Consider the following 57,671-nt stretch of genomic DNA (forward strand, 5'->3'; position numbering starts at 1 on the left):
AGCTGGTTATGGACTTACAATCACGACCGGCCCAACACGGGCATCGGCGGCATCACCCCGAAACAGAAACTCGCACTTGCCGCATAGCCTCTACTCATAGCTCGCGCTAAAAATGGGGGGATTACCATTGTCTCAAAATTTCATTGCAGGTTTCTACTCTGTTGTTAGTCATTTGAGTCGAGGATGTCGAAACAATAAGCTCACTTTTTTAAAAAAGAAAAAAACCAGGTAATACGCCATAATGATGCTCACGCCAGATTTTCTAGCCCTGGTTTACAAGGAGAGATTTCATGTCCATGATGCAACATCCTCACCAGCAAAACCGCACTGAACTAAGATTTGGTATTTTGCGCAAAGACAGGGTCACTGAGGGATCGTCAATCAGGGGATCTCACTGCAAACCACGTTCGGTACACTTTGTGCACTGGAATATTTGCAAGCGGAAGGTGTATCGCCAACAGTCAGCAAGCGCGTTCTGTCGGATGCGAATCAACGCCGAACGCCGTTACCTGGATCCAACTAATTTCTTTGGCACTTTAGCAACGAGCAATTTCCAGTAAGGGAATTCATTAAGCTGTCATCTAAAAAGAGCATTATTGCTGCGACGCAATAATATGTTTCTGCTGTCATGCAAAACATTCCTCATGGGAGCTTAAATGAAAGCCGTTTTCACACCCGCCATTTATGCGATGCAGCGCCTGCAACTGGTTCCAAAATTTCTCATCGTTGCGGCTTTATTTTCAGTACCCGCCCTGCTGCTTGCATCCTTGCTGGTCAATGAACTGAACAAATCCATATCGATCACTCAGCTTGAGCGTATCGGCGTACAGCAGATGCGCGAATCTCAAGAATTACTGCAGCTAGTTCAGCAGCATAGAGCCATCAATCATTTTGCTTCGGCAGGTAATTTACCGTCCAAAGACGCCGCACAGAAAAAACAGCAAGAAATTTCAAGGAAACTGGATAGCCTCACCAAAATACTAAAGAGGCAACCAGAACTTAGCATAACGAGTACGGTAGAAACGATCAAGCAGCGCTGGTTTGCGTTAACTCAGCGATTAGTCATAAATAAAGCAAAAGAAAATTATGCAGAACATACTGCGCTAATTAACCAGATCTACCAGCTCAACGCACAGATTGCCGATCGCTCTAATCTCACACTTGATCCCAAAGTGGATACCTATTATCTGATCAGCATGTTTGCAAAAACGTTGCCAGAAATTGCAGAAGGCATTTCCGACATATCCGGTCGCGGCGCTGCCTACATTGATACTGCTTTATTGGAAGCGAATGAAGATCTGCTAATCAGTGCTGACGTGATGCTAGCTAAGCGTGACCTTGGACGTATTCCAGCACACCTTGAGGCAATGTACCGAGAAAATCCTGCCTTCAAAAATAAACTGCTTTCTGAACGAGCTGTGATTACAACAAATCTCGAATTTCTAGAACGTGCAAAAAATGAAGTATTGAATACCGTAAATCAAACTAGCGGAACGGAGTTTTTAAATGCCGGCAATGCAGGTGCTGACGCTTTATTTTCCTATGCTAGATCGGCAAGTGATTTACTTGATACGACGTTAGCGGAGCGCTTAAACATAGATCTGTTTCGCAGAAACCTGATGATCCTGATGATCGGTTCAATCCTGATTTTTGCTGCTTATTTACTGGCAGGATTTTGTCTGTCATTCTCAGCTGAACTAAAAAAACTGGACGATGCCGTATGCCGTATTATTGCTGGTAATTTGAGTCTGTCAGTGACCTCGCATGGATCAGACGAAATCGCTTTACTACTCAACTCCTTTGATAAAATGAGAGCGGGTCTTGCAAGACTAGTCGTCGATATCCGCTCAGGAACAGAGTCTATTGCCCATGCATCCAGAGACATTGCTCAGGGCAATTCAGATCTGTCTTCACGTACAGAGCAACAGGCAAGTTCAATAGAAGAAACTTCTGCCTCGATGGAGGAATTGATCAGTACTGTCAAACAAAATGCGGACAGTGCACTGAATGCCAATGATAACGCGCTGGTAGCTACATCAATTGCAAGGAACGGCGGCACAGCAGTAGCTGCTGTCATCGCAACGATGGGAGCGATTCAGCATTCGTCAAAAAAAATCAACGATATTATTGGCGTGATTGATAGCATCGCATTTCAAACAAATATTCTGGCTCTGAACGCGGCAGTCGAAGCTGCCCGTGCCGGTGAGCAAGGACGGGGCTTTGCCGTCGTTGCTACAGAAGTAAGGAATCTCGCGCAGCGCTCAGCGAGTGCTGCGAAGGAAATTAAAACCCTGATCACTGCCTCAGTTGAGCAAGTAGGTACAGGCAGCAAGCAAGTACATGCCGCAGGCGAAACCATGCAAGAAATCGTCAGTTCAATTCAAGCTGTCACCGACACGATGCGTGAGATTACTGAAGCAAGTGCACAGCAGAGGCAAGGCATAGGCCAAGTCAATACGGCCCTAACTCAGATGGATACGATGACGCAACAAAATGCTGCCTTGGTAGAACAGGCTGCTGCTGCAGCGGAGAGTATGCATGGACAAGCGTTGAAGCTGGCACAAGCGGTTGCCGTATTCAAAATTGCGTCCATTGAAAATTCGTTAGAACAGGTAAGGTCCATCAATTCAACGCATGATCAGACATTATTGGAAGCCGCATAAATAAATCATGTGGTCTTTTCATTTTGTATAACCCTGATTGCTAATGCTGATAATTATTTGTGAGGCTGGGATTTATTGATTGTTACTGGTATTTATTCCAACGTAAAAGCCGTTCATCGGAGGCCTCTTTAATAAGATGTCTTGATCGCAGTGCGTCATCGCCATGATGCTGTCCACCTTGATCTAACTCCATGGCAAGTGCCTGAATTGCGACTGGATAATCGGCCTCAGCTGCACGTTCTAACCACTCGCGGGACTTTATTTGATCGGTACGGACACCTTCGCCAGAAGCATAGGCATTGGATAATAAGAACATCGCCTGAGCATTTCCTTGATCGCTTGCTTTTTGTAGCCATTCAACAGACAGTGAAGGATTCTTAGGCACGCCTTCGCCATACTTTGCCATCCTCGCCAGCATAAAGCTTGCTTTAGCATGCCCTTTATTTGCCGACAGCTCATACCAATACCAGGCTCGCTGACGGTCAGCCTTCAAAGATAGACGACCCTTGTATAAGACCTCAGCAAAAGCGAATTCAGCCTCGCTATCTCCGGCTTGTGCCCCCTGCTCCAGCCAATATACTGCCTCAGCCTGCTTTTGAGGAACCGTTGCATATACAAGCCCCAGTTCGCGCTTAGCAACGCTATTCCCATGCTCTGCCCATTTCAATAACTGTTGGACAGAGGCGGCATCTTGACCGTGCAAAGCAGTGAGTCCTACAGATTCAATCTCCGCAACTGTGGGTGTGATCGCTAGTTTTTGACTGCAAGACGGCAGTACGATAAGCACCATTACGATGAGAGCAGCCAGCTTCGTCATTTGCATTTTTATACCTTGTAGAAATCACTCCCGCATCCGGGAGTGATTGTCGTAACTACGATGATTCCAACTACGTCAGGTCATGCCAAAATTACTTACTCAAATCGATCGCATACTTTGCGAATCCACTGGCGTCTAAGGTCCCTTCCGACTTCACTCGGCTGAGTCCCAATGCCTGTGCCACTGCGAATTTTCCAGGTGCTGATCTCAAAATAACCGGGCCTTGTGTTGTGACTTTTACGAAGCTCCAACTTTGTCCTAGACCGTTTGTAGCGGAAGTAATTTTTCCTTGCTTTTTCAGATAATTACTCACGACGGCCTGGTTTGCATCCGGCGATTTAATAATCGTTTTACTGCCATCAATACCAGGAAAATTCCCGCCACCACCAGCACGATAATCATTCGTAGCGACAATAAAATCATCGCTATCAGCAACCGCTTTGCCAGCATAAGTTAAATTAACGATGCGGCTACCGGCAGTCTGTGTCACATCAATCTGGTATTTCAAAGCATTGTTGTCTGCGTAGAACACATCATAGTTATAGATCGTTGAATATGATGGCACCAGATCCTGTTCTGCGGCATTGGCAGGATCAATTTTGGCAAATTGTTTTGCCGCTGTTTCCAGCCAATTTTTCAGATCCGATCCTTTTATTTTTACGGCTTGCAAATTATTATTGCCGTATAAATACAGATCACCGGGATTGCGAACTTGCAGGCCAAAAGGCGCAGCAGCAGTCGCTGATGGAGCAACGTCAGTAAAATCAGTCGGACCATTACGCCCTGCTTTAAATGGCGCGCTGCATGAAATCACGGGAATCGATTTATAACTGGCGATCGTCGCATCGGTTGAATTGGCGATGAAGGTTTTTACATAATCAATCTGGGCTTGATTGACAATCTGAATCGCTGTCACGTCACCAACCAGGGAGAAATATGCCGACATTTCAAAATCCGTCGTCGTACCTAACGGTTGAGTCGCATAGCTCAGTGTCGCTTTATGTTCCGTATCGACTAGTGGTGCAATTGATGGATCGGCATCGACAATCGTAGTGCCATCTTTGTACTTAAATCCGCGAGCCTCGACATTCGTCAGATCTTTTTGAACGACCCACTTGCCGCTCTGATATTTCAGTACCATCTGAATGATGCCGAGACGACGTCCCCAGCTTTGAGCCATCACAGCCGGAACACCATTGATGGTTCCCTTGACCGTATCGACTTGTGTTGCGGGTAAAGCAGCTAGTGATGCATCGATTGCTGGCGCGCCGACTTCTTTTGCTTTAGGAAAAATCAGATGGGAATGTCCGAGCATCAGCGCATCAATTCCGGTAGTCGACAAATGCAAACTGCCATTTTCCATTTTTGGGCTGTAAGGCGAGGCGTCCAAACCGCCGTGCGACAAGGCGACCACCAGATCTGCGCCCTTACTGCGCAACTCCGGAACATATTTATTCGCAGATTCTTGCACACCGTTGACCATGACTTTACCTGCAAGGTATTTTTGATCCCAGTCCATGATCTGAGGAGGTACGAATCCCATAATACCGACATTTAACTTGACGCTAATTGTCGAACCATCCGGCTTGGTCGCTGTAAATTGTTTCGGAATAATCGAATAAGGATTAAAAATCGGCTTTTGGCTACTAACACCGACAACATTCGACAAGACAATCGGGAAGCCTGGCGCACCACAATTTGCCCCCTTCTGCACATCCGGTACAGCAAAATCCGTATTCGTAATCTGACTCAGAAAATTCAGCCCGTAATTGAATTCATGGTTACCAATACCGGCACCATCATATTTCAATGCGTTCATCACCTTGTGGACCGCCAAAGTACCACTGCAAGGAACAGGTGATGCAACTGCCTGATAGTCGCCGAGCAGCGTTCCCTGAATCACGTCACCATCATCGAGCAAGACATTATTCGGATTTTCTGCGCGGGCTGCATTGATCAAGGATGCTGTTCTTTCCAGTCCAAGACTGGTATCTGCCTTCAGTCCGTAATAGTCATAGCTCAAAATATTTTGATGGATATCTGTAGTCTCTAACAGGGCCACTTTTAGTACGGTGCCTTCCGGAACGGCGTTGGGATCAAGGCCAGGCGTACTGTCGCCACATCCGGCAATTGCGATCGCGACCAATGGCGTTAAACAAAGGAGTTTATGCATACATACTTTCGTCAGTGAAAATGGATGGGAACTATTTTTCTTATCAAATCATCCTGCGCAATCGATTGCTTATTTAAGGAAAACTTGAATGCGATGCAAGTATCGTGATGAATTATGTCGGGACAATGACGTTGATGCAGACTCTGGAATGAATATAAGCTCATTGCGTCGAATAAACAGCCAGCTTATTTAAATCAACTGTCTACGAACAATCTAGCTTATCGCCGGATATTAATCGCATCGCATGGAATACCGTACGCTTATCTGAAAGCCTGCCATCGTAGTATCTGATGACATTGAAAAAGAGATGGATTGAATGGGTTGGTCGGTATGCGCTTTTCGATCTCATGGTCGACTAGCGCATACCTCTCTGCCATCACACATATCGGTTGTATGTATGGCAGATGTAGTCATAGTAAAGCTTCTTCGTGACAACTAGATGACCTGCATCAAAGGCAAAAAAATAGCCTGATAAGTATCTGCATTGCGTCACTGCAACGTCATAATCCCATGTCAAACTTGCCACATCGCAATAATTAAAGGCAAGCATGTTCTCATTTTTCAAAAAAGTTTCCGGCATCATCGCAGTAACAACAGTAGTGTTTTCAGCACAGGTTTTTGCCGGAGAGAGTGCCATTGTGATAGGACAGGCGATTGATTTATCCGGCCCCAACGGCAGTATAGGTCGCGACTATGTCGCTGGCATTACGACCTATTTTGACAGCCTAAATGTCGCCGGAGGCATCAATGGTCGGCGTATTAAATATATTGCTCGCGATGACCAAGGCAATCCATCCGCATCGGCAAAAGCAGTAGCCGAACTGCTAGACAAAGATAAAGTGCAATATTTGCTGGGCGGGATCGGTGTTGATGTCACCGATGCGGTAGTGGCGAATTCTAGCTTTAAAGATAGCGGTCAAATTCTCTTTGCCCCATTAATTGGCGCAGTAAAGAATTACGGTAACCGCGTATTGTCTTGGCGCCCTAGCCCAGAACAAGAAATGCAATATATTTTTTCGTACTTTGACAAGTTAGGAATTAAAAATATCGGCATCGCTTATCAGGATGTTCCATTGAATCAAAATATGTACCAATATGTTGTCGAGGAAGTCCGTAAGAGAAATATGAAATTATCTGGTGTCGTGAAAATCACAGGCTCTTCTACTGATATAGAAAAAGATGCGATCGCTATGAGTAAAAATTCACCGCATATCGTAATCGCCATTGCTGACACCTTAAGCACGGGCTTATTTTTAAGAGAATTCCGCAAGACCTCACCGAAAACCTTCGTTGCCGGTATGTCGCTGACTAATTTGGAAACACTCTCTGAACTTGCTGGACAAAAAGCCTTGGAATGGAGTGTATTTTCTCAGGTGGTGCCAAGTCCTACGGGTAATAAGTCAATCATTCAGATCGACCATAGCAAAATGATGAAAAAATTCCGCGACGAGGATCTGTCTGCACTAACCCTCGAAGGATTCATCGTCGCAAAAACCTTGACTAAAGCGATACAGGTATCCAAAACCAATCGCGACGGCTTACAGATATTAAGTAGCCAGAAGGGCAATATCGATTTGGGCGGAATCAATATCACTCCCTCTGATGCGTCCCACCATATGTCCAGTTTTGTCGATATGGCTTTATTCAAAAAAGGTGGAGGATTAACCTTTTAGAGCTGAATGGAGTGCAAAAAAAAGCAGCCCGAAGGCTGCTGAAAATTTACTAAGGAGACGTTCACATGTCTGACTGCGTCATAGCGTTGATTTATGACAGCCTGATGAAGAGACCGGCATATACCTCGGGCGGTTCCGTATCATTTTCATCAATTTAATGAGCGTTCCTATCGTTCCATAGCCTTAAAATTAAAGTAGTGTTCGCTATCGTACAGACGCAAATTTGGCGACTGCTTATTCTAATCAGTATGAATAAGATCACTCCGGCAGGCGAGTGATTACAACAAGGATACTCATGCGGATTTTTAGTTTCGAGCACAGCAAGATAGCTTATCGCGCTGATTTTGCGCTTTACATGATCGCGTCAGTTATTCTGGCCATTTGCCTTATAACGTTTGGACCACAAGACCAAATTTTATCAATGACATGCTATGTGCTATCGGGGATCATCAGCTGGACTCTAATTGAGTATGTATTACATCGCTTTGTATTACATGGGCTCAAGCCGTTTAGCCAATGGCATGCAGAACATCATCGGCATCCGGATGCGCTGATCTGTACGCCAACGATCATTAGCGCAGCACTTATTGTTGGGTTAGTTTTTTTTCCTATGCTTGTTTTAAGCGACATCTGGAGCGCTTGCGCACTAACATTTGGACTTCTGACTGGCTACCTTGCTTATACCATTACGCATCATGCTATTCATCACTGGCATGTCCGCGGCTCATGGCTTGAGTATCGAATTTATTTCCACGCGATACATCACAGCCGAAAAACGCATCGTGGCAATTTTGGCGTTACCAGTTCTTTTTGGGATCAGGTTTTTCGTACCAAATAGATAGTCCAGGCAGTCATTATTTGCATTTGAAATTTACAGTAATGACTTAACGTGATTACATCTTTAAAAATTAATTCGGAGTATTCATCCATGTTCTATAAAAAACCTTATCTCGAACATTTTGAATTAGTCGCTGTTAATCGCATTTATGTACTCGAAAAAATGTCAGCCGATGATGTTGAAGTTCGGTTTGAACTAGCCGATGGTACGACACTGAACCGGATTTATACCATCGTTGAATATAGTGAACTAATGATTCGTCCACCACGAGTGATCATCTGAATTTATAAGTTTACTCGCAACTAGACAACTTATTAAATCATGTCTTCAGGTCGTACCCATTCATCAAATTGCGTTGCACTGACATATCCAAGAGTGACTGCTGCTACTTTCAGTGTTGTGCCGTGTTGATGTGCATATTTGGCGATTTCTGCTGAGCGATCATAGCCAATATGCGGATTCAACGCAGTCACCAGCATCAAGGAATCTGTTAATAAACTTTTGATGCGCGCCGTATTAGGTTCGATGCCCTGAGCGCAGTGCAGGTCAAAACTTGTCATGGCATCGGTCAGCAGGCGAACGCTTTGCAAAACATTATGGATGATCAGCGGTTTGAATACATTCAGCTCGAAATTCCCCATTGAACCGCCAATACTCAATGCCACATCATTACCCATCACCTGACAGCACACCATTGTCATTGCTTCACATTGTGTTGGATTAACTTTGCCTGGCATGATAGAACTACCTGGCTCATTCTCTGGAATACATAACTCCCCTAACCCGCTACGCGGACCGGATGCCAGCCAGCGTACATCATTCGCAATTTTCATTAGCGCCACTGCTAAGGTTTTTAATGTGCCGTGTGTATTGACCAAGGCGTCATGCGATGCCAGTGCAGCAAACCTATTTTTTGCAACAACAAAATCCAGTTGTGTTACACGTTTTAATTCGGCAGCAACACGAACTCCAAACTCTGGATGCGTATTGAGCCCAGTTCCAACCGCTGTACCACCTACTGCCAGCTCGCAAAGTGCCGACAAACTTGATTGAATCATAGCTTCTGCCTGCTGCAATTGAGCGCACCAACCGGAGATTTCCTGTCCTAGACTTAGCGGCGTCGCATCTTGCAAATGCGTGCGTCCGATCTTGATAATATCGGTAAAGGCTTTTGCTTTGATATCAAGGGTCGCACGCAATCGACGAAGAGATGGCAACAGTAAAGCCACAATTTGGCTACAGGCGGCAACATGCATCGCTGTGGGAAAGATATCGTTCGATGACTGGCCCAAATTCACATGATCGTTGGGATGCACTAAGCGCTTAATCCCTCTGACTCCACCTAACAACTCGGAAGCACGGTTCGCCAGCACTTCATTCATGTTCATATTAGTCTGGGTACCGGAGCCGGTCTGCCACACAGACAAAGGAAAGGCCTCAGGATAGGCTCCACTTATTACCTCGTCCGCAGCTTGCACTATCGCCTTCATCATGTCGACATTGAGCAAACCTAAATCATGGTTAGCTAAAGCACAGGAGCGTTTGACTAGCGCCAATGCCATTAATAAGGGATGTGGCATGCACTCAGTTGAAATTGCGAAATACAATAAGGATCGTTGAGTTTGCGCGCCCCACAATGCTTTTTCCGGAACCTGGATATCACCAAAAGAATCATGCTCGATTCTGTAAAGATCAGTCATGGCAGGTCCTCTTTTGAGATTATAGGTGTCAGAAATAGATGACTTCACTTTAACTCAAAAACCAACAAACGGTTATTCGCAGGCATTACATAATCATGCTTTCGATCTAATCCATATTTGTTCGCCAGAGAGTCAATTTTTTCACTGTCGCGTATTCCCATATGGTCGGCTTGTGATCTGAGAGAAGCATCAAATTGTTGATTACTCTCGCTGGTAAAGCGCCCCTCATAATTGAACGGACCGTAGATACAAAACAAGCCTCCCGGGTTCAATAACTGGGATACGCCGGCAAACATCATCTCGACTTCTTGCCAAGCCATAATATGGCAAGTGTTTGCGGTAAACACGGCATCAAAGGTCTGTTCCGGCCACTTCGACGTTAAGACATCGAGAGTGTAAGGAGGTTTGACATTGCCTAACTCAGTCTCAGCCTGCCAGGCTAGGATACTGGGATGATAGTCAACACGATCGCTACACTGCCATATGAGATGAGGCATTTGGGCACCGAAGTACACGGCATGCTGCCCCGTTCCGCTGCCGATCTCAAGCAGATTTTTACTTTGCGTCAGCAAAGGTTTTAATACATTTAAGATCGGCGCCGCATTCCGCTCACATGCCGGTGAAAATAATTTCGTCATAGCTGCTCTGTCAGTTCCTTTTGACACAGTGCGCGTTTTTGCTGAGCTGTGAGTTGCTTGATCGCGTACTCTGCCTTGGATGCTGCAGACCGATTCTCATGCGCAAACACCGCCAGTATCTGGGTTGGTGGATGTGATTTTGTATAGCGGGCGCCTTTACCCGTGCAGTGCGCCGCATAGCGCTTTTCTACATCGGTGGCGATGCCCGTATAAATACTACCGTCATTGCACTCGAGCAGATAAACATACCATGACATCTTTATTCCGATACCGACAAGATATGTCCTTGATCAGGACGACTGCGCCCCTCCAGCATATCAAGATAGACTTGCTCAACTGCACGAGGTCCGCGACCGTGAGTAATGTTCATCCAGCCGGCCAGCGGAGTAAGGAATTTTGTCCAAGCGGCGGTGTAGCGCGACATAACTCCGGCCATGCCCCATTCCGCCGCACGCTTCTTGATCTGCGCTGGTGCAAAAAATAATGTGGGTCTGGCACCTGGCAACCTGCCCTCGCCTTCGCGCTGATCCCAGTGAGTACCGCCTACAGCGCAAGAGTATGTCAAATTTTCTTGAAAATGATGATGCAACGTACTGCGTACTTTGGCATTGCCAGACATATCGACGTAAACCACAGGCAACGCTGCTGATAAGGAGTCAATCTGATCATAAGGAATCACACGGTGATAACAACCCAGACTTTCAGTAAATTTGACATTGCTAGGGGATGTTAAACCAATGACTTCGCATTGTTCCATTCCCCGCTGAGCCAATAAAAAAGCTAATCCATAGGCGGTTTTGCTGGAAGCGCTGGATAAAATGACCGTGCGGGCGCCGAAGAATTGATTGTCTTCTAAAAAATCGTCAATCATAAAAGAGGTCATGAACAATGGCCGTAACAGTGCAATTTCATGTTCGCGTGCGGCCACATAGCCGGGATCATGCGCAGTGGCTAGATATTGGTTATACAGAGGATGTAAGGCTTGTCTGTGCGCTACCGCGTCAACAAATCCACTGTTGTTTATACGGTCTGGCTGCATCAGCACATAATCTGACATCGGGAAATAGCCATAGTAGCGCTGCCCCACTTGTATCGCGTCATTGCGCGATTGCACAACATCACCAAAACCCCATACAGGAATGCGACCCCAACCTTCCTGTGCTGGGAAAAAATCCCAATAATGCATCGCCTCTCCAAACGCTGCATAAGTAACGTTGTTCGAGGTAAATGCAAACTGGTCGACACGGATCAGTATCTGTCCATCCTCAAGGGGCGACTCGGCATGCACACTGGATTCGACAAATTCAACCTGACGCAAATCATCTTTTCGAACCACAAAATCAAGTGCATGTCTGGGAAGTGGGTGTTGGCTGGCTATCGTCATGGAATCTCCTGTTTTTGAATTTTTTTGTCTATGCTAAGCGGATCTTAAGCGAATTTTGCGATGATGGTAATTAGTCAATCAGAACTGTGAAGATACACGCCAAATTAAATCGCCCATACCTCCGGAGGGAGAGATGGGCGATTTAATCAATTTAATTAAACAAACTTTTGATATTTTTCTTAATATCAATTAACACACTAAGAGAAAGAATATCGATTTCCAAAAAGGAAATCCGTAATTACTTAACTACGGGCAAATTTAGCGGCAAGCTGGTTCAGCTTATCCTGATGCTGACGCGCTGCTTCCGCTTCTTGTTTTTGAATTTTTTCTGCTTGAAACTTTGCTTTGCGCGCATCCGCATTTTTCTTGGAGCGCTCTTTCAAGATCCCAGCGGCGTGAGTACGATGTACCTCGGTGACATCATCGACCTCTTTACCCTCAAGATCTACACGTTTTTGCGCCTTAGACACATTAAACAAGTAACGAACTGAATTCGTATGAATACCCAAAGCGATACGTAATATTTTACGATCAAGCTCAGGCATTTTTTGTTGCAACTGTTTATCTATACCAATTGCCAGAGGCAAATGCTCATCAAAGACAGGGAAATCTGTTTGCAATTGTTTGATAAGCTTGCGAGCAAGTTGATTAGGTGTCGCTACTGGCGCGGTTGAGCTGACTGGCGTCTCAATTGCCGTGTTATTCGGTGTGGTCATGAAAATAATCTGATATGGTTACTATTGCAGGTCGCAGAATATCATGCGTAAGACCGATTGGGATACATCCAAACCATGATGTGTCGCTGATCCACTTCAATTAAGCAAATAATTATGAGCAAACACATCAAAATTGACTTTGTTTCTGACGTTTCCTGCCCTTGGTGCATCATCGGGCTTAAATCGCTGGAAACCGCTATATCGAGACTCGGCAGCGAAGTCACCACCGAAATACACTTTCAGCCCTTTGAGCTAAATCCACAAATGCCTGCCGAAGGGCAGGATATCAACGAGCATCTGGCACAAAAATATGGTGCAACTGAGGAACAATCGGCGCGCAACCGGGAGGCGATTCGTACTCGTGGCGCTACAGAGGGTTTTACCTTCGGCATGGATAAAAGAGCGCGGATTTACAACACCTTTGACGCACATCGTCTGCTGCACTGGGCAGGAATCGAGGGCAAGCAAGTGGCTTTGAAGCATGCCCTGTTCGGCGCGTATTTTACCGATGGAGAAAATCCCAGCGATCACGAAACACTGATTCGTATCGCAGAAAAAGTCGGATTAGATACCGTCAGTGCCCGTGCTATCTTAAACTCTGACTTTTATGCCAGTGATGTACGCGCTCAGGAGTATTTTTATCAACAGCAAGGTATTAATTCGGTACCTGCAGTGATTATTAATGATAAACATCTGATCTCTGGCGGTCAGACATCCGACGTTTTTGAACAGGCGTTGCGTCAGATTATGGCAATGGCTTAAAAATCAAGGGAACAGGCCATTGGACTATCCTGAACTACCCGTGAATGCCAATGAAATTGATTTTCCTTTGCCCGTGAGTTTTTGGCATGCATTTAAATTCTGGCTGAAGCTCGGTTTCATCAGCTTCGGCGGCCCCGCCGGGCAGATCTCCATCATGCATCAGGAACTTGTTGAAAACCGTCGCTGGATTAGTGAACGGCGGTTTTTGCACGCCTTAAATTACTGCATGGTACTGCCTGGACCGGAGGCTCAGCAACTCGCAACCTATATCGGCTGGCTGATGCATAGAACCTGGGGTGGCGTAGTTGCAGGAGTTTTATTTGTACTGCCGTCGCTTTTCATTTTGATCGGCTTGTCCTGGATTTATGTGGCGTTTGGTAATTTTCCTCTGGTTGCTGGTTTATTTTATGGGATTAAACCCGCAGTAACGGCGATTGTCTTGCAGGCAGCACATAGGATAGGATCGCGCGCCTTAAAAAATAACATTTTATGGTGTATCGCTATAGCCTCATTTATCGCGATCTTCGGGCTCAATACACCCTTCCCCCTGATCGTCATGAGTGCCGCACTCATTGGCTATCTTGGCGGACGATATCTGCCTGATTTTTTTCTGACTGGCGGAGGGCATGCTGCGGCAAAGCAACCATTGGGGCCAGCTCTGATTGACGACAATACGCCAACGCCGCCACATGCAATATTTAGCTGGTTCCTCCTAGCTAAAGTCCTGTTTGCTGGTGCCGTTTTATGGCTGTCACCCATGGGCTTGTTATGGGGTCAATTAGGTTGGACGCATGTTTACACACAAATGGCATGGTTCTTTACCAAAGCCGCATTACTGACATTTGGCGGCGCCTATGCCGTTTTGCCCTATGTTTATCAAGGAGCGGTAGAACACTATGGCTGGCTTAGCCGTGCGCAAATGATGGATGGACTGGCGTTGGGTGAGGCGACACCGGGACCACTCATTATGATCGTTGCTTATGTGGGATTCATTGGTGCTTATCTGCAGCAGTTACTAGGACCAGAGTTCCCCTTTCTGGCGGGTGCGCTGGGCGCCGGCTTGGTGACTTGGTTCACTTTTTTGCCTTCTTTTATTTTCATTCTGGCTGGCGGTCCGTTAATCGAGTCCACTCACAATGACTTAAAACTCACGGCACCGTTGACAGCCATTACGGCAGCGGTAGTCGGTGTGATCTTCAATCTAGCGATATTTTTCGGTTATCACGTGCTCTGGCCAAAAGGAATCCAGGGAGCTTTTGACTGGATTGCCGCACTTATTGCTTTAGCGGCGGCGATTGCCCTTTTTAAATACAAGCAAAATCTTATTCATGTCATTGCAGCCTGCGCCCTCTTGGGTTTATTGATCCGCTATGTTTAAGCCTATGTGACGATCAAATGTATTAAGTGCCCAACTCCCTGCGTACAGATTCAGGGAATCGTACAAATTGTCACGTTTTTGTCTCTGACGAGTGATAAACTGTACAACAAGAAGATTATAAAAATTCAAACTACTTCACCCTTAATTTTGCATTGCGATTTATGCCTGAGCACCGTATCACTGAAGCATCTGACATGATCAATGTCAATCCCATTCCTGACATTGATCCTATTTCCGCCATTCTTTACGGCACCGACGCACCAGACTTAATTCGTCAAGAAACCCTGGCAGATTTGCTGGAGGCGACAGCACATAGGTCGCCCAACCAGATTGCACTTCAGTTTGCGAATGAGCGGGTTACCTATCACGAATTAAATACCAGAGCCGATATCGTCGCCTCACATCTGATCAGTGCAGGTGTCAAACCGGGACATATTCTGGGTTTATGGCTACCTCGCGGCATTGAACTGCTGGTATTGCAAGCTGGAATCGTAAAGTCAGGCGCGGCATGGCTGCCATTTGACATCGATGTTCCCGTTGAGAGAATCGCGGTTTGTCTTGAGGATGCCAAAGCATTTGGCATCCTAACAAGTGATACGCAATCCGCACAGTTGGGCGAGCTAAGCTGTTCCGTCTGGACTGACATTCAATTATCTCAGGTTCCGCAAGAGGGATTGCAGCAGCGTTCCGGTACCAAACCCGGTGATCCTGCGTATGTAATTTACACCTCAGGATCAACCGGCAAGCCTAAAGGCATCTCGATTACACAAGGCAGCATCTGCCATTTTCTGCGTAGCGAAAATCAGGTGCTTGGCATTACGCAAAATGATCGCGTTTATCAGGGGTTTTCTGTTGCCTTTGATATGTCGTTTGAAGAAATCTGGATAAGTTATTTGGTTGGCGCAAGCTTATGGATTGCGCCCAAAGAGGTGGCGGTTGATCCGGAAGCACTACCGCAGGCCCTGATCGATCATCACGTTACAGTATTACATGCTGTACCAACTTTGCTAGCCCTGTTTACCATTGATGTACCAGATTTACGCATTATCAATCTCGGCGGCGAGATGTGTCCGGAGAGCCTGGTGACCAAATGGTCTAAACCTGGCAGGCAGATGTTCAATACCTATGGCCCGACTGAAGCTACCGTCTCAGCAAGTCTGGCAAGACTACAGGCAAATCAGCCAGTGACGATTGGGCATCCTTTACCCAATTATGGTTTGCTGGTCATTGATGCCAATGCTGAAAAAGGTATCCGGCTATTACCTCGCGGAGAGACAGGTGAGCTATGTATTTTTGGCCCGGGTGTCTCTGATGGCTATCTAGGCAGACCAGATTTAACTGCCGAAAAATTCATCCCCAATCCATGGGCCAGACGAGATATCGATGCGCGTCTATATCGCACCGGCGATCTTGCCCGTATCGGTGAAGACGGCTCTGTCCAATGTCTGGGACGTGCCGATGATCAGGTAAAAATACGTGGTTTCAGAGTTGAGCTAGGTGAGATTGAAGCCGTGCTGGCGCAACAGCAAGGTGTCGGTACAGTTGCCGTTATTCTGCGTTCTGAACAAGGTGTGGATCAGTTGATTGCCTTCATCGTCAATGAGACAAACAAAGAACTCAGTAAAGAAATCAGTATTGCGAACTTACGCCATGCGTTGCTGGCAGTCTTGCCATCCTATATGGTACCAACGCGCTTTGAGTTTTTAAACGAGATGCCCCGCCTTACCTCAGGCAAAATCGATAGAAAAACCTTGAAAGCAACGCCTCTTAGCGTAGCTGTCAATTCAGCAGAATCGGATATTCCCGACAATCCAGCCGAAGAAGTTTTATTCACTGCATTAACTAAGTTATTTCCGGGCCAAGCGATACGTCGCGAAGCAGATTTTTTCTCCGAACTAGGTGGACATTCTCTGATGGCTGCTCGCCTGGTGTCTTTGTTGCGTGCAGATGCCCGCTTTGCTTATTTCAAAATCAGTGACATCTATCAATCAAGACAAGTCGGTGCGATTGCCGCTGTCATGCTGGCTGGTGCGATTACGACAACCAGTGCTCATATTGCCTGGACTCAGCCATCGGATGTGAAACGCTGGGTTTGTGGTATCGCACAGGCCGCGATGATCCCGTTCCTGGTTGCAATGCGGATGGTGCAATGGCTGGCACCTTTCTTTGCCTATCACTTCTTTACTGGTGAGCCTGGTGACTCAATTGTGCGTGCGACGCTTTTATCGGTTGCGGCCTTCCTGTTGCTGACCTTGCTGGAGTTTGCGATTGCCATCGCAGGTAAATGGCTTATCGCAGGACGCTTAAAACCGGGTCAGTATCCGTTATGGGGAGTGACTTATTATCGCTGGTGGCTGGCAGACCGCTTGGTCGAGGCTGCGCCGACGTATATGTTGAGCGGCTCCTCGATGTATGCATGGTGGTTGCGGGCTTTAGGTGCCAAAATCGGCAAGGATGTGAATATCGGCTCAATCACCTTGCGCTCACCAGATTTACTACAGGTTGGTGATGGTGTCAGTATCGGCAATGCCTGTAATTTTGAAAATGCCAGAGTGCAGCATGGTGAGCTTCGCCTAGGTCGGATTACCCTAGCGAATGAATCCTATGTCGGCTCTTATTCTGTGCTTGAAGGTGGTACATCACTTGGCGAATTTGCCCATCTTGAAGGTCAGTCAGCACTAAGCGAGGGTCAATCAGTTCCAGCTAACAGAATATGGCGCGGCTCACCGGCCGCAGATGCCGGTGCCTTTGATCACGCATCGCAGCCACCACGCCCGGAGGTCTCGACTCTACGTTTCTTCAGTGAGGCAATCTTTTTTATTGTGGGTAGTTTACTCATTACCGCCTTATTTTTTCTACCAGTGTTTCCAAGTTTTATTACGATAGACTGGATCGACAATATCGATGGTTTAGCCTGGTTGCAAAACACAAGTCTCTCGTTTCAACTCATTAAATATTTCATCCTCGCGTTTCCGGCTACAGCCGTATTGATTGTCTGCACCGCCTTACTTTCTGCGGGTATACGCTGGAGTATTTTGCCTAAATTAAAACCTGGCAGTTATCCCGTACATGGCAATACCTATTGCGGTAAATGGTTGGTGAACCAGATTCAGGAATCTAGCCTGAACGTCTTGCACGGGGTATATGCCACGGTCTATGCGCCTTACTGGTATCGTTTACTTGGCGCAAAGGTCGGGCGTGGTGCTGAAATCTCAACGGCTCTCGGCGTGGTGCCCGATATGCTGACACTGGGCGACGAGACGTTTATTGCCGATGCCGTATTGTTAGGTGATGAAGAAATTGATGGCGGCTGGATGAGTATGCAACCGACCATCATTTCGCGACGCAGTTTTGTCGGCAATGGAGCTTACATTCCAGATGGCACAATCCTGCCTGAAAATGTACTGATCGGTGTCCATACCAGTGCGCCAAAGAATAGCCAGATGCATGAAGGTGATACCTGGCTGGGCTCTCCTCCCATCCATTTACCTGCACGTGAGGAAGTAAAAGGCTTTCCTGAAGAACTTACCTTCCACCCTTCCCTTATGCGCAGGCTAGGTCGCGGACTGATTGAAGCATTCAGAATTATTGCGCCCCATGCGATGGTCATTGCCGTTGGCTATACGATCGTATTAGATCTCATGCCACTGGCAGGTGATGATCGCTGGGATGAAGTCGCCTACTATTTATCCATTGCTGGATTGTGGTACGGCATCGGCAGTTTTGGCTTCGTTCTGGTACTCAAATGGGTATTCATTTTCCGCTATAAAAAAAGTAGCGTACCAATGTGGACATCCTTTGTCTGGCTGTCTGAAGGTATTACGAATTTATACGAAGGTATCGCTGTTCCTAACTTCATGCGTTATCTGCGTGGCACACCTTGGTTGCCGCTGGCGTTCAGATTACTGGGTTGCAAAATCGGACGCGGTGTTTATCTTGATACGACAGATATTACTGAATTTGATTGTGCCAGCATCGGTGCTTATAGCGAAATTAACGCTCTTTGTTGTCCGCAAACCCATCTGTTTGAAGATCGCGTCATGAAGATCGATGAAGTGATCATCGGTGAGCGCGTTTATATGGGGCCGAGGAGTTCGGTGCTTTACAGTGCGGTTGTCGGTGATGATGCGCAGCTTGGTGCTTTGACGCTGGTCATGAAGGGAGAATTTATTCCCGCAAAATCTAGCTGGCGCGGTTGCCCTGCCGCAATCGCGAACTAGTTCATCGCTACCAAAGTAATGCCTGCCTCATTACTTCCCACGTCAATACCGGCATCCGTGCCGGTATTTTATTTACCTGAGCACTTGGATGACGCAAGTTCCACATTGCGATTACACCGGTATGTCGTCATCGCTATATCTAATTACAGCACGCAAGATCGTACAAGAGCAAGGCAACAAATACGGTGTGCAATTATTACCTTGATTCAGCAATGCTATCAAATCGACATACGTGACATTGAGATTTCAGCATCATCCGGCAGAGCTCCCCGACTCTTTTTTTCAGATCATGAAGCTGCTTTATCGATCAGTCATGAAGCAGGATTATCATTAGCGGCAATTTGCCTGAACTCCAGCGTCGGTATCGACCTCCTCCACACCAAGAGTCTGGCAAAAGAGTCGTTTGAATGGCAAGATATTGCGCGTATTTATCTTGACCCCGATCGCCACAAGATGATACGCAGCTTGACGCCGGAACAGCAGCTACTGAGTTTTGCACAAGAATGGACTATGCTTGAAGCCCGCTATAAATGTGCTGGCAAGGCATTAAGCGAATGGTCTGAAACGGTTGCCGCTGGGAGGCATACTAAGTTACAAGCCATGCCTACGTACAAGCTTGATTTACCCGAAAATTATTGTGGCAGTATCACTTTTTCCGCACAGTCAAACGCATTTACAAATAAGGTTTAGGATAGAAGCGTTTATAAAAAATCTTCTAATTGAGAATTCCAACGTTAAGCCTTTGCCAGTCAAGATAAAGCGATGTACCGGCATTGCAAATACGTAGCAAGGCATCACAAAACCCCGATGCATCGGGCATGCGTTTGAATCTCAACAAAACCTAAAGCATGCCATGAAACCTTCACGCCTCCTTGCCAGTAGTCTCATCTCAATCGTTGCATTGAATTTGTCGTCCTGTGTCAGTTACGGCCTGAGCAGCGTAAAAGCTGGGCAAGCAGAACAAGAAGTTGCACTTGAACTAGGTAAGCCAACACATATTTATCAAGATGGCGACCAGCATCTATGGGAGTACATGCGTGGCAGAATGGCGCAGGCAACTCATATGGCGCGCTTCGATCATGATGGGCGGCTTATATCATATGAACAAGTATTGACTTTGCAAAAGTTTGCTGAAATCAAAGTAGGTTCCATGGATAAAAATGCGGTCATCAAGCTCATTGGCGCTCCCGGAGAAACAGCTTATTACCCACGTGTCGCACTTGAAGCCTGGTCTTACCCATACAAGGAAAGTGGCGTCTGGAATTCCTTGATGACCATCTACTTTGATCAATCAGGGATTGTCAAAAAATTAGAGAATGGGCCAGATCCATTATTTGACCCAAGCGAACGCAGACTTCGTTTTTGATAATCCAGAGATCTCAAAATACGACGAAATACCTGTAAACACTATTTATCTTATCCGGCATTTAGGAAGCTTAGAAACAACAGACTTACCATTTGGCCTTAGAAAAGATAATGAGCCATTTACGGAACAACAAAAGTTCCAGATGACCCGCCTCGATACCGGTAGAAAAATCCATCAAAGGATTGACACGGTAGTAGCGTCGGCGGAAATCACGACATACAAAAATCTCACGACTACCCAAGCGCATCAAAAATGAAGTTGGTGCGACTTGCAGGCTAAATTGTCCGTCAAATGAATTTTCAAGGTGTGCCATGTTGAATCATCTCCCAATCAGTAATGAAAAAATCCGATGAATAAGTTTGATCAATGCGTCTGCTCATCACTTATCTACTAAATAAATCTCTTAACTCTACTTAGCCAAACCAAACAAATGGATGCCACAGGACATACTTTATCACAAAATACTGTATATGCAATCAGTATTTAATTTATTTTTGTATTCCCCTAAGCTATTGAAAAATAAGCGATTTAAATATTATACTGTACACATATACAGTATTTATTTAAGCCCCTATGTTTACCTATTCTCCGGATCACATTCATCCTTCGTTATGGCGCGCCTCGCAATTAGCCAGTAACACGACGACCTGTATCAACAGCACTTTTCCGAATTTATCGAGAGAGTTACCTGGCGGTGGCTGGCCTCGCGGCTCATTAAACGAATTACTACTCAAGCAGTCTGGAAGTGCTGAATTGCGTCTTTTGCAGCCGGCTCTGGCCCAGCTTCTGAAATCAGATGAACGCACCATAGTACTGATACAACCGCCGCATCAGCCTCAACTACTAGCCTTACGTGCTTACGGAATTCCGCTTAAACAATGTCTTTGGATACGTTGTAAAAAGTCAGGAGATGCCTTATGGGCGGCAGAACAGGTCTTACGCAGCGGCAGTTGCGCAACGCTCTTAATGTGGCAAACACATATCCGCACTGAGGCTCTGAGACGATTACATCTGGCAGCACAAAGCGGAGATACCGTTTTTTTTATGATGCGTCCCAGCACCTGTGCAGAGATGCCCTCACCGGCACCTTTGCGCTTACATCTCACGCCGGTTATTGATGGCATACAGATTCAGTTCATTAAACGGCGCGGTGTCCAGCGAGAACAGCCTTTGTTATTGGCGCTACCGTCCTTGTTTTCACATTTACCTATTTCGCCGGTTGAGGCAATGAATGAAACCTCTGTGGATTGCACTACATCTGCCCTTGCTGCAACTCGAAGTATTTCGCCCGAACTGGCGCATTAATCCTGATGGGACTGAGGTTGTACTTGAGCAAAATCGGATCAGCTGCGCATCCTCCAGCGCGCTGGCAGGAGGCGCTCAGCACGCCATGAAAAAAGCAAGCGTACAAATGCTACTACCAGAGGTCATACTTTATACGCGTCAGCCAATTTTAGAACAACGGTGTCTGGAGCAAGTGGCGATGGCCTTACTGCAATACACGCCACAAGTTACTTATACGACGCATAACTGCCTGCTAATGGAGGTCGGAGCAAGTCTGCGATTGTTTGGTGGCATACGCCGCTTATGCCATTTGATACGGCACAGCATGCGCGTGATGGGCATCAGCATCTCTTTGAGTTGCGCCCCAACCGCAATGGGGGCATGGCTGCTGGCACGCAGTGAGATGATAGGCTCATTCCACTTACAAAAAACGCACAGGTTAAAACGTATTTTAAAACTAGAAAAACTTCGACAAAGACTAAATCAATTACCCGTCGCTCTACTCCCAGAAGCACAAGAACGACTGGAATGGCTGCGCGGTATCGCTTGCAATACGCTGGGAGCACTGCAAGCGCTGCCTCGAGCTGGACTCAAACGCCGCTGTGGCGTACAAATTCTTGACCTCATGGATCGAGCATATGGAAAACAGACCGAACTGTTTGAATGTATCAATGTCCCACCGCAATTCCAGAGTCGTACGGAATTACCAGGCAGAATTGAACACGCAGAAATGATTCTGGCGTTCATTCACAGTCTGCTCATGCAACTAATGGGCTGGTTGGCGGCTAAGCAACTCGCGGTATCACAAATTGATCTGTATCTCGAACATGAACGCGGTCGTCAGGCAATTGCACCGACGCATCTTAATATCAAGTTGGCAGAACCTGCCTGGCGTGAAGATCATCTGCTCAGATTGCTGAAAGAAAGGCTCGCAATAACCCAGCTTCACGCACCAGTAATTGCCGTCAAGCTTGCAGCAAGTCAGGTACAGATAAGACAGGTAATGAATGCCACCCTATTTCCAGAACCCAAAGCCTATGCAGAAGACCATCACCGACTTCTGGAGCTACTGATCGCGCGCCTAGGCGATGATCAGGTATTGCAAGCCTTACCACAAGAGGATCATCGACCAGAAGTCGCCAATACCTGGATCTCCGTCGTCCATGCACAAAAGAAAAACGCCACAAAGTTGCACTTACTATCGACAGAGACACCCAATCAGGCAGCGCGTCCAGTCTGGTTATTTGAGAAGGCACAACCCCTGGCGATCCGTCATCACCGACCGTATTACGATGCACCCTTAAAACTCTTATCTGGTGCCGAGCGCATAGAAGCCGGCTGGTGGAACGGGCAACTCGTGACCCGCGATTACTTTATTGCGGAAAATCCCAGTCATATACGTTACTGGATTTATAGAGAACGTCTGGGTGAGCAGGCAGAGGATGGCGCCAGCTGGTTTGTGCATGGCCTATTTGGATAAAACATCATGCAGATAACACCACCGATCAATCCGGTGCCAACCTATACGTTGCCAGAGTACGCCGAATTATTTTGCCAGTCCAATTTCAGCTTTTTACATGGAGCCTCGCACGCGGAAGAGTTGGCGCAACGGGCAGCGCAACTCGCTTATAAGGCTTTAGCGATTACGGACGAATGTTCGCTAGCGGGTGTCGTACGAGCCCATGTTGCTATTAAAAATACTGAGTTAAATCTGATTATCGGATCGTATTTTCGTCTCACTGATACGACTGAGCCTGATGGAGAAGATGTGGCGGATACGTATATTCCTGCGCCAGCACTGATCGCTCTTGCTCAAAACCGTGAAGGCTACGGCAATTTGTCCGAACTCATCACAATGGCACGAACCCGTATTACTAAAGGTAGCTACCTCATTACAAAGGAAGACTTTAGTCATCCGCCAGCAGAATACACCCACCTGCAAGGCTTGCCTGACTGCTTAATCTTGCTGGTTCCTGACTATCCGGCGAACCCAGACACGCTGGCAAAGCAAGTTGTTTGGATGAAAAAAACCTTTCCGCAACGCGTCTGGATCAGTCTCACTTTGTTATATCAGGCCATGGATGATGTACATCGCCATACCGTTACCTCGATTGCCCGTCAATACCAGTTACCGGTGGTTGCAACTGGCAATGTTTGTATGCATGTGCGGTCTCGCAAACCATTACAAGACGTATTGACAGCAATCAGACTCAGCCGTCCCGTTGCCGAATGCGGCTATGCACTTGCGCCGAATGCAGAACAGCATTTGCGGTCACGACTACGGCTAGCGAATATTTATCCGGCAACGGCATTGGCAGAGTCAGTCAAAATAGCCAACCTATGTCAGTTTTCTCTCACGGAATTGCGCTACGAATATCCAGATGAACTTATTCCAAAAGGCCATACACCAGCAACTTACCTCAAACAAGAAGTCGCACTCGGTGCCGCAAACCGCTTTCCTAACGGGATATCGGACAAAGTCGCAAAACGCATCGACTACGAATTACATCTGATTAATGACCTGGCTTATGAGCCGTACTTTCTGACAGTCTATGACATCGTCCGGTATGCTCGTTCAATCAATATTCTTTGCCAGGGGCGAGGCTCCGCAGCGAATTCTGTTGTCTGCTACTGCCTTGGCATTACCGAAGTTGACCCTGATAGCAGCACTATGTTGTTTGAACGCTTTTTATCCAAAGAACGTAACGAACCTCCCGATATTGATGTGGACTTTGAACATCAACGACGTGAAGAAGTGATCCAATACATCTATAACAAGTATGGCAGAGACCGCACTGCGATTGCGGCCGCAGTGCACACCATACGATCACGCGGCGCTTTACGTGAAGTAGGTAAAGCACTAGGCGTTGATCTAGAACTGGTAGATACGGTCGCCAAATCGCATCGCTGGTTTGATGGAAAGCAGGATTTATTACTGCGCTTTGCTGAAAACGGCTTAGATCCTGAAGGCCCGGTCGCACAGCAATGGGCAAGTCTGGCCAGTCAGTTGCGCGGCTTTCCACGTCACCTGTCCCAGCACACCGGCGGCTTTATCATCTCGCGTGACAAACTATCACGGCTGGTACCGATAGAGAATGCCTCGATGAAAGACCGCTCCGTCATTGAGTGGGATAAAGACGATCTGGAATCTCTCGGTCTGTTAAAAGTCGACGTATTGGCACTCGGCATGCTATCAGCGCTAAAGCGTGCCTTGGTATTGATGTCTACCCTGCCCGGTCGTCCCAGCCGTTTGCAAGATATCCCGCGTGAAGATCCAATCACTTACAACATGATTTGCAAGGCAGACACCGTCGGGGTATTTCAAATTGAGTCACGTGCACAAATGAGTATGTTGCCTCGTTTGCGGCCAAGAGTATTTTATGATCTCGTCGTCCAGGTTGCGATCGTCAGACCCGGGCCGATACAAGGCGGGATGGTGCATCCGTATTTACAACGCAGAAAAAACCGTGAAGCCGTCAGTTATCCAAAAGAAGAGCTCAGAGAAGCATTAGGCAGAACCTTAGGAATTCCGATTTTTCAGGAACAGGTCATGCAAATTGCCGTAATCGCGGCAGAGTTCACGCCCGGAGAAGCTGATGAGTTGAGGCGGGCTATGGCAGCCTGGAAACGTAAAGGTGGACTAGAACACTACCATGACCGCATCGTCAATACGATGATCAGGCGTGGTTATGAAGAGGCATTTGCTGAATCAATTTTTCAACAGATGCTGGGTTTTGGTGAATACGGCTTTCCTGAAAGTCATTCCAGCAGTTTTGCCTTGCTCGTTTATGCCAGCAGCTGGATCAAATGCCATGAGCCCGCCGTATTTTTATGCGCCTTGCTGAACTCTCAACCAATGGGATTCTATCCCCCATCTCAATTGATACAGGATGCGAAACGACATCAAGTCATAGTTCTGGCAGTTGACATCAACACCAGTGAATGGGACTCTACTTTAGAATTGAATACGCCCGGCACTCGTAGTATCAATCCGTATAACAACACAGAGCAACCAGCAGTCAGGCTGGGCCTCTCTCTGATATCCGGCATGTCAGCAGAGACAGCAACACGCATCACCCAAGCGCGCAGACAGCTTGCCTTCAGCGATGTCAACGACCTCGCACGCCGGGCGCAACTGAACCGGCAGGATCTACAGTTACTGGCTGCAAGCAATGCATTGGCCGCTATCTCAGGCCATCGACGACAAGCCTTATGGCAAGCAGCAGGCGCGGTACCAGATAAGGATTTGTTACGTGTCGTCAGTGTTGCCGAGCAGACGCCAACTCTGACCACCCCAACCGAAAGTCAGGAAATTGTCAGTGACTTCCGGGCAATGGGACTCAGCTTACAACGTCACCCACTTGCCCTGCTACGGCAACAACTGCTCGCCAAACGTTTCTTGCCAGCGGAGATGCTCAATACCTTTCAGCAAGGCCAGTTTGCACGAGGCTGCGGCATCGTCACGGTACGACAACGACCAGGTACCGCGAATGGCGTTTTGTTTATTACTATCGAAGACGAGACTGGACCAGTCAATGTGATTATCTGGCCAAGCCTAGTAGAAAAGCAGCGTCGTGAAGTACTCAATGCACTGCTACTAGGTGTCTACGGCATCTGGCAATGCGAAGGAGAAGTCCGTCATCTGGTCGCCAAACGTCTGGTCGATATGTCACATCTGCTGGGATCGCTACAAACGGGGAGTCGGGATTTTTGTTGAATTACTGTTGAACTACGTCAGATGTATGAGAGGCATACATCGATAATTTTTACGAAAAAATTACCTGCCCCCTGCTTGCTGTCTAAACAAACGCCAAGCAGGGAATAAAAAATCATTTCAGTTTAGTGATCACTTTAAATTGTCGATACTCACCAATTTTGGGATCGAAGATATCTTTATTCTCGTATTGCACTTCCACTGTCTTACCTACCAGGGTTTGATAAATTGTTGGCAAATCCATCGAGGTTTGCACTGGTCCTAGCCAATATAGTTTCGTTGTTTTACCTTCGCCATCTTTTAGGAAGAAAGCTGCGAAATTATCTTTTTCAATTTTGGTAATCGTACCGTTTAGCATATCGGAATCTGCTTGCTTGTCAGCATTCGCCATCGCCATCACAGTTTTAGGACATTGTGTTGCCATCCTCATGCCAACGATCGCGCCGATTTTTTCGCCGTTTTTATCGAGTTGATAAAAATCGAGATTGAATTCCTTCTTAAACTTGTCTTTATCGTCTTTCGAAAAAGCCTCCAACATGCAAAAGCCCATTTGCATTTTTAAGTTTCTCTTATCGGCATTACTTGGAATTTTGTCGATACATGCACAAGATTTATTGGTGACGACATCTAAGTAATCCTCGGCAAAACAGGTGCTTAAGCTAAATAGTAAAACGCAAAAGGAAAGAATTTTTTTCATAAAAATGAGAAGGTAAATGACACGATGGAGGATGATTTATGTGAGCAAAAATAAAGGTGATCGACATCAGAAATCAACCGATGACTACGGATGCGATGTAGCCTATTTTACAACAATTCGTTGTCAATCCTATATTTTTCGCATTGCAGCACATAGTCTAAAACAAGGCAAGATCACATATACTCCCCATATTCTAATAGAAAATAGCCTTATTACCGCAATATCTATATAGACAATGAAAATATACTAGAAGGGAGTATATTCACGCGTCGAATGAAGGTCTCATTATTACACCGTACTGCCAAAAGAAATTGAACACTCGACACCACATCAATTCAGAAGCTTACCAACCAAAAACCAGATTAGCCCTCTTCCGGCTCAGGCAAGGTCAATCGCCCCGTGTGGTAATCATACTCATAGACTTCACCATAACGTCCCCACTCAATCGCGATTTCAAGCACGCGCTTGGCTTCATCGGCTTTCAAGAATTCAGAAAGTAGTTCGAGGAAAGGTTCTTCCGGCAAACTTCCGTTCGTTTCCTGCTCCAGATTGCGGCGTATATGCGATGCCAGCGGTACATGTGTCAGCAACTGTTGACCAAACAACTCTTGCTTCTGCGCCTGATCGGCTTCTACATAGCGATGACCTAATGGCGTCAAACTGATATCGCCCTTCTCGATCACTGCCAGGCCTAATAAGCCCAGAGCTTCGTAGGTTGGGAACAGGTCTTCATCGGAAATTTCTGCTTCCTCTGATAACTGCGGCAAGTCGGCACGTCCGTTGAACGGTGCATCGGCAAGCAGATCAAGTACGCCTTCGATACGGCTGACATCGGTCTCTGGCAAACGGTACCCCAGATGTTTGGAAATCGGTACACCGGTAACTGTCTCTTGTGCATGGCGCATGGTCATCAGGCCGTACACTTCATCGATCAAGGCGCGGACTTCGACTGACTCGACATCGCGCGGACGAGGCAGATCAATCTTAACCTCACAGCGTATACTGCCAGGGTCGCTGGACAGAATAATGATGCGATCTGCCATCATCACAGCCTCTTCGATATTGTGCGATACGATCAAAATACCTTTGGTCGGAATACGACTTTCTTCCCACAACTCCAGCATATCGTTACGTAGAGTTTCGCCCGTCAGCACGTCAAGAGCGGAGAATGCCTCATCCATGAGCAAGATATCCGGATTGGTCACCAACGCGCGGGCAATGCCGACACGCTGCTTCATCCCGCCGGACAATTCGCGCGGTAAGGCGCCACCAAAACCAGCAAGGCCAATCAACTCCAGTACGGCATCGGCCCGCAATTCGCGCTCGTCAGACGGCACGCCCTGAGCTTCCAGGCCGAGCTCGACATTCTGCTGCACGGTCAGCCACGGAAATAAGGCAAACGACTGAAACACCATCGCGATACCGGCAACCGGGCCAAAAATCGGTTTATCACGATAATCCACCTTGCCATGATCGGCTGGAATCAAGCCTGCCATGATACGTAATAAGGTTGATTTTCCCGAGCCAGACTTACCCAGCAAGGCGACGATCTCGCCCTCTTTTAATTCAAAATCCACCTTATCCAGCACCAAGCGCGCGGTACCATCCGCAGCGCGAAACGATTTGGCAACATCCTTGAGGTCGATCAATAATTTTTGCGTCATTTTTTATTCTCCACATGCGGCCTGGCGCACCATCAGCAGTTGTGCCACGGCCTTTCATCCGCCGTTAGCGGCTACGGTCTTCGGCCAGCAAATATAATTTGCGCCAGAAAAAGCGATTTAATAACATCACGAAGATACACATCACGCCGATACCCAAGGCGATACGGTGAAAATCTCCCGCCTCCGTCATTTGCTTGATATAGCTACCCAGACCATCCGCGATCAGAGTCGTCTTACCCCAAGTCACATATTCCGCGACGATACTCGCATTCCAGGAGCCGCCGCTGGCAGTAATTGCGCCAGTGATATAACTAGGAAAAACCGCTGGCAAATACACGCGCTTCCATTTCAGCCAGCCTTTTAAACCCAGATTGTCCGCCGCCAGACGCAGCTCATTCGGAATGGTTGAGGCACCAGCAACCACATTAAACAAGATGTACCACTGCGTACCAAATACCATTAAAGGGCTGAGCCAGATATTCGGCGTCAAATCAAAACTGACCATCGCAAACACCACGATAGGAAACATCAGATTAACTGGAAAAGCCGCCAGAAACTGTGCTACTGCCTGCACCTTTTGCGAGTACTGCGGACGTAAACCTATCCAGACAGCAATCGGCACCCATACCAGCGAAGCGAGACCAATCAAGAGCATTACCCGGACCAGAGTAATCAGACCCAGACCAACAACGTGCAAGGCTTCTGACCAGCCAACATCACTATGGATAAAAATCAATAAGCGATACGCCGCCAGCAAGGACGCGAGTATCAGAAAGCCATCCCAGACTTTATTCCAATACGAAGGTATATTCCGCTCCTTCGCCTTGGAAGACGTGCCGTCGTACCGCACGCTAAACCAACCCAGCGCACGGCTTAGCAATTTCCACAAATTCGCTGACCATTCGCGAAACCAATAGCTATTGCGCATCCAGTCCAGCAGCCATGACTGTTGTGCGGTGTCGCCCTGGCTTTCCTCAAAGCGAAACTTGTCCGCCCACGCCAGCAGAGGACGGAAAAATAACTGGTCATATAGCAGAATCCCCGTCAGCATCGCGGCAATTGCCCACGCAATCGCCGTACCATTTTTCGCTTCAATCGCCACCGCAATATAGGAGCCGATGCCAGGCAATTTAATATCTTGACCGGCGACCGAAATGGCCTCTGCCGCGACCAGAAAAAACCAGCCTCCCGACATCGACATCATCATATTCCAAAGCAAACCTGGCATCGCAAACGGCAACTCTAGGCGCCAGAAGCGCTGCCAGCCAGACAGCCTGAAAATCCTTGCGGCTTCATTCAATTCCGATGGCACATTGCGGATTGATTGATACAGGCTGAAGGCCATATTCCAGGCTTGCGAAGTAAAGATCGCAAAAATCGCAGCACACTCTACTCCAAGCAAATCACCGGAGAATAAGGCAATAAAAGGAGCAATCGCAATCGCTTGAAAACCAAGAATCGGGACCGATTGCAAGATGTCCAGTAATGGGATCATGAATTTTTCAGCGGCGGCATATTTCACTGCTATCGCAGCGAATACCAGACTGAACAAAAGCGAAAAAGCCAGCGCAGTGAACATGCGCAGAATGGTACGCAGCAGGTAATAAGGCAGATAACTGGGGTCCAGCGAAACCTGTAGCACTTCACCGACAACGAAGGGGCGACTCATTTGCATTGCTGCAAAGCCAAAGGCCATCAACAGTGCCAGCACCAGCGGCAATAAAGCCCAGTCCCAGCGATTTGGCCCTTTGCCCTGAGCCAGAGATGGCCGTTTTTGAGGATTAAACAATTCGAACAAACTACCTCCCAGACCGATCAGCATCGATCATCAAGAACAAACGCGCATCATCTAATCAACTAGCCTCAAGCAAATGGCATAAGAAGCAAGTAAATCAAATGTCATTCTACTGAACTAAGCTTTAATTCAGACTGAGCTAAAGCTGATGTAAAACGCTGATAACCGTTAGTAACTAAGAGCGCTGTCCATGTTGAACAACACAAGATAGCTGCCTGCAGATCTGGTTTTACGTAGTCCTTTGAACTACATACAGAATTGACATTTCAGCGTGATGACACGCAACAATTTGGGGATAAGTAGAGAAGAGATTAGTCTGAATTCACAACAATATTAAAGCTGAATTCGAAACTATTGACATCACTACTTGCCATGCATTTGGCAAAGTAGCGACAGGAGTTCTGCAGTTACAGTGCCAAGGTGTGGTCGATATAAGATCGACTACTATAACTATCCACAGATAAAACTCCATAACGACGAAGCGCGAACTTTACCATAGCGACGATGCGATTGGCAACCTCGTTTTTGTTCAGATTGCAGGTGGTTGACGCAGGGTCGTGGCTGGCTGTAATGAATAGCAAAATGGCCCGGTAATAACTCATGAAATAAATCATGGGTGCGTCGTGAGATTGAAAAATGACTGACCTGAAAAATTATTTTTTCATAGCAGACGTCAATAAGTCTGCGATTTCTTTTTGCTCAAACTCAATCGCGAAATTCAGTGCTGTCATTCCCAATTGATTTTTAAGATTCGCATCGGCACCTTCATCCAGCAAAAATTTTACTGCATCCAATTTGCCTGAACGCACAGACATCATCAACGGCGTCGTGCCATTGGGCGACGCCGCATCGATATAAGCCGATTGCTCGAGCAAGATAGCGATGATCTCTACATTGCCTTTAGCGGAAGCGTAATGCAAAGCAGTCCAGCCTGGCTGGTTAATTTGCGCCTCGGCATCAATGAGCTGTTTGACGGCCAGCGCATTCTCTTCAAAGCTGGCAAGCATGATTGCGGTATCGCCATTATTGGCTCTGGCATCGAGCTTAATCTCGGACTGCTTTAGCAGCGTTTCAAATACCTTTTGAGAATGCTCGCGCAATGCCAGCATTAGGATGGTCTCACCACGAGTTGCTTCGACTGAATTCGGATCAATGCCTTTAGTCAGCAATGAATTAACAACATCGATGTCATCAAATTTTACTGCAACGATCAAATCATCATAGGCATCAGCATAAGCAGGCGATATGAAGCTACATCCTGCGGCAATCGCTAATGAAGCGGTCAATTTAAAGACCGGTGTCTTATATAAGTGATGAGAAAGATAATGCAAAAACGGTTTGAATAAGTCCATAGATAGCTTAATCAATATCAATGGGACAGATTGAACAATGTGAAAAAATTGGCCGAGGTCACTTCCTGTACCTGCTTAAGCGGAATACCTTTTAAATCTGCCAAAAACTCTCCTACATGACGGACAAAGCCGGGTTCATTCATTTTACCGCGATGTGGTGCCGGTGCGAGGTAAGGAGAATCCGTTTCGATCATGATACGTTCCAGAGGCAAGGCGCGTGCGACTGCCTGCAGATCCTTGGCACTCTTAAATGTCAAAATCCCAGAGAAGGAAATATAAAACCCCATGGCAATCGCTGCCTCAGCCACCTCAAGTGATTCAGTGAAGCAGTGCATGACGCCAGCAACGCCCCCCTGATCCGTGCCAGCGCCCTCTTCCTGCATAATCCTTATCGTGTCTTCGGAAGCTGCTCTGGTGTGGATAATCAAGGGTTTGCGACTAAGTCTGGACGCGCGAATATGCTGCCTGAAGCGCTCACGCTGCCACTCAAGATCACCTTTAAGCCGGAAGTAATCAAGTCCGGTTTCACCAATAGCAATAATTTTAGGATGCTGAGACAAGGCAAGTAATTGCTCTGCGCTTGGGTCTTCCGTATCTTCATAATCAGGATGCACGCCAACTGACGCATATATGTGCGGATAGGCTTCAGCCAGAGCCAACACCTGCGGGAAATCCGGCAAATCGACGGAAACACATAAGGCATGCGTGACACCGTTCTCGACCATCTTCGCCAAGATCTCAGGCATCCGCTCAGCGAGTTCGGGGAAATTGATGTGACAATGAGAATCGATGTACATAAGGGAGCAAAGGGTGAGATTGAATTGGATTGAATTGGACTAATTGGACTAATTGGAATTACTAAGATCTAGCATAGTCGAATCTCTTGCTCAATGCAGCGCACCCAAAAATGAGCAAATCAACAAATGAACAGAGAGAGAATTATTTTTTGCTTTGCGCAATCAGATCGAGCACTGCGTTGGAAGAGAGTTCCGCCGTATCGCGCAAGAGCGTCTGATGCATGTCCGTGAAGCGTTGCTTGAGGCGATCACACAAGCTGGCGTCGTTCAATTGCTTCCACAGCGCATCAGCCAAGGCTTCGGGAGTCGCCGCACTTTGCAAAAATTCCGGTACGACAAAGTCACGCTCAAGAATATTTGGCAACCCTATCCAGGGCTGGTAACCCATGTGGCGCAATATCTGCCATGAAGCCTCCATCATTTTGTAGGCGATGACCATGGGCTTTTTAAATAATGCAACTTCCAGTGAGGCTGTGCCAGAGGCCACCAGGACAGCATCAGCAGCAGCAATCGCCACATGCGATTTACCATCAATCAGCAAAACCGGCACGCCCTCAAGTTTGGCCTGCACAACTAATTTAATGTAATAACTGCGCTGTTTCGAGCCTGCCATTGGCACGACAATCTGCAATTGCGGATCACGTTCACAAAGAATTTTTGCAGCCGAAATGAACGCGGCAGTGTTGTATTTGATCTCCGAAATACGACTGCCCGGCAAGATCGTGACTATCCTTGCGTCATGAGGGAAGCCAAGCTCGTCACGCGCCGCAGCAACATTGATGTCCAAAGGAATTACTTGCGCAAGCGGATGGCCGACATAGGTTGCAGGAATCCCGGCATCGCGGTAAATCTGCTCCTCGAAGGGGAATACGACCAGCATGTGGGAAACCGCCTCAGCAATTTTTTTAATCCTCGCACCACGCCATGCCCAGATTGACGGACTGATGTAGTGCATGGTCGGAATACCCGCCTGCTTTAACTGGATCTCCAAGTCGAGATTGAAATCTGGAACATCTACACCAATAAAAATATCCGGCTTTTCAATCAGTAGCTGCTCACGCAATTGCTTGCGTATGCCACTGATTTCGCGGTAATGCGCCAAGACCTCAAACAAACCTCGTACGGATAGTTTATCCATGGGCCAGTCGTTCACAAAGCCAAATTCTGCCATCCGCGGGCCACCAATCCCATGCATCAAAGCATCAGGTATTTTTGGTCGTAAGCCAGATAGCATGCGGTTAGCCAGCATATCGCCGGAAGTTTCTCCGGCAACCATCGCGATAATAGGGTGAGTCGACACGTGCTGGATTTAGCGGACAATACCGCGCGTAGACGCATCAAGAAAGTCGCGCATCGATTTGACCTGCGCGGCAACCTCATCGGCCATGCCCACTTGTTGCTGTTCAAGAGCGGATTTTGCTTCTTCAAGTGTCAAACCTGACTTATAAATCAGTTTGTAGGACTGACGAATCGCATTGAGCTGCTCACGGTTAAAACCTCGACGTTTCAAGCCTTCCAGATTAACGCCATGCGCTTGTGCAGGATTACCGGACAGCAGTACGAACGGTGGCACATCCTGGGTCAGGCTGGTATTCATACCAACGAAAGCATGAGCACCAATTTTACAAAATTGATGCACGGCAGAAAAGCCGCTCATGATGACCCAGTCGCCGACCTCGACATGACCTGCTAAAGCGGCATTATTTGAAAAAATCGTATGGTTACCAACAGTGCAATCATGTGCGATGTGGACATAGGCGAGAAACCAGTTATCACTGCCAACCCGCGTAACAGCCTTGTCCTGCACCGTACCGCAATTAAAAGTACAAAACTCACGGATCAGGTTTCTGTCGCCAATTTCAAGGTAAGTGACCTCACCCGCATATTTCTTATCCTGAGGCGGTCCGCCGATCGAAGAATACGCATGAAAATGATTATCTTTGCCAATCGTCGTATGACCATCAATGACGACATGTGGCCCGATCCTGGTACCGGAGTCAATGCGGACATGCGGCCCGATAATGGAATAGGCACCAACCTCAACTGTACTGTCGAGTTGAGCCTTAGGATCAATCAGTGCGGTTGAATGGATAGACATTTTATGCCGCCGTTGTTGCGTCGGTTGCGGAACGCATCGTGCACATCAATTCGCCCTCTACGGCCAATTGACCATCGACTGTCGCTTTCGCCTGGTACTTCCAGATGCCACGTGCAATACGCAGAATTTCCACTTCAATTTTCAACTGGTCACCCGGCTCGACCGGACGCTTGAAGCGTGCGCCGTCAATACCCAGAAAATACACAATCGTGTTTTCATCCGGCTTTTGATCCATCGTCAGGAAAGAAAGAATCGCCGCAGTCTGCGCCATGGCTTCTATCATCAATACGCCCGGCATGACCGGTTTATTAGGAAAATGCCCGTTGAAGAACTCTTCATTCGCAGTTACGTTCTTGATTGCTGTAATGCGTTTACCGCTTTCCCAATCCAAAACGCGATCAACTAACAACATAGGATAACGATGCGGGAGGTACTGTTTAATCTGATTAATATCAAGGGTATTCATGATGACTTCTCTGTAAACGTTTTAATTATTTTTTCTAATTGTCGAATTTTTTCGCGCATGCTGCTTAAATTACGCACGATGGATGCTGTTTTTTCCCAATCCGCGTTTTTTGCCAACGGATAAAAACCGGTGTACTGACCAGGCTCTAAAATGGACCGGGTGACCAGGCTGCCGGAAGAGATATGGACATTATCAACAATATTCAAATGCCCCAATACCATCGCCGCGCCACCAAATGTGCAATGTTTGCCTATCCTGGCACTCCCTGCAACGCCGACGCAGCCAGCCATGGCTGTATGTGCACCGATATGGCAATTGTGACCGATCTGAATCTGATTATCGAGCTTTACACCTTCTTCGATAACCGTATCTGCCAGGGCACCGCGATCAATACTTGTATTGGCACCGATTTCGACATCATTGCCAATCAGAACCCGCCCCGTCTGCGGAATTTTGATCCAGTTACCACGTTCATTCGCAAAACCAAACCCATCCGCGCCGATCACTGCGCCTGAATGCACGATGGCGCGCAACCCGATACTACAATAATCGTAAATAGTGACATTAGGATGAATCAGGCTATGCGCATCAACACTGGCACCCCGACCGATAAAGCAACCGGCACCGATCACGGCATGTGCTCCGATTACTGCCTCTGCCTCAATAGTCGCATGAGAACCAATCGAGGCTGTCGGATCAACATGAGAATGCGGACTGACTGACGCACTAGGATGAATGCCGGTCTCAGGAGGAATCGCATGCAAACCGGCGAAATATTGCGCTACGCGGGCGAATTGGACATAGGGATTATCTACGATGACGAATGCGCCAGAATACGAGTCTGTCAGACCAGTATGATCTTGAGCAGACACAATCAGTGCGGCAGCCTTAGATAAAGCAACCTGTCCACGTAATTTTGAATTGGAAAGAAAACTGAGCTGATCTGAGCCAGCATCGCTAAGAGGGGCAATGCCTGTGACACAAAGATCGGGGGAACCAATTAATTGACCACCGAAGCGATCGACCAATTCCCCCAGCCGAATGCTAATGGTGGTCATTATTTATTTGGATAAGGCTTTGAGTACCTTGTCTGTGATGTCAACGCGTGGATTGAAGTAAACGGCATCTTGTAAAACGATATCGTATTTTTCCGCTTCAGCGATTTGCTTGACCGCTTTCACGGCACGATCAACCAGAGCAGCAATTTCTTCATTTTTACGCTGATTCAAGTCTTCGTTGAAGATACGCTGTTTACGCTTGAAATCCTGGTCCAGATCAGCTAGTTCACGCTGACGTTTGATACGATCAGCTTCAGAAATCACTGGCGCATCTTTTTCTAATTTTTCGGCTAAAGTTTTGATTTTATTGCCAAAATCATCCAGCTCCTTGCCGCGCTTGGAGAATTCCAGTTTGATTTTCTCTTCTGCTGCTTTAGCAGGACCCGATTCGCGCATGACCCGTTGCGAATCAAAAATTGCGACCTTTGAGTCCTGTGCATGAACTTGAGCAACGCTGACAAAACAAGCCGCACAAACCATCAGGCGTTGCAACAATTTGGACGGGGTAGTAAGTTGACTCAAAATATTCTCCGAAAAACAAACTAAAACAATTTAGAACAGATACAGAAAAGCAAGCATTACAATTAGAATCCAGTACCTAGCTGGAATTGGAAGCCCTGTTTTTTATCATCAGGTTTCGCATTCAAAGCACGGCCAATACTCAATTTTAACGGACCTACCGGAGAAATCCAGCTAATTCCCATACCTGCAGAGAATCTCAGATCACTGACACGTATTTTTTGACCTTCATCAAAGACATTGCCGCCATCAATAAAAGTAAACCATCTCAGAGACTTATCTGCTCCCGGAAATGGCAATTGTAATTCGATATTACCGATTAACCTAGTTGATCCACCTAAAGCATCATTGTTTGCATCTCTTGAGCCCAAAGATGAAGGCTCAAATCCACGTACCGAACCTATACCACCGGCATAGAAGTTTTTAAACAAAGGGTAAGGTTTGCCGCCAAGTCCGTGACCATAATCAAACTCACCATTCATCGCCAAAACGATAGAGCGGTAGACGGGTTTAAAGTATTGCTGATTATAAATTGCGCGGTAGTATTTAAAGTTACCAACTGCAGCCAACTCAATATTTGCTCGTTTGTATTCGCCAATTGAGGGGGTAATTGCACTATCGCGACTATCTCTTTGCCAAGCAGCCGTCAAAGGAAACGAGTTAGTGACCGCGTTACCTATACCATACAAAGCAGAATTTGCATCCTTAACACCATCACCATAATCTGCAACATATTTCAAGTAACGTGGAGGACTACCTATGTAGGTCTGAACATTTGTACGCTCAAATCCTAAGCCGAAGAATACTGTATCAATTTCCGAGAAAGGGACACCAAAACGAAGGTTACCGCCTGTGGTCTGGATCTTATAGTCACCATAGCTACCAATAATCGGACGTGTTGTACGCAAGTACAAGTCAAAACTACGACTCACGCCATCATCGGTAAAGTAAGGATCTGTATGCGACACCGCGATCGTACGATTTTGTCGGCTAGTATTGATATCTAAGCCTATCGTATCACCACTACCAAACGCATTTGCCTGCTGAATAGAACCAGTTAAGGTCAATTTTTCAGCATTGGAATAGCCCGCGCCCAACAAAATATTTCCGGTAGGTTTTTCAGTGATCGTCAGATTCACATCGACCTGATCAACACTGGTTGGCACTTCCGGCGTCTCGAGATTGACATCCTTAAAATAACCCAGATGATCTACGCGATCACGGGAAATTTTAATTTTTTCACCGTCATACCAGGAACCTTCAAATTGACGGAATTCACGACGAATCACCTCATCTCTCGTCCGGGTATTACCGGCCAGATTGATGCGGCGAACATAGACGCGCTTACCAGGATCAACAAAGATAGTGAAGGCAACTTCCTTCTTTTCTTTGTCCAGCAAAGGATTAGCGTTAACGTTCGCAAATGCGTAACCGAAATTACCCATACGCTCAGAAATACGCTTGGTGCTTTCCGTAAGGCGTGCCGCATTGTAAATATCGTTTTTCTTTAGCAGCAACAAGGACTTCAGCTCTTCTTCACGACCTAAGGTTTCACCTTCGAGTTTGATATCCGATACTGTGTATTTATCACCTTCGATAATATTGATGGTGATGTAAATGTCTTTTTTATCCGGAGTAATGGAAATTTGCGTCGATTCAATTTGCATTTCCAGATAACCACGATTTTGATAAAAAGACCGTAAGGTCTCAATATCACCGGATAATTTTTGCTTTGAATACTGATCAGCTTTGGTGTACCAGCTAAACCAGCCAGGTGTGGTTAAAGCAAGCAACTCGCGTAATTCGCTGTCCGAAAACGCCTTATTGCCGACCAGGTTGATCTGAGCAATGCGGGCAATATCGCCTTCTTCTACTGCAAATGTCACATTGACGCGATTACGCTCAATCGGCGTGATCGTGGTCGTTATTTTGACGCCGTATAAGCCTTTTGACAGATATTGACGTTTAAGCTCTTGCTCCGCGCGGTCAACCGTCGCTTTATCAAAGATCTTTGCTTCGCCAACGCCGATATCTTTCAACGCCTTGATCAGAGCATCTTTTTCAAATTCTTTGGTGCCGGTGAAATCAACACTAGCGATAGATGGCCGCTCCTCGAGCAAAACGACCAACACACCGTTTTGCACTTCAATTTGTACATCTTTGAAAAAACCAGTTGCATACAGGGATTTGATTGCGGTCACACTTTTGGCATCATCAAATACTTCACCCACGCGAACTGGCAAATAGGTAAAAACGGTTCCGGCTTCCGTTCTTTGTATCCCCTCGACACGGATGTCTTTCACTGTAAATGGCTCAATTGCCATCGCACTTCCTGAACACAGGGCCAAAGCAGCTAATGCCAATACATGGCGTCGTAAAGTAGGCAAAGAATTTGACAAAGTAAGGTGCTCGATATGTAATTTCATTGGGTGTTATTTAATCTTAAATTTCTACCGGAAAGATCGGCAACCAGCAGCATAGTTTGCTTTAACTGCGCATTATGACATTAGTCTTGTAATGTCATTAAAAAAAGCCACCGCCATCAAGGCCATCAACAAGGCCACGCCTGCACGCTGTGCTATCTCACCGAAGCGCTCTGATACAGGTTTCCCTGTCAAAACTTCCAGCGAATAATACAACAAATGCCCCCCATCCAACACAGGTATAGGGAGCAAATTCATGACGCCAAGACTGATACTAATTAATGCAATAAAACTTAAGTAGCTGACCACACCGGTGCGAGAGGTCTGCCCTGCGTAATCCGCGATGGTGATTGGTCCTGTAATATTCTTTAAAGAAACATCCCCAGTCAACATTTTACCCAGCATTTTAAAAGTCAGCATGCTGGTATCCCAGGTTTTTTTACTCCCTTTTACAATCGCCTCGGAAATACTGCTATCCACCTGCACGATTTCTGGCGACAGCATCATCTGAACTTTGATACGCCCTATCAGCATGCCGTTCAGTGTTTCTGCCTCTGGTGTGACACCGAGTTCAAAAATTCGTTCACCACGCTTCACCAGAAGCTGAAGACGCTTATTCGCAGAAGCATTCACTATCTCAGTAAATTCAAGTCCATCCAATAAGGGTTTACCGTCGATCTCCAGAATCTGGTCCTGCTCCTGCAATCCAGCGTGCATGGCCGGACCATCAGCGACGACCACATTTAAAATAGCAGGAGGCCGTGCGACTGAAAATCCCAGTTTGCCTAAAAAATCCCCTTCGAGATCCTTATTACTTAGTTGCGACAGCGGCAGCTCAAATACTCGTTTGTCTACCAGCGCACCTTTATCAGCACTCTCCCTGTTAATACCAATTTGGGCATTCTTTTTTTCTAAACCTAATTGCAATAACTTCCAGCGTAACTCCGAGTACGTCTGTATTGCATCACCATTCACACTAACGATAATATCGCCATGACGCAGGCCCGCCATATATGCTTGAGACTGAACTGACGGAACCCGGATTTTACTGACAGGCTCAGATACGCCGTGAATATAAAGTCCGGAAAAAAGTAATACCGCCAACAAGAAATTGGCGACCGGACCCGCAGCAACAATGGCAATCCGCTTCCAGACTGATTGACGACAAAATTCCCGCTTCAATTCCTGCTCAGATAAGGAACTAATATCCTGATCTCTGGCATCCAGCATTTTGACGTAACCGCCCAGAGGCAAAATAGAGATTGCCCATTCCGTTTGATCAGCTCCGAGCCGTCTGGAGTAAATCACCTTGCCCATACCGACAGAAAATCGCAGCACTTTCACTCCGCACAAACGGGCGACTGCATAGTGGCCAAACTCGTGAATGATGACCAGCAGGCCCAAAGCGAAACCAAACGCCAGCAAAGTTTGCAAGAAGCTAGGTAACTGGATCATGATGCGATCAGGGAGGAAGTCACTCTGCGCGTCACCCTATCGCACTCAAGGATGCTATCAATATCGTCTGCGACAGATAGCGCAATCTTATCCATAACACGAGCAATAATCTGATCAATCATTCTGAAGCCGATTTTGCTATCTAAAAATGCCTGCACAGCAATCTCATTACTCGCATTCAGAATAATCGAGGCGGTCTGCCCTGCCCTCAAGGCTGCATAGGCCAGGGAAAGACAAGGGAAGCGAGAAAAATCCGGCGCTTCAAAATTCAATTTCGCGATTTTGACCAGATCCAATGGTGCTACGCCTGAATTAATCCGCTCAGGATACGCCAGTCCATAGGCAATTGGCGTGCGCATATCAGGATTGCCAAGCTGCGCAATTACCGAACCATCTTCATATGACACCATGGAGTGAATCACACTTTGCGGATGTATCAGAACATCAATCTGGTCGGCTGGCGTTGCGAATAACCAATGAGCTTCGATGACTTCCAAGCCTTTGTTCATCATCGTTGCTGAATCGATAGAAATTTTTCTACCCATGACCCAGTTTGGATGAGCAACGGCCTCATCCGGCGTCACATCCGACAATGATTCAAGACTACGGTTCAAAAACGGCCCACCGGATGCGGTGAGTATCACTTTACTGATGCCATGAGCCTGTGCTTGCCGGCCATAATTAAACGGCAAACATTGAAAAATCGCATTGTGCTCGCTATCAATCGGCAACAATACGGCACCACTGTTCGTGACCGCGTTAATAAAGAGTTGACCAGACATGACCAGCGCCTCTTTATTGGCAAGTAAGACCTTTTTACCCGCCTTTGCCGCTGCCAGTGACGCTGGCAAACCTGCTGCGCCGACAATGGCCGCCATTACCGTATCGCACTCGCTGGCAGACGCAACATCACATAAGGCTTGCGGGCCATACAAGACCTGGGTCGTCAATTTTTTTTCTTTGAGCAGAACCTGTAATTCTGTTGCTGCCGCTGCAGAACCCACCACTACCACTTGGGGGCTGAATTGCTCACACTGCTGTGCGAGTTTCACTACCTGGCTATGCGCAGTCAGTGCAAAAACCTGATAGCGATCCGGGTGCCGCGCAATGACGTCTAACGTAGAAACCCCGATCGAGCCGGTAGAGCCAAGAACACAAATAGTCTGCAGGGATAACATTATCTGAACCAAATATTGAACAAGGCAGCGAGTGGCAGCACGGGGATAAGCGCATCAATACGATCTAGCACACCGCCATGCCCCGGCAATAAAGCGCTGCTATCCTTCATACCGGCACGGCGCTTTAATGAAGACTCAAATAAATCCCCGACCACACTACCCGCTGTCAATACCGTCATGATTCCGGCGAAACCAATCCAGCCGAAAGCTGCAAAAATCTTTACTGGCAAGGTGTCGTTCAGCAATGGTATCTGGGTTGCCGCAAATCCTGTCAAGAGTACTGCAATCCAGCCGCCGATTGCGCCCTCCCAGGATTTGCCTGGCGAAATGCTTGGTGCCAACTTATGCTTACCAAATGCCTTGCCAGAAAAATAGGCGCCGATATCTGCCACCCAGACGATCGCCATAGCAGACAGTAAAAAAAGAGGTGAGTGATTAAATAAACTGATAATCGCAATAAAACAGGCAAAAATAGAGGCGCTGTACATACCACTAATCAGAGCATTACCAAGCTTGTGATCGGGAACAGGAAGACCTAAAGCCAGCGACGGTACTAATTTCGCTATCCAGAATGCCGTGCACAAGGCGAACAGCATGAGCTCTGAGAATGCAACGCGGGAGATCAGTATGCCCGCGAATAAAGTGGTCCAGATTCCCGCCAGTACGATAGGAGCAGGCTTGCCAAACAAGCGGTGGTTTTCCCACATCGCTGCTGCAAAAAACAGTGTCACCACAATCGCAAATGCGACAAAATTTCCTAAGTACAGGATGGGCAACAATACTGCCAAGAGTAAAAGAGCCGTGATGACACGAGTTTTAAGCATGCATTTGCCTAGGAGTTATGACGATGTTTGTCCAGCCAATTGCGCACTGGTTCGGCCAAATCTACGTTCTCTTGTTTGATAGGAGGTAATCGCCGTATCCAGCGCTGAAGCATCAAAATCAGGCCAGTAGGTATCCGTGAAATACAGTTCGCTATATGCCAACTGCCAGAGTAAAAAATTCGATATTCTGGTTTCGCCTCCAGTGCGGATAAATAAATCCGGCTCTGGTGCATAAGCCATTGATAAATATGGCGCCAGTTGATCTTCGTCAATGGGACCGGCAACCGAGGTCTCTGCCGTCATGCGATTAAACGCCTGCACTACATCCCAGCGACCGCCATAATTTGCGCAGATTGTCACAGTCAATCCCGAATTGCCTGCTGTTTTGGTTTCGGCGACTTGTATCATTTTTTGCAACTGCGCATCAAAACGATTCAGGTCACCGACAACCTTCAGGCGAATATTATTCGCATGCATTTTTGCGACTTCTTTTTCCAATGCCGTGACAAACAAGCGCATCAGCAAAGAAACCTCATCGGCAGGGCGACGCCAATTTTCAGAGCTGAAAGCAAATAACGTCAAATAATCAACCCCACGATTAATACATGCTTCAACAATACCTCTGACGGCTTCTACGCCCTTCACATGACCTGCCACACGCGGCAAAAAGCGCTTAGTTGCCCAGCGACCATTACCATCCATAATGATGGCGATGTGCTTGGGAACATTACTGATCGCTGGAATTTCTTTTGTAGAACTGTGATGAGCCATGTATATCCAGAATGAAATAATTCTTATCCACATTACACCAAGATCATCAGTCTAATGTGGATCAGAGCAAGAAACTGCGAACCGATCTATACGGTCAACACTTCTTTTTCTTTTTCAGCAAGTAGTTTATCTACTTCACTGACGAATTTATCAGTCAATTTCTGTACATCATCTTGTGCACGACGCTCATCATCTTCAGAGCAAGCCTTATCTTTCAAGAGCTTTTTCAGAGACTCATTAGCGTCGCGGCGAATGTTACGGACAGCAATTTTCGCGTCCTCACCCTCTGTCTTGACCAGCTTCACCATCTCTTTACGACGCTCTTCCGTCAAAGGTGGTGTTGGTACACGAATCATGTCGCCCTGAGTCGATGGATTCAGGCCCAGATCTGCATCACGAATAGCCTTTTCGACTGCCGAGATCATTTTCTTTTCCCAAGGCTGGACACCAATCGTACGTGCATCGATTAAGGTGACATTTGCAACTTGGGTAATATGTGTTGCCGTACCATAGTAATCGACCTGAACATGATCAAGAATGCCCGTATGAGCACGGCCGGTACGAACTTTGGACAAATCAGATTTCAGTGTCTCGATCGACTTCTGCATTCTCTGCTCAGTATTTTTCTTTACATCTGCAACGGTCATGCCGTCCTCCTCAACATCAAGCTATCAACTTAGCACCGCCAATGCGTCATGCTAAACTAGAAATTATACGTGTACCAAGGTACCTTCGTCTGCACCCAGAATAACGTTTTTCAACGCACCTGGCTTAACGATAGAAAATACTTTAATCGGTAATTTTTGATCGCGGCACAAAGCGAAGGCGGTCGCATCCATCACCTGCAAATGACGAGAAATTGCTTCATCAAAAGAAATCGTTGAATAACGCGTTGCCAAAGGATCTTTCTTTGGATCTGCCGTGTATACGCCATCAACCTTAGTGGCCTTCAGGACGATTTCCGCGCCGATTTCTGACCCACGCAAAGCAGCAGCCGTGTCTGTCGTAAAGAAAGGATTGCCTGTACCGGCAGCAAACACGATTACCTTACCCTCTTCCAGATACTGCAAGGCTTTCGGGCGGACATAAGGTTCAACGACCTGATCAATTGCGATCGCGGACATGACGCGGGAAGTCAGTCCGACCTGACGCATTGCATCAGACAATGCCAGCGCATTCATGACGGTTGCCAGCATCCCCATATAGTCAGCAGTCGCTCTGTCCATGCCCTGCGCACCTGGCGCTACACCACGGAAAATATTACCGCCACCAATCACAATGGCCAGCTCGACACCCATGCGCGAAACTTCAGCGACGTCAGCAACCATGCGCTCTATTGTTGCGCGATTAATGCCGAAGGGATCATCTCCCATCAAGGCCTCACCAGAGAGTTTTAACAGGACACGTTTGTATGCTGGTTTAGTCACGTTCTGGACTCCTTCGGATGTGAGATCAATTAATAAAACTACTTACAAAAAATTTTGCTAACGGTTAGCGCTAAACAATATTTTCTATTATTGGCGCATACATAATGCCATTCCAATAATGCAATTCCTACAAGCCAAGACTTAAAAAAACGGGCCTTTCGGCCCGCTTTTTTGCTTACGCCTGTTTTGCTGCTGCGACCTGAGCGGCCACCTCTGCGGCAAAATCGTCCTGCTTCTTCTCGATACCCTCACCGACAACATACATCGTGAAAGATTTGACAGAAGCATTTGCTGCTTTCAACATTTGCTCGACAGTTTGCTTGTCGTTTTTAACGAATGTCTGATTCAACAAGGACACTTCTTTCAGGAATTTCTGTACAGAACCGTCGACCATTTTAGCAACGATATCTGCTGGCTTGCCAGATTCTGCCGCTTTTTGTGACGCTACAGAACGTTCTTTTTCGATCAGATCTGCTGGAACTTGTTCTGCGGACAAAGATACTGGCTTCATTGCAGCGATATGCATCGCTACATCTTTACCAACCTGGTCATCGGCAGCATTGAAATCAACGACAACACCGATACGGGTGCCGTGCAAATAGGCAGCCAGTTTTGATTCTGTATTGAAACGAACGAAACGGCGGATAGACATGTTTTCGCCGATTTTACCGATCAACGCAGCACGTACGGATTCAACTGTACCGCCTTCGAGTGGCAATGCTGACAATGCAGCAACGTCTGCCGGCTTATGTTCAGCAATCAATCTTGCGCATGTATTGACCAAAGCGATGAAGTCATCATTTTTTGTCACGAAATCTGTTTCGCAGTTAACTTCAACCATTGCACCAACGTTACCGATGATGTGTGTTGCTACTACGCCTTCTGCAGTAATACGTGATGCTGCTTTAGATGCTTTGCTGCCCAATTTAACGCGCAGCAACTCTTCCGCACGATCCATATCACCTTCAGCTTCTGTCAGTGCTTTTTTGCATTCCATCATTGGTGCATCTGTCTTCGCACGCAATTCGCCTACCATCGCTGCTGTAATCGCCGCCATGTTTTTCTCCTAATTCAGTAGCACCAAATGGGCGCTGTCATCAAAATTTATTTAAAAAAAGGGGCGAACGACTGTTGCCCCCTTTTACTTGCTTTACGCTTGTGAACTTAGCGAAGTATCCTGCAATTACGCCTGATCTTCTACTTCAACGAACTCATCAGAACTTGGCTTTACCGCTTCTAAGACTTCATTCACTGCATTCGCACGACCTTCCAAAATTGCATCAGCAACGCCACGGGCGTACAGAGCGATCGCTTTGGAGGAGTCATCATTACCAGGAATGACGTAAGTAACGCCTTCTGGGGAGTGGTTAGTATCAACCACGCCGATAACCGGGATACCCAATTTCGCAGCTTCAGTGATCGCACCTTTGTGGTAGCCAACGTCAACCACGAAAATTGCGTCAGGGATGCCGCCCATATCCTTGATACCGCCGATTGCTTTTTGCAATTTAACGATTTCACGCTGAAACATCAGCGCTTCTTTTTTGCTCAACTTTTCTACAGAACCATCTTCAACAGAAGCTTCCATGTCTTTCAGACGCTTGATCGAAGTTTTAACAGTTTTAAAGTTAGTCAGCATACCGCCCAACCAACGCTGATCAACATAAGGCATACCAGCGCGTTGCGCCTCAGCAGCCATGATATCGCGAGCCTGACGCTTAGTACCAACCAGCAGAATAGTGCCGCGATTAGCGGACAATTGACGGATGTACTTCATCGCCTCTTGGTACATACCCAGAGTTTTTTCTAGGTTGACGATATGAATCTTGTTGCGGTGACCGAAGATGAACGGTGCCATTTTTGGATTCCAAAAACGGGTTTGGTGACCAAAATGGACGCCAGCTTCCAGCATTTCACGCATTGTTACAGACATAATAACTCCAGGGTTAGGTCTTGAATCCAGCCAGTGATCCGAAAAATTTCAGACACCCTTGTCGGACAGATTCGTGCATTAATCAATATAAATTTAATAATTCTACTACCATCAACTTAGAACTCATCCAAGCTAACCATCTATTCTACTACGAAAATGCGACTTGATTCAAGGGTCAAATGAACTCCCAGCAAGCAAGACTTGCCTCGTCTATAATTGAGCTCTATCAGAAATCACCTTATTTGGCTCAGCATGACATCTATTTCTATCAAAACCCCTGAAGACATCGCCGGAATGCGCGTTGCAGGCCGCCTCGGCTCTGAGGTGCTCGACTACATCACACCTTTCGTGAAAGTCGGCGTCACTACGGGCGAACTCGACAGATTGTGTCATGAATACATGCTGAACGTACAAGGCTCCATTCCTGCGCCGCTGAATTACTGCCCTCCAGGCTATACCCCTTACCCTAAAGCCATCTGCACTTCAGTTAATGATGTCATTTGTCACGGCATTCCGGGCGACAAGGTATTGAAAAGCGGCGATGTGGTCAATCTTGATATTACCGTCATTAAAGATGGCTACCACGGTGACAATAGCCGTATGTTCTTGGTAGGAGAACCGTCAATTCTGGCAAAACGCCTCAACGAGATTACCTATGAATGTATGTGGCTTGGCATTTCAAAAGTCAAGCCAGGCAATCATCTTGGCGACATCGGCTTCATCATTCAGCAGCATGCTGAGAAAGCTGGCTACAGCGTGGTGCGCGAATTCTGTGGTCACGGCATCGGCAAGGTCTTTCATGAAGAGCCACAGGTATTGCACTATGGCCGCCCGGGCACATTAGAAGAACTAGTTCCAGGCATGATCTTCACGATTGAACCGATGATCAATGCCGGTCGTCGCGATATTCGTGAAATGGGTGACGGCTGGACAATTAAAACCAAAGACCGTAGCTTGTCAGCACAATGGGAACATACCGTTCTCGTTACTGAAACTGGTTATGAAGTTCTGACTTTATCCGCAGGCTCTCCTCCACCGCCAGATTTTATCCTGGCAGCTCAGGCTCAAGCCACACCTGCATGATGACAAGCGCAACAGCAGTTGCCAGCATCTCCGCTCTTGAGTTCAAAGAAGAGCTCAAAGCGGCTCAACAGGCAGTCATTGCCACTTTCAAAGAAAATCATAAAACCGAGGTCCTGTTGCGCGACTTGTGTCGCAACGTGGATCAGGTTTTAAGTAATATCTGGAAAAAATTCGCCTTCCCGGCCACCACCTCATTGGTTGCGGTTGGTGGTTATGGTCGCGGCGAGTTATTCCCCTACTCCGATGTCGATGTATTAATTCTGCTATCGGAACATCCAGACAAGCCTATGCGTGAGAAACTGGAGCATCTGGTGCAAATCTTCTGGGATATCGGACTCGATATCGGCCACAGCATACGTACTGTCGATGAGTGCATGGAGGAAGCCAGGGCTGATGTCACGGTAAAAACCAGTTTATTAGAAGCACGTCTCATCACAGGTAGCCGGAAACTGTTCCGAGAGATGCAGACCAATTACGCTGCGAATATGAATCCTCAGCATTTTTTTCAGGAAAAAATGCTGGAATTGCAGCAGCGCCATGCCAAATATGAGGACACCGCTTATAGCCTCGAACCCAATTGCAAAGAAAGTCCCGGCGGATTACGTGATCTGCAAGTGATTTTATGGGTGGCAAAAGCGGCCAATCTCGGCAACTCATGGCGAGAACTCGCCGAACGCGGCTTGCTGACTGCGACTGAAGCCCACCAATTAAAGCGCAATGAGCGCGCCTTCAAAGACATCCGCATCCGTCTGCACATCCACGCAGGTCGCCGCGAAGACCGCTTAATTTTTGACGTTCAGACAGCGATTGCTGAGACCTTCGGATTCAAGACAACAGAATCACGTCGTGCAAGTGAACATCTGATGCAGCGCTATTACTGGGCTGCCAAAACGGTCACACAGTTAAATACGATTCTGCTGCAAAATATTGAAGCAAACCTCTTTCCGCAGCCCTCCGTTCCACGACCAATCAATGAGCGCTTCAGCGAAGTCAACGGCCTGATCGATATCGCCAAAGACGACACCTTCCAGACCTCGCCCTCGGCGATTATGGAAATCTTTTTATTGATGGCGCAGCATCCCGAGCTAAAAGGCATGACAGCACGCACCACGCGAGCGTTGTGGCATGCACGTTTCGCGATTGATGCAGGGTTTCGACACGATATTTTTAATCGTGCAATGTTTTTGCAGATTCTGCAATCGCCGCAAGGCATTACTCACGCACTGCGTCGGATGAATCAGATGAGTGTATTGGGTCGCTATTTACCCAACTTCCGCCGCATCATCGGGCAGATGCAACATGATCTGTTTCACGCTTATACAGTCGACCAGCACATACTGATGGTCGTCCGCAATCTGCGTCGCTTTACGATGACGGAACATGCGCACGAATATCCGTTTTGCAGTCAGTTGATGGCAAATTTCAATCAGCACTGGATCCTGTATATCGCCGCCTTGTTTCATGATATTGCCAAGGGACGCGGTGGTGACCACTCCGTTTTAGGGATGAGCGATGCCAAGAAATTTTGCTTCGATCACGGCATTTCCAAAGCCAATTCCGAACTGATTATTTTCCTTGTTCAGCATCACTTAACGATGTCGCAAGTCGCACAAAAACAAGATTTGTCCGACCCGGATGTAGTACAGGCATTCGCTAAACTGGTCAAAGATGAACGCCATCTCACTGCGCTGTATTTGCTGACCGTATCCGATATCCGCGGCACCAGTCCGAAAGTCTGGAATGCGTGGAAAGGTAAGTTACTTGAGGACTTGTATCGCATCACTTTGCGCGTGCTAGGCGGCGAAGCGCCGTCCAAAGACCGGGAACTAAAAAATCGCCAGGAAGATGCGCTAAAAGCCTTGCGTCTGTATGGCTTACCGTCCGATGCGCACGAAGCCCTTTGGCAGCAGCTCGATATGGCCTATTTTTTACGGCATGATGCCTCAGATATTGCATGGCAAACCAGATCGCTGCATGACAAGATTCAAAGCCCCACGCCAGTGGTGAAATGCAGGCTTTCGCCAATCGGCGAAGGCTTGCAAGTCACGGTATACGTTCCTGATCAGGCTGATTTGTTTGCACGGATTTGCAATTACTTCGACAGCAAGAATTTTGGCATTCTTGATGCAAAAATTCACACGACAAAAGGTGGATATGCACTCGATACTTTCCTCGTGATTGAGCCCGCTTTTGCGAATAACTATCGCGATATCATCACGCTGATTGAGCATGAACTTGCCGCGGTATTGACGCAACAGACGCCGCTCTCACCGCCGAATCGCGGACGCGTATCGCGCATGTCACGCACCTTCCCTATTGTGCCTAGTGTCGATTTGCGTCCAGATGAAAAAGGCCGCTACTTTTTGCTCTCGATTTCCGCCAATGACCGCAACGGCCTGCTTTACACAATCGCCACGGTTCTGACCAAATATAAAATCAATTTATATACGGCTAAAATCATGACGTTGGGCGAAAGGGTTGAAGACGTTTTTCTGGTTGACGGTGCGGTGCTACAAAGCGCGAAAAATCAGTTGCAATTTGAGGCTGAGCTATTGGATGCGTTGCGAATTTAAGTGCGATTTTTAAGCGCCACTTATTTCTTGACATGAATTATTGTTTTTTTTATTTGATTTGATTGATTGTTTTTATGACTGAACTGGTACGACTCTCGAAACGCATGTCAGAACTGGGCATCTGCTCCCGCCGCGAAGCTGATGAATGGATTGCCCGTGGCTGGGTCAGGGTCGATGGCAAGGTTGTATCCGAACTCGGCAGCAAAGTTTTTCCTGAGCAGAAAGTATCGGTAGAACGTCAGGCGGCGGCAGAACAATCGAAGCGCGTGACGATTCTGATCAACAAGCCGGTCGGCTATGTCAGTGGTCAGGCCGAAGACGGCTACACACCGGCAGTCGCATTGATCAAAGCAGAAAACCGCTGGAGTGAATGCGCAGTAGATACGCAGTTTCACCCGACGCAACTACGTAGCCTCGTGCCCGCAGGTCGCCTCGATATTGATTCTGTTGGCCTGCTGATCCTGACGCAGGACGGTCGAGTCGCCAAGCACCTGATTGGTCAGGATACCGTCGTCGAAAAAGAATATCTGGTACGGGTTGAGTACACCAAACCAGGCGTCTTACCGGATGCTGAGTTAAGGCGGCTCAATTTTGGATTAACCCTCGATGGCAAAAAACTACTTCCTGCCAAAGTCACCTGGCAAAATGAAGATCAGCTCAAATTCATTTTACGCGAAGGGAAGAAGCGCCAGATTCGCCGCATGTGCGAGATGGTGGGATTAAAAGTGATTGGCTTAAAACGAGTGCGCATCGGTAAAGTCAGGTTAGGCAATTTACCGGAAGGACAATGGCGCTATCTACGGGATGACGAGCAGTTCTGATAAACTTCCTCGAATTGATTGCCTATACTCCCCCGTTATTTTTAAAAAATCACCTTAACCCGCACTGTTTTAAAGTGCGCTTTAAAAATACACCGTGGGAGTATGTTAATTCGTCAGAGTATAGCGATAGACAAACTTGTTTGCGTAACATTTGTGTATTATGTAAAAAAACTGCCACCCAGTCAGTCATCGTCATCGGGATCCAATTCAGGGAACAAGACTTCCGTAAAACCGAATTGACTCAGATCCTTGATACGCATCGGGTACAGAATGCCATTCAGATGATCACATTCATGCTGCACCACTCGCGCATGAAACCCATCGACGTCACGACTAATACGATTGCCAAACTGATCATAACCCTCATAGCGCAATTGACTCCAGCGCGGTACAAGGCCACGCATGCCAGGCACAGACAAGCAGCCTTCCCACGCATCATCCGTATCAACCGACAGTGGCGTCAAGATGGGATTCAGCAGCACCGTCTCCGGCACTTTAGGCGCATCTGGATAACGCGGATTATCTTTAAAACCGAAGATCACCAGCTGCAAGTTAATCCCTATCTGCGGCGCGGCCAGACCAGCACCGTTTGCGGCGATCATCGTTTCAAACATATCCTTGATCAAAGCATCCAGCTCTGGCGTATTGAATTGCTTTACCTGCTCGGCAACTCGCAGCAATCGCGGGTCACACATTTTTAAAATTGGATGAATCATTTTCCTTACTCCTGTATGGCAATTTAGCCAGCACTCATCTTATGTCACCATTATCTGGCAATAATATAGTACGTCGCCACCATCTTACTGCAATCAAATAAAAAGCCAAACGTCATCACAACGTTTGGCTTTATCTTCTAGTTTCCGGCGATGCCTGATTTCGTTATACGTTTTTCAGCGAACGTAGATACTCGAGGAATTCATCACGAGTTTCTGGGTGCTTCATACCCAAGGCAACGCTGGCTTTAAGGTAACCGAGTTTAGAACCACAGTCGTAGCGCGTTGCCGCAGCACGGTAGGCATAGACCGGATAATCCTTCAACATTGCGGCGATACCATCAGTCAATTGAATCTCACCACCCGAGCCTTTGCCCAGTTTTTCTAGGTAACTAAAAATACGTCCCGACAATACATATCGACCTACAACAGCCAGGTTTGACGGTGCGACATCTGGCATTGGTTTTTCTACTATGCCATGCATTTTCTCTACGCGATCCTTGTACGGGGTACCACTCACAATACCGTATTGACGGGTAAATTCGCGTGGCACGTCCTGGACTGCAATCACGCTACCGCCCTCTTCTTCGAACAGGTCCGTCATTTGCTTCATAACGGACGGATAACCCTCATCAGCATCCATCAAATCGTCCGCCAGCAACACGGCGAAAGGATCATCGCCAATCACCGGACGGGCGCATAACACGGCATGCCCAAGCCCCAGAGCGGCCTGCTGACGAATATAAATACAGTTAATATTTTTCGGGATCACATTGCGCACCAGATCGAGCAAAGCTTGTTTGCCTGCCGCTTCCAGTTCGCTTTCAAGTTCATAGGCTTTGTCAAAGTGATCTTCAATCGCACGTTTCGCACGTCCGGTAATGAATACCATCTCGGTGATACCAGCCTCGACGGCTTCTTCTACCGCGTACTGGATCAATGGCTTATCTACGATAGGCAACATCTCTTTTGGTTGCGCTTTGGTAGCAGGTAAAAACCGGCTACCTAGGCCAGCAACAGGGAATACCGCTTTTCTAATTTTTCTCATTTTTAGTTCCTGGAACAAAGTTGAAGCAATTCTGCTTCGGTCAGTAAAGGGATACCCAATTCCTGCGCTTTCACTAATTTACTACCTGCGTCATCACCGGCTACGACATAACTGGTTTTTTTCGATACAGAGCCAGCTACTTTACCGCCTGCACTTTCTATCATCGCACTCGCCTGATCGCGACTTAAACTTGGCAGAGTTCCCGTCAACACAAAAGTCGATCCCAACAAATGTTGCGACCCGCCCCCTTTCTGCTCAACGACTGGCCAATGTATGCCGGATGCCAGTAATTGCTGAACCAGCTCAACATTTAGCGAATCAGCGAAAAAAGCCAGTATCGACTTTGCCACCACTGGTCCCACATCGGATACTGCCAGCAACTGCTCTTCTGTCGCCGCAATCAGCGCATCGGCGTTTGCAAAAGTCGTTGCCAGATCTTTCGCCGTTGACTCACCGACATGGCGAATCCCCAGTGCATAAATAAAACGGGCAAAGCTCGTCTCTTTGGACACTTCCAGCGCAGCCAGAATATTTTGCGCCGACTTATCCGCCATCCTGTCCAGCGCAACCAAGGAAGTCAGTCCCAGTTTATATAAGTCCGCCGCCGTCGTCACAACCTGTTTATCAACCAACTGATCAATCAACTGCTCACCGACACCATCAATATTCATCGCCTTGCGGGAGGCAAAATGGAACAAACCACCTTTTCTTTGGGCAACACATTTTATCCAGCCACCAGAGCATCTGGCAATGGCTTCACCCTCGGGTTTAACAATTGTTGACCCGCAGACGGGGCATTGTAAGGGCATGACAAACGGTCGTGAGTCTGCCGAGCGTTTTTCCAATATGCTGGCGACGACTTCAGGTATAACATCGCCTGCGCGACGGACAAATACGGCGTCACCTAAGCGTATATCCTTGCGCTGAATTTCTTCTTCATTGTGCAACGTGGCGTTAGTTAATGTAACTCCTCCAACGAAGACTGGCACCAACCTTGCCACAGGTGTAATCGCACCAGTTCTACCCACCTGAACTTCTATATCCAGTAAAACTGTCTCTATTATTTCAGCAGGAAATTTATGCGCAATAGCGAATCTTGGTTCACGATCTCTATAACCGAGTTGGCGCTGCAAGGAAAAATCATTTAATTTATAAACTAATCCATCAATCTCGAAGTCCAAGTCATCTCTTACCGACTCGATTTCTTTATAGTAATTCAGTAATGCCAAAACGCCATTCACAACTTTTCTTTTGTCGCATACAGGTATGCGCATTTCTTTATACCACCTCAATAACTCATCATGTGTTTTTGGTACGTATTCATCCTCGATTGATCCTACGCCATACGCAAAAAATTTTAGATTTCGTTGAGCAGTAATTTTTGAGTCTAGTAGTCGCAAACTTCCTGCAGCCGCATTGCGTGGATTTACAAATTCTTTCGATTTAGATTTACGTTGTTTTTGGTTTAGTCTCTCAAAATCTTCCTTAAACATCACTACCTCCCCCCTAACTTCTAATATTTTAGGAGGAAAAAGAAGCCCTAATTGAAGTGGGATAGTTCTGATCGTTCTAATGTTCTCGGTAACATCCTCTCCGGTCTCCCCGTCTCCTCTAGTCGATGCTTGTACGAGTATCCCATCCTCATAACGTAAATTAACTGCCAATCCATCAAACTTCAAATCCGCCGCAATTTGGAATGATTCTGTATCTCCCAACTCCTTTTGTATACCTTTCACCCAATTTTTAAGCTGATCATTAGTTTGGGCTTTCCCCAGTGAAAGCATTGGAATTTTATGTTTTACTTGGGAAAATTCGGCTAAAGGTGCTCCGCCAACTCTTCGAGTAGGTGAGTCAAGAGTTCGTAAATCAGGGTGCTCAATTTCAAGTTTTTTTAATTCGTAGAAGAGTTTGTCATACTCAAAATCTGAGATGGTAGGGTTGTCCAATACATGATATGAATAATCATGGCGATTTACTTCCGTTCTCAAGTACTTTGCGCGAGAACTTGGATCATCCTCAACCGAGTTCATCGCGTTGCCAAGCAAGGGATTCAACATATAATTTTTAACTAAATAGTCTTTGAGCACGTATAGATCCTGCTGCAATATCCGCCTCTGCCATGGCGGCATAAAATTCGTTCACCTGTCCAGCGATTTCATCCAATGCGGTCTTAGAGATCGGTTGATTACCATCATCCACAACGGTGCCGCCAAGCCGTGTCGCCAGCGATTTGGCACAAGCTGCCATCGCACCAAAACCATCGCGCAAAGGTGCGACGCAAGGCACGTCCAGCAATAAGGTCAGGCGCGCAGTCACTGTTTCGCTGACGCTGACATTGGTCGACAAAGTGAACAGATTGCCACCATCACCGTCAGGCATCACCAGGCGACCATCTGGCCGCACATCAAATCCCTGTTTCTCCAATGCCGCCAGCAGCGTACTGACAGCCCAAGGCGCGCCGTTGCTCATGACATTCACACTGAGTTGCGCATCGTGCTCAGACACAAACTGATGCAAGTCACGCGCATTCGACATGACACGATTCATGTCAGGAATATCGGGATGCGCATTTAATCTGTCTGCAATCTCGCGTAATTTTGTGACGAATTCAGAGTATTCCAGTTCATTCAACGGGCCGCCGCGGCTGACCATCTGCACGCCAGCAAACAGCGTTGTGTAAATGCCGCCATGGGCAACTACATCACGTACGCCGTCGTGGCTGAGTCCGATAAAATGAACCGGTTTTTTACCTACGTATTTCAATCCCTGAATTTCTGCCAGCAATTTTTCACCGCGTACCGGTGCATCGAATTCGAGCGGAATAATGCAGTCGATGAGTTCATCGACGGGTAAGTCTTTTTCCGATGCATCGAATGGGCTAGCCTGAGAAGTCGTTCCCAGGATTGACGCTGGCGACTGCCGCCCGAAGTCAGAAATGTCCTCTGAAAAATCCGTATCCAGACTGGGCTCATGACGCGGCGTATCGTAGCCATCTTCTTGAAAGCGCGGCTCCGTTACTGCATTAGGATTCATCAGAACATCATCATGACCACTGCCAAAGGCCTGATCAACACTTCTCTTTGCTTTATATTCTTGCCATTTATTAAAAATCACAACACCGACAACGATGGTTCCACCGATTGCTAATAAGCTGATTTGTAGATCTGTCATGCTGCTTGCGCCTCAGATACGAAATGTGCTGCAGACTCCATGTCCACGGCAACGATACGAGAAACCCCCTGCTCTTGCATAGTGACGCCAATCAATTGCTGCGCCATTTCCATCGCAATTTTATTATGGGAGATGAACAAAAACTGTGTGTTAGCGGACATACGTTTCACCATATTACAGAAACGTTCCGTATTAGAATCATCGAGCGGCGCATCGACCTCATCGAGCAAGCAGAATGGTGCGGGGTTCAACTGGAACATCGAGAACACCAGTGCTGTCGCAGTCAGGGCTTTTTCACCACCTGATAACAAGTGAATCGTCGCATTTTTCTTACCCGGCGGCTGGGCCATGACCTGCACACCGGAATCGAGAATTTCGTCGCCAGTCATAATCAGTTTTGCCTGACCGCCACCGAATAAAATCGGGAACAGTTCGGCAAAATGATGATTCACTTTATTAAAAGTATCTTGGAGCAAATCACGTGTTTCTATGTCGATCTTATGAATCGCATCCTGCAAGGTCGTGATTGCCTCGTTCAGATCGGCATATTGTGCGTCGAGGAAAGTCTTGCGCTCTGTCGCTTGCGCCAGCTCGTCCAAAGCAGCCATATTCACCGCACCCAAGGCGGCGATTGCGTTGGTCAGTCGGGTCACTTCACCTTGCAGGTACGATGGTTTCATATCATCGTGCAATTTCTGCGCAAGAGCCTGCTCATCAACCTCAAAATTACGCAATTGCTCAGCAAATTGCTCTTGATTCAAACGAGCCGCCTGCTCCTTCAATTGCAACTCTACGATGCGATCCCGTTGTGGCTGAAGACTGCGCTCCACTTGCATCTTGCTTTCTTCGACCTGACGTAATTTTTGCGTCAATTGATCTAGTTCGTGACGCGCATCAGCCAGAGCGCGCTCCTGGTCGCTACGCTTTTCCAGTAAGGATTGCAAACCGGCTTGCGCCGTCTGATCATCCATTTCTTCCAACTCAAGACGACCTTGCTGCATATTGGCAAAAAGCTGTGCGGATTGTTCGAGCGCAGTGGCGATACTACGACGCAGCTCTTCCATCTTATTACGATGTGATTTCTCGGCAAAGGCAGCCTCTTGCGCTGCCAGCTCCAAGTCGCGCAAGCGTTGACGCGCATCGCTCAGATGCTGTTCTTTTTCCAGATAATTTGTCTGGCCTTGCTCATGATTTTCTTGCAGTTCCGCAAGCTCAATATCGAGCATTTCAAACTTTTCTTCCGACTCGACCCGCGCTTGTTGCTGTTCGCTTTCCTGCTCGGCAATTTCAGCCAGATCATTCATGATTTGTGTGCTGCGCTGATTAAAACGCTCCTGCACTTCGGCCAGCTTCATGAATTCAATTTGCAAGCTATGCACCGCTTGGGTCAGGCTACTCACCCGCTGACGTAAATCCTGTAAATTCTGCGATGCCTGCGTGTAGGCCGACTCCGCACGCACGGCGCGGGTCTTGGCCTCA

Annotated in this window: 47 protein-coding genes (1 of these 47 running past the window's edge); 15 read left to right on the forward strand and 32 right to left on the reverse strand. The window is 47.2% G+C overall.

Annotated features, from left to right (window positions below):
• The first annotated feature begins 656 nt into the window (after positions 1 to 656).
• Positions 657 to 2,663, forward strand: a complete 2,007-nt coding sequence (locus ACO0LE_RS09040) for a methyl-accepting chemotaxis protein (RefSeq protein ID WP_422960068.1) — start codon at positions 657 to 659, stop codon at positions 2,661 to 2,663.
• Between the two features lie 82 nt (positions 2,664 to 2,745).
• On the opposite strand, the gene ACO0LE_RS09045 is transcribed toward ACO0LE_RS09040, so the two are convergent.
• Together ACO0LE_RS09045 and ACO0LE_RS09050 are read right to left on the reverse strand one after the other, a co-directional pair.
• Positions 2,746 to 3,486 carry a tetratricopeptide repeat protein gene (locus ACO0LE_RS09045; protein WP_422960069.1) on the reverse strand — a complete coding sequence of 247 codons (741 nt, stop codon included), beginning with the start codon at positions 3,484 to 3,486 and terminating at the stop codon, positions 2,746 to 2,748.
• 85 nt (positions 3,487 to 3,571) lie between these two features.
• The gene (locus ACO0LE_RS09050; protein WP_422960070.1) at positions 3,572 to 5,653 is read right to left on the reverse strand and encodes a bifunctional 2',3'-cyclic-nucleotide 2'-phosphodiesterase/3'-nucleotidase; all 2,082 of its coding nucleotides are present in this window, start codon (positions 5,651 to 5,653) and stop codon (positions 3,572 to 3,574) included.
• Positions 5,654 to 6,201: 548 nt separating this feature from the next.
• Here ACO0LE_RS09050 and ACO0LE_RS09055 point away from each other — a divergent pair.
• From ACO0LE_RS09055 to ACO0LE_RS09065, 3 genes are all read left to right on the forward strand, one after another.
• The gene (locus ACO0LE_RS09055; RefSeq protein ID WP_422960071.1) at positions 6,202 to 7,326 is read left to right on the forward strand and encodes an ABC transporter substrate-binding protein; all 1,125 of its coding nucleotides are present in this window, start codon (positions 6,202 to 6,204) and stop codon (positions 7,324 to 7,326) included.
• 295 nt (positions 7,327 to 7,621) lie between these two features.
• Positions 7,622 to 8,164 carry a sterol desaturase family protein gene (locus tag ACO0LE_RS09060; protein ID WP_422960072.1) on the forward strand — a complete coding sequence of 181 codons (543 nt, stop codon included), beginning with the start codon at positions 7,622 to 7,624 and terminating at the stop codon, positions 8,162 to 8,164.
• Positions 8,165 to 8,254: 90 nt separating this feature from the next.
• The gene (locus ACO0LE_RS09065) at positions 8,255 to 8,446 is read left to right on the forward strand and encodes a hypothetical protein (protein WP_422960073.1); all 192 of its coding nucleotides are present in this window, start codon (positions 8,255 to 8,257) and stop codon (positions 8,444 to 8,446) included.
• A 32-nt stretch (positions 8,447 to 8,478) separates the two neighbouring features.
• On the opposite strand, the gene fumC is transcribed toward ACO0LE_RS09065, so the two are convergent.
• From fumC to ACO0LE_RS09090, 5 genes are all read right to left on the reverse strand, one after another.
• On the reverse strand, positions 8,479 to 9,864 hold the full coding sequence (gene fumC / locus ACO0LE_RS09070; RefSeq protein ID WP_422960074.1) for a class II fumarate hydratase: 1,386 nt from the start codon (positions 9,862 to 9,864) through the stop codon (positions 8,479 to 8,481).
• Between the two features lie 44 nt (positions 9,865 to 9,908).
• Positions 9,909 to 10,502 carry a DUF938 domain-containing protein gene (locus tag ACO0LE_RS09075; RefSeq protein ID WP_422960075.1) on the reverse strand — a complete coding sequence of 198 codons (594 nt, stop codon included), beginning with the start codon at positions 10,500 to 10,502 and terminating at the stop codon, positions 9,909 to 9,911.
• Positions 10,499 to 10,759, reverse strand: coding sequence for a GIY-YIG nuclease family protein (locus ACO0LE_RS09080; protein WP_422960076.1), 261 nt, complete (start codon positions 10,757 to 10,759; stop codon positions 10,499 to 10,501). Before ACO0LE_RS09080 ends, ACO0LE_RS09075 begins: the two co-directional genes overlap by 4 nt.
• 2 nt (positions 10,760 to 10,761) lie before the next feature.
• Positions 10,762 to 11,886, reverse strand: coding sequence for a DUF2855 family protein (locus tag ACO0LE_RS09085; protein ID WP_422960077.1), 1,125 nt, complete (start codon positions 11,884 to 11,886; stop codon positions 10,762 to 10,764).
• Positions 11,887 to 12,128: 242 nt separating this feature from the next.
• Positions 12,129 to 12,602 carry a ProQ/FINO family protein gene (locus ACO0LE_RS09090; RefSeq protein ID WP_422960078.1) on the reverse strand — a complete coding sequence of 158 codons (474 nt, stop codon included), beginning with the start codon at positions 12,600 to 12,602 and terminating at the stop codon, positions 12,129 to 12,131.
• Positions 12,603 to 12,716: 114 nt separating this feature from the next.
• Here ACO0LE_RS09090 and ACO0LE_RS09095 point away from each other — a divergent pair, with 114 nt between their 5' ends.
• From ACO0LE_RS09095 to ACO0LE_RS09115, 5 genes are all read left to right on the forward strand, one after another.
• Positions 12,717 to 13,364 carry a DsbA family oxidoreductase gene (locus tag ACO0LE_RS09095; RefSeq protein ID WP_422960079.1) on the forward strand — a complete coding sequence of 216 codons (648 nt, stop codon included), beginning with the start codon at positions 12,717 to 12,719 and terminating at the stop codon, positions 13,362 to 13,364.
• A gap of 19 nt (positions 13,365 to 13,383) precedes the next feature.
• Entirely contained in the window at positions 13,384 to 14,742 is a 1,359-nt protein-coding gene (gene chrA, locus ACO0LE_RS09100; protein ID WP_422960080.1) for a chromate efflux transporter, read from the forward strand.
• Between the two features lie 194 nt (positions 14,743 to 14,936).
• On the forward strand, positions 14,937 to 18,962 hold the full coding sequence (locus ACO0LE_RS09105) for a Pls/PosA family non-ribosomal peptide synthetase (RefSeq protein WP_422960196.1): 4,026 nt from the start codon (positions 14,937 to 14,939) through the stop codon (positions 18,960 to 18,962).
• Between the two features lie 18 nt (positions 18,963 to 18,980).
• Positions 18,981 to 19,652: a 4'-phosphopantetheinyl transferase family protein gene (locus ACO0LE_RS09110; RefSeq protein ID WP_422960081.1), complete on the forward strand. Its 672-nt coding sequence runs from the start codon at positions 18,981 to 18,983 to the stop codon at positions 19,650 to 19,652.
• 163 nt (positions 19,653 to 19,815) lie between these two features.
• Entirely contained in the window at positions 19,816 to 20,328 is a 513-nt protein-coding gene (locus ACO0LE_RS09115; protein WP_422960082.1) for a hypothetical protein, read from the forward strand.
• An 85-nt stretch (positions 20,329 to 20,413) separates the two neighbouring features.
• Here the strand turns inward: ACO0LE_RS09115 and ACO0LE_RS09120 are convergent, their stop codons facing one another.
• The gene (locus ACO0LE_RS09120) at positions 20,414 to 20,641 is read right to left on the reverse strand and encodes a hypothetical protein (RefSeq protein WP_422960083.1); all 228 of its coding nucleotides are present in this window, start codon (positions 20,639 to 20,641) and stop codon (positions 20,414 to 20,416) included.
• A gap of 260 nt (positions 20,642 to 20,901) precedes the next feature.
• Here ACO0LE_RS09120 and imuA point away from each other — a divergent pair, with 260 nt between their 5' ends.
• Genes imuA through ACO0LE_RS09135 form a run of 3 tightly spaced genes read left to right on the forward strand, consistent with a single transcriptional unit; the run spans position 20,902 to position 26,329 of the window.
• Positions 20,902 to 21,633: a translesion DNA synthesis-associated protein ImuA gene (gene imuA / locus ACO0LE_RS09125; protein WP_422960084.1), complete on the forward strand. Its 732-nt coding sequence runs from the start codon at positions 20,902 to 20,904 to the stop codon at positions 21,631 to 21,633.
• Positions 21,560 to 23,092, forward strand: a complete 1,533-nt coding sequence (locus ACO0LE_RS09130; protein ID WP_422960085.1) for a Y-family DNA polymerase — start codon at positions 21,560 to 21,562, stop codon at positions 23,090 to 23,092. The genes imuA and ACO0LE_RS09130 overlap by 74 nt, the downstream gene beginning before the upstream one ends.
• A 6-nt stretch (positions 23,093 to 23,098) precedes the next feature.
• A complete protein-coding gene (locus ACO0LE_RS09135) occupies positions 23,099 to 26,329 on the forward strand; it encodes an error-prone DNA polymerase (RefSeq protein ID WP_422960086.1) in 3,231 nt (1,076 codons plus the stop codon).
• Positions 26,330 to 26,441: 112 nt separating this feature from the next.
• Here ACO0LE_RS09135 and ACO0LE_RS09140 read toward each other — a convergent pair whose 3' ends face one another.
• The 19 genes from ACO0LE_RS09140 to rpsB all read right to left on the reverse strand — a co-directional run bounded on the left by ACO0LE_RS09140 (position 26,442) and on the right by rpsB (position 46,783).
• The gene (locus tag ACO0LE_RS09140) at positions 26,442 to 27,023 is read right to left on the reverse strand and encodes a hypothetical protein (RefSeq protein ID WP_422960087.1); all 582 of its coding nucleotides are present in this window, start codon (positions 27,021 to 27,023) and stop codon (positions 26,442 to 26,444) included.
• 362 nt (positions 27,024 to 27,385) lie between these two features.
• The gene (locus ACO0LE_RS09145; protein ID WP_422960088.1) at positions 27,386 to 28,687 is read right to left on the reverse strand and encodes an AAA-associated domain-containing protein; all 1,302 of its coding nucleotides are present in this window, start codon (positions 28,685 to 28,687) and stop codon (positions 27,386 to 27,388) included.
• 64 nt (positions 28,688 to 28,751) lie between these two features.
• Positions 28,752 to 30,485, reverse strand: a complete 1,734-nt coding sequence (locus tag ACO0LE_RS09150) for an ABC transporter permease (RefSeq protein ID WP_422960197.1) — start codon at positions 30,483 to 30,485, stop codon at positions 28,752 to 28,754.
• A 650-nt stretch (positions 30,486 to 31,135) separates the two neighbouring features.
• A complete protein-coding gene (locus ACO0LE_RS09155) occupies positions 31,136 to 31,834 on the reverse strand; it encodes an ankyrin repeat domain-containing protein (protein ID WP_422960089.1) in 699 nt (232 codons plus the stop codon).
• A 17-nt stretch (positions 31,835 to 31,851) separates the two neighbouring features.
• On the reverse strand, positions 31,852 to 32,631 hold the full coding sequence (locus ACO0LE_RS09160) for a TatD family hydrolase (RefSeq protein WP_422960090.1): 780 nt from the start codon (positions 32,629 to 32,631) through the stop codon (positions 31,852 to 31,854).
• A gap of 142 nt (positions 32,632 to 32,773) precedes the next feature.
• On the reverse strand, positions 32,774 to 33,940 hold the full coding sequence (lpxB, locus tag ACO0LE_RS09165; RefSeq protein WP_422960198.1) for a lipid-A-disaccharide synthase: 1,167 nt from the start codon (positions 33,938 to 33,940) through the stop codon (positions 32,774 to 32,776).
• Positions 33,941 to 34,729 carry an acyl-ACP--UDP-N-acetylglucosamine O-acyltransferase gene (gene lpxA / locus ACO0LE_RS09170; protein WP_422960091.1) on the reverse strand — a complete coding sequence of 263 codons (789 nt, stop codon included), beginning with the start codon at positions 34,727 to 34,729 and terminating at the stop codon, positions 33,941 to 33,943.
• 1 nt (position 34,730) lies between these two features.
• Positions 34,731 to 35,195 carry a 3-hydroxyacyl-ACP dehydratase FabZ gene (gene fabZ / locus ACO0LE_RS09175; RefSeq protein WP_422956718.1) on the reverse strand — a complete coding sequence of 155 codons (465 nt, stop codon included), beginning with the start codon at positions 35,193 to 35,195 and terminating at the stop codon, positions 34,731 to 34,733.
• Complete coding sequence (gene lpxD, locus ACO0LE_RS09180) at positions 35,192 to 36,244, reverse strand: UDP-3-O-(3-hydroxymyristoyl)glucosamine N-acyltransferase (protein ID WP_422960199.1); 1,053 nt, start codon at positions 36,242 to 36,244, stop codon at positions 35,192 to 35,194. The genes fabZ and lpxD overlap by 4 nt, the downstream gene beginning before the upstream one ends.
• Before the next feature lie 12 nt (positions 36,245 to 36,256).
• The gene (locus ACO0LE_RS09185) at positions 36,257 to 36,733 is read right to left on the reverse strand and encodes an OmpH family outer membrane protein (RefSeq protein ID WP_422956952.1); all 477 of its coding nucleotides are present in this window, start codon (positions 36,731 to 36,733) and stop codon (positions 36,257 to 36,259) included.
• A 104-nt stretch (positions 36,734 to 36,837) separates the two neighbouring features.
• The gene (gene bamA, locus ACO0LE_RS09190) at positions 36,838 to 39,198 is read right to left on the reverse strand and encodes an outer membrane protein assembly factor BamA (protein WP_422960092.1); all 2,361 of its coding nucleotides are present in this window, start codon (positions 39,196 to 39,198) and stop codon (positions 36,838 to 36,840) included.
• Positions 39,199 to 39,270: 72 nt separating this feature from the next.
• Complete coding sequence (rseP, locus tag ACO0LE_RS09195) at positions 39,271 to 40,650, reverse strand: RIP metalloprotease RseP (RefSeq protein WP_422960093.1); 1,380 nt, start codon at positions 40,648 to 40,650, stop codon at positions 39,271 to 39,273.
• A complete protein-coding gene (gene ispC, locus ACO0LE_RS09200; RefSeq protein ID WP_422960200.1) occupies positions 40,647 to 41,819 on the reverse strand; it encodes a 1-deoxy-D-xylulose-5-phosphate reductoisomerase in 1,173 nt (390 codons plus the stop codon). Before ispC ends, rseP begins: the two co-directional genes overlap by 4 nt.
• A gap of 8 nt (positions 41,820 to 41,827) precedes the next feature.
• Positions 41,828 to 42,652, reverse strand: a complete 825-nt coding sequence (locus tag ACO0LE_RS09205) for a phosphatidate cytidylyltransferase (RefSeq protein WP_422960094.1) — start codon at positions 42,650 to 42,652, stop codon at positions 41,828 to 41,830.
• A 15-nt stretch (positions 42,653 to 42,667) separates the two neighbouring features.
• Positions 42,668 to 43,423: an isoprenyl transferase gene (locus ACO0LE_RS09210; protein ID WP_422960095.1), complete on the reverse strand. Its 756-nt coding sequence runs from the start codon at positions 43,421 to 43,423 to the stop codon at positions 42,668 to 42,670.
• A gap of 86 nt (positions 43,424 to 43,509) precedes the next feature.
• A complete protein-coding gene (gene frr / locus ACO0LE_RS09215) occupies positions 43,510 to 44,070 on the reverse strand; it encodes a ribosome recycling factor (RefSeq protein ID WP_422956712.1) in 561 nt (186 codons plus the stop codon).
• Positions 44,071 to 44,133: 63 nt separating this feature from the next.
• Positions 44,134 to 44,850 carry a UMP kinase gene (pyrH, locus tag ACO0LE_RS09220; RefSeq protein ID WP_422956711.1) on the reverse strand — a complete coding sequence of 239 codons (717 nt, stop codon included), beginning with the start codon at positions 44,848 to 44,850 and terminating at the stop codon, positions 44,134 to 44,136.
• A gap of 175 nt (positions 44,851 to 45,025) precedes the next feature.
• Positions 45,026 to 45,907, reverse strand: a complete 882-nt coding sequence (tsf, locus tag ACO0LE_RS09225) for a translation elongation factor Ts (protein WP_422960096.1) — start codon at positions 45,905 to 45,907, stop codon at positions 45,026 to 45,028.
• Positions 45,908 to 46,033: 126 nt separating this feature from the next.
• On the reverse strand, positions 46,034 to 46,783 hold the full coding sequence (gene rpsB / locus ACO0LE_RS09230; protein ID WP_422956709.1) for a 30S ribosomal protein S2: 750 nt from the start codon (positions 46,781 to 46,783) through the stop codon (positions 46,034 to 46,036).
• 252 nt (positions 46,784 to 47,035) lie between these two features.
• Between rpsB and map the strand changes: the two genes are divergently transcribed.
• The 3 genes from map (at position 47,036) to ACO0LE_RS09245 (ending at position 51,260) form a co-directional block, all read left to right on the forward strand.
• Positions 47,036 to 47,866, forward strand: a complete 831-nt coding sequence (gene map / locus ACO0LE_RS09235; protein WP_422960097.1) for a type I methionyl aminopeptidase — start codon at positions 47,036 to 47,038, stop codon at positions 47,864 to 47,866.
• The gene (locus ACO0LE_RS09240) at positions 47,866 to 50,439 is read left to right on the forward strand and encodes a [protein-PII] uridylyltransferase (protein ID WP_422960098.1); all 2,574 of its coding nucleotides are present in this window, start codon (positions 47,866 to 47,868) and stop codon (positions 50,437 to 50,439) included. Before map ends, ACO0LE_RS09240 begins: the two co-directional genes overlap by 1 nt.
• Positions 50,440 to 50,513: 74 nt before the next feature.
• On the forward strand, positions 50,514 to 51,260 hold the full coding sequence (locus ACO0LE_RS09245) for a pseudouridine synthase (protein ID WP_422956706.1): 747 nt from the start codon (positions 50,514 to 50,516) through the stop codon (positions 51,258 to 51,260).
• A gap of 182 nt (positions 51,261 to 51,442) precedes the next feature.
• Here ACO0LE_RS09245 and def read toward each other — a convergent pair whose 3' ends face one another.
• The 5 genes from def to smc form a co-directional block, all read right to left on the reverse strand.
• Positions 51,443 to 51,976: a peptide deformylase gene (gene def / locus ACO0LE_RS09250; protein WP_422960099.1), complete on the reverse strand. Its 534-nt coding sequence runs from the start codon at positions 51,974 to 51,976 to the stop codon at positions 51,443 to 51,445.
• 163 nt (positions 51,977 to 52,139) lie between these two features.
• Positions 52,140 to 53,021: a UTP--glucose-1-phosphate uridylyltransferase GalU gene (gene galU / locus ACO0LE_RS09255; protein ID WP_422960100.1), complete on the reverse strand. Its 882-nt coding sequence runs from the start codon at positions 53,019 to 53,021 to the stop codon at positions 52,140 to 52,142.
• 2 nt (positions 53,022 to 53,023) lie between these two features.
• Entirely contained in the window at positions 53,024 to 55,078 is a 2,055-nt protein-coding gene (gene ligA, locus ACO0LE_RS09260; protein ID WP_422960201.1) for an NAD-dependent DNA ligase LigA, read from the reverse strand.
• A gap of 7 nt (positions 55,079 to 55,085) precedes the next feature.
• Entirely contained in the window at positions 55,086 to 56,192 is a 1,107-nt protein-coding gene (locus ACO0LE_RS09265; RefSeq protein WP_422960101.1) for a cell division protein ZipA C-terminal FtsZ-binding domain-containing protein, read from the reverse strand.
• Positions 56,189 to 57,671, reverse strand: partial view of a chromosome segregation protein SMC gene (gene smc / locus ACO0LE_RS09270; protein ID WP_422960102.1) — the end only. Its footprint extends 2,042 nt past the window's final position; 1,483 of the gene's 3,525 nt are visible here — the last part of the coding sequence; its start codon lies off the right edge, out of view; it ends in the stop codon at positions 56,189 to 56,191. Before smc ends, ACO0LE_RS09265 begins: the two co-directional genes overlap by 4 nt.

This window comes from Undibacterium sp. Xuan67W, from assembly GCF_049340165.1.
In the GTDB taxonomy this organism is placed as follows: Bacteria; Pseudomonadota; Gammaproteobacteria; order Burkholderiales; family Burkholderiaceae_D; genus Undibacterium.

Excerpts from the sequence above, each read along its gene's own strand:
- ACO0LE_RS09040 (WP_422960068.1), top strand. The coding sequence starts at position 657 with ATGAAAGCCGTTTTCACACCCGCCATTTATGCGATGCAGCGCCTGCAA.
- ACO0LE_RS09045 (WP_422960069.1), bottom strand. The coding sequence starts at position 3,486 with ATGCAAATGACGAAGCTGGCTGCTCTCATCGTAATGGTGCTTATCGTA.
- ACO0LE_RS09050 (WP_422960070.1), bottom strand. The coding sequence starts at position 5,653 with ATGCATAAACTCCTTTGTTTAACGCCATTGGTCGCGATCGCAATTGCC.
- ACO0LE_RS09055 (WP_422960071.1), top strand. The coding sequence starts at position 6,202 with ATGTTCTCATTTTTCAAAAAAGTTTCCGGCATCATCGCAGTAACAACA.
- ACO0LE_RS09060 (WP_422960072.1), top strand. The coding sequence starts at position 7,622 with ATGCGGATTTTTAGTTTCGAGCACAGCAAGATAGCTTATCGCGCTGAT.
- ACO0LE_RS09065 (WP_422960073.1), top strand. The coding sequence starts at position 8,255 with ATGTTCTATAAAAAACCTTATCTCGAACATTTTGAATTAGTCGCTGTT.
- fumC (WP_422960074.1), bottom strand. The coding sequence starts at position 9,864 with ATGACTGATCTTTACAGAATCGAGCATGATTCTTTTGGTGATATCCAG.
- ACO0LE_RS09075 (WP_422960075.1), bottom strand. The coding sequence starts at position 10,502 with ATGACGAAATTATTTTCACCGGCATGTGAGCGGAATGCGGCGCCGATC.
- ACO0LE_RS09080 (WP_422960076.1), bottom strand. The coding sequence starts at position 10,759 with ATGTCATGGTATGTTTATCTGCTCGAGTGCAATGACGGTAGTATTTAT.
- ACO0LE_RS09085 (WP_422960077.1), bottom strand. The coding sequence starts at position 11,886 with ATGACGATAGCCAGCCAACACCCACTTCCCAGACATGCACTTGATTTT.
- ACO0LE_RS09090 (WP_422960078.1), bottom strand. The coding sequence starts at position 12,602 with ATGACCACACCGAATAACACGGCAATTGAGACGCCAGTCAGCTCAACC.
- ACO0LE_RS09095 (WP_422960079.1), top strand. The coding sequence starts at position 12,717 with ATGAGCAAACACATCAAAATTGACTTTGTTTCTGACGTTTCCTGCCCT.
- ACO0LE_RS09105 (WP_422960196.1), top strand. The coding sequence starts at position 14,937 with ATGATCAATGTCAATCCCATTCCTGACATTGATCCTATTTCCGCCATT.
- ACO0LE_RS09110 (WP_422960081.1), top strand. The coding sequence starts at position 18,981 with ATGCCTGCCTCATTACTTCCCACGTCAATACCGGCATCCGTGCCGGTA.
- ACO0LE_RS09115 (WP_422960082.1), top strand. The coding sequence starts at position 19,816 with ATGAAACCTTCACGCCTCCTTGCCAGTAGTCTCATCTCAATCGTTGCA.
- ACO0LE_RS09120 (WP_422960083.1), bottom strand. The coding sequence starts at position 20,641 with ATGGCACACCTTGAAAATTCATTTGACGGACAATTTAGCCTGCAAGTC.
- imuA (WP_422960084.1), top strand. The coding sequence starts at position 20,902 with ATGTTTACCTATTCTCCGGATCACATTCATCCTTCGTTATGGCGCGCC.
- ACO0LE_RS09130 (WP_422960085.1), top strand. The coding sequence starts at position 21,560 with ATGAAACCTCTGTGGATTGCACTACATCTGCCCTTGCTGCAACTCGAA.
- ACO0LE_RS09135 (WP_422960086.1), top strand. The coding sequence starts at position 23,099 with ATGCAGATAACACCACCGATCAATCCGGTGCCAACCTATACGTTGCCA.
- ACO0LE_RS09140 (WP_422960087.1), bottom strand. The coding sequence starts at position 27,023 with ATGAAAAAAATTCTTTCCTTTTGCGTTTTACTATTTAGCTTAAGCACC.
- ACO0LE_RS09145 (WP_422960088.1), bottom strand. The coding sequence starts at position 28,687 with ATGACGCAAAAATTATTGATCGACCTCAAGGATGTTGCCAAATCGTTT.
- ACO0LE_RS09155 (WP_422960089.1), bottom strand. The coding sequence starts at position 31,834 with ATGGACTTATTCAAACCGTTTTTGCATTATCTTTCTCATCACTTATAT.
- ACO0LE_RS09160 (WP_422960090.1), bottom strand. The coding sequence starts at position 32,631 with ATGTACATCGATTCTCATTGTCACATCAATTTCCCCGAACTCGCTGAG.
- lpxA (WP_422960091.1), bottom strand. The coding sequence starts at position 34,729 with ATGTCTATCCATTCAACCGCACTGATTGATCCTAAGGCTCAACTCGAC.
- fabZ (WP_422956718.1), bottom strand. The coding sequence starts at position 35,195 with ATGAATACCCTTGATATTAATCAGATTAAACAGTACCTCCCGCATCGT.
- ACO0LE_RS09185 (WP_422956952.1), bottom strand. The coding sequence starts at position 36,733 with ATGGTTTGTGCGGCTTGTTTTGTCAGCGTTGCTCAAGTTCATGCACAG.
- bamA (WP_422960092.1), bottom strand. The coding sequence starts at position 39,198 with ATGAAATTACATATCGAGCACCTTACTTTGTCAAATTCTTTGCCTACT.
- rseP (WP_422960093.1), bottom strand. The coding sequence starts at position 40,650 with ATGATCCAGTTACCTAGCTTCTTGCAAACTTTGCTGGCGTTTGGTTTC.
- ACO0LE_RS09205 (WP_422960094.1), bottom strand. The coding sequence starts at position 42,652 with ATGCTTAAAACTCGTGTCATCACGGCTCTTTTACTCTTGGCAGTATTG.
- ACO0LE_RS09210 (WP_422960095.1), bottom strand. The coding sequence starts at position 43,423 with ATGGCTCATCACAGTTCTACAAAAGAAATTCCAGCGATCAGTAATGTT.
- frr (WP_422956712.1), bottom strand. The coding sequence starts at position 44,070 with ATGACCGTTGCAGATGTAAAGAAAAATACTGAGCAGAGAATGCAGAAG.
- tsf (WP_422960096.1), bottom strand. The coding sequence starts at position 45,907 with ATGGCGGCGATTACAGCAGCGATGGTAGGCGAATTGCGTGCGAAGACA.
- rpsB (WP_422956709.1), bottom strand. The coding sequence starts at position 46,783 with ATGTCTGTAACAATGCGTGAAATGCTGGAAGCTGGCGTCCATTTTGGT.
- map (WP_422960097.1), top strand. The coding sequence starts at position 47,036 with ATGACATCTATTTCTATCAAAACCCCTGAAGACATCGCCGGAATGCGC.
- ACO0LE_RS09240 (WP_422960098.1), top strand. The coding sequence starts at position 47,866 with ATGACAAGCGCAACAGCAGTTGCCAGCATCTCCGCTCTTGAGTTCAAA.
- ACO0LE_RS09245 (WP_422956706.1), top strand. The coding sequence starts at position 50,514 with ATGACTGAACTGGTACGACTCTCGAAACGCATGTCAGAACTGGGCATC.
- def (WP_422960099.1), bottom strand. The coding sequence starts at position 51,976 with ATGATTCATCCAATTTTAAAAATGTGTGACCCGCGATTGCTGCGAGTT.
- galU (WP_422960100.1), bottom strand. The coding sequence starts at position 53,021 with ATGAGAAAAATTAGAAAAGCGGTATTCCCTGTTGCTGGCCTAGGTAGC.
- ligA (WP_422960201.1), bottom strand. The coding sequence starts at position 55,078 with ATGTTGAATCCCTTGCTTGGCAACGCGATGAACTCGGTTGAGGATGAT.
- ACO0LE_RS09265 (WP_422960101.1), bottom strand. The coding sequence starts at position 56,192 with ATGACAGATCTACAAATCAGCTTATTAGCAATCGGTGGAACCATCGTT.